General features: G+C 61.1%; 49 protein-coding genes and 7 pseudogenes. 24 read left to right on the top strand and 32 right to left on the bottom strand.

Translation table 11 applies throughout. The annotated features are described in order from the left end of the window. Positions 1-106: 106 nt before the first annotated feature. Positions 107-412, top strand: a complete 306-nt coding sequence (locus P3T25_RS16740; protein WP_429358414.1) for a nuclease-related domain-containing protein — start codon at positions 107-109, stop codon at positions 410-412. A 257-nt stretch (positions 413-669) separates the two neighbouring features. Here P3T25_RS16740 and P3T25_RS16735 read toward each other — a convergent pair whose 3' ends face one another. Next, positions 670-1770, bottom strand: a complete 1101-nt coding sequence (locus P3T25_RS16735; protein ID WP_169489015.1) for an MraY family glycosyltransferase — start codon at positions 1768-1770, stop codon at positions 670-672. 269 nt (positions 1771-2039) lie between these two features. On the opposite strand from P3T25_RS16735, the gene P3T25_RS16730 reads away from it, so the two are divergent. Further along, positions 2040-3665, top strand: coding sequence for a methyl-accepting chemotaxis protein (locus P3T25_RS16730; protein WP_429358413.1), 1626 nt, complete (start codon positions 2040-2042; stop codon positions 3663-3665). Positions 3666-3772: 107 nt separating this feature from the next. Here the strand turns inward: P3T25_RS16730 and P3T25_RS16725 are convergent. The 3 genes and pseudogenes from P3T25_RS16725 to P3T25_RS16715 all read right to left on the bottom strand — a co-directional run. Continuing rightward, positions 3773-4033: pseudogene (locus tag P3T25_RS16725) on the bottom strand (UDP-glucose 4-epimerase); the annotation flags it as partial. Between the two features lie 342 nt (positions 4034-4375). Next, positions 4376-4753: a hypothetical protein gene (locus tag P3T25_RS16720; RefSeq protein ID WP_171926798.1), complete on the bottom strand. Its 378-nt coding sequence runs from the start codon at positions 4751-4753 to the stop codon at positions 4376-4378. Positions 4754-4805: 52 nt separating this feature from the next. After that, the gene (locus P3T25_RS16715) at positions 4806-5684 is read right to left on the bottom strand and encodes an integrase domain-containing protein (RefSeq protein WP_266260049.1); all 879 of its coding nucleotides are present in this window, start codon (positions 5682-5684) and stop codon (positions 4806-4808) included. 2883 nt (positions 5685-8567) lie between these two features. Between P3T25_RS16715 and P3T25_RS16710 the strand changes: the two genes are divergently transcribed. The 5 genes and pseudogenes from P3T25_RS16710 to P3T25_RS16690 all read left to right on the top strand — a co-directional run. Next, positions 8568-8708, top strand: coding sequence for a hypothetical protein (locus P3T25_RS16710; protein ID WP_429358412.1), 141 nt, complete (start codon positions 8568-8570; stop codon positions 8706-8708). Positions 8709-9131: 423 nt separating this feature from the next. Next, entirely contained in the window at positions 9132-9368 is a 237-nt protein-coding gene (locus P3T25_RS16705) for a type II toxin-antitoxin system Phd/YefM family antitoxin (RefSeq protein ID WP_154560309.1), read from the top strand. Further along, positions 9368-9745, top strand: coding sequence for a type II toxin-antitoxin system VapC family toxin (locus tag P3T25_RS16700; RefSeq protein ID WP_266260004.1), 378 nt, complete (start codon positions 9368-9370; stop codon positions 9743-9745). Before P3T25_RS16705 ends, P3T25_RS16700 begins: the two co-directional genes overlap by 1 nt. Before the next feature lie 120 nt (positions 9746-9865). Beyond that, a pseudogene (locus P3T25_RS16695) lies at positions 9866-10436 on the top strand (Mu transposase domain-containing protein); the annotation flags it as partial. A gap of 585 nt (positions 10437-11021) precedes the next feature. Then, positions 11022-11120 (top strand): annotated as a pseudogene (locus P3T25_RS16690) (IS6 family transposase); the annotation flags it as partial. A gap of 158 nt (positions 11121-11278) precedes the next feature. On the opposite strand, the gene P3T25_RS16685 reads toward P3T25_RS16690, so the two are convergent. The 5 genes from P3T25_RS16685 to P3T25_RS16665 all read right to left on the bottom strand — a co-directional run bounded on the left by P3T25_RS16685 (position 11279) and on the right by P3T25_RS16665 (position 17207). After that, the gene (locus tag P3T25_RS16685; RefSeq protein WP_429358411.1) at positions 11279-12709 is read right to left on the bottom strand and encodes a mannose-1-phosphate guanylyltransferase/mannose-6-phosphate isomerase; all 1431 of its coding nucleotides are present in this window, start codon (positions 12707-12709) and stop codon (positions 11279-11281) included. A 173-nt stretch (positions 12710-12882) separates the two neighbouring features. After that, positions 12883-13905, bottom strand: a complete 1023-nt coding sequence (gene galE / locus P3T25_RS16680) for a UDP-glucose 4-epimerase GalE (RefSeq protein WP_429358410.1) — start codon at positions 13903-13905, stop codon at positions 12883-12885. A gap of 12 nt (positions 13906-13917) precedes the next feature. Beyond that, positions 13918-15066 (bottom strand): glycosyltransferase family 4 protein, encoded by a 1149-nt coding sequence (locus tag P3T25_RS16675; RefSeq protein ID WP_429358409.1) that lies wholly within the window; start codon positions 15064-15066, stop codon positions 13918-13920. A 51-nt stretch (positions 15067-15117) separates the two neighbouring features. Then, positions 15118-15948, bottom strand: a complete 831-nt coding sequence (locus tag P3T25_RS16670; protein ID WP_429358408.1) for a glycosyltransferase — start codon at positions 15946-15948, stop codon at positions 15118-15120. Continuing rightward, entirely contained in the window at positions 15945-17207 is a 1263-nt protein-coding gene (locus tag P3T25_RS16665) for an oligosaccharide flippase family protein (RefSeq protein ID WP_429358407.1), read from the bottom strand. Before P3T25_RS16665 ends, P3T25_RS16670 begins: the two co-directional genes overlap by 4 nt. A gap of 304 nt (positions 17208-17511) precedes the next feature. Here P3T25_RS16665 and P3T25_RS16660 point away from each other — a divergent pair, with 304 nt between their 5' ends. From P3T25_RS16660 to waaA, 4 genes are all read left to right on the top strand, one after another. Further along, positions 17512-18906, top strand: a complete 1395-nt coding sequence (locus P3T25_RS16660; protein WP_171926789.1) for a phosphomannomutase/phosphoglucomutase — start codon at positions 17512-17514, stop codon at positions 18904-18906. Positions 18907-19068: 162 nt separating this feature from the next. Beyond that, the gene (waaC, locus tag P3T25_RS16655) at positions 19069-20070 is read left to right on the top strand and encodes a lipopolysaccharide heptosyltransferase I (protein WP_429358406.1); all 1002 of its coding nucleotides are present in this window, start codon (positions 19069-19071) and stop codon (positions 20068-20070) included. Between the two features lie 61 nt (positions 20071-20131). Further along, the gene (locus P3T25_RS16650; protein ID WP_429358405.1) at positions 20132-21016 is read left to right on the top strand and encodes a Kdo hydroxylase family protein; all 885 of its coding nucleotides are present in this window, start codon (positions 20132-20134) and stop codon (positions 21014-21016) included. Positions 21017-21092: 76 nt separating this feature from the next. Continuing rightward, on the top strand, positions 21093-22409 hold the full coding sequence (waaA, locus tag P3T25_RS16645; protein ID WP_429358404.1) for a lipid IV(A) 3-deoxy-D-manno-octulosonic acid transferase: 1317 nt from the start codon (positions 21093-21095) through the stop codon (positions 22407-22409). A 72-nt stretch (positions 22410-22481) separates the two neighbouring features. Here the strand turns inward: waaA and ureG are convergent, their stop codons facing one another. From ureG to urtA, 13 genes are all read right to left on the bottom strand, one after another. Then, complete coding sequence (ureG, locus tag P3T25_RS16640; RefSeq protein ID WP_429358403.1) at positions 22482-23135, bottom strand: urease accessory protein UreG; 654 nt, start codon at positions 23133-23135, stop codon at positions 22482-22484. A gap of 11 nt (positions 23136-23146) precedes the next feature. Continuing rightward, complete coding sequence (locus P3T25_RS16635) at positions 23147-23827, bottom strand: urease accessory protein UreF (RefSeq protein WP_429358498.1); 681 nt, start codon at positions 23825-23827, stop codon at positions 23147-23149. After that, complete coding sequence (gene ureE, locus P3T25_RS16630; protein WP_429358402.1) at positions 23814-24536, bottom strand: urease accessory protein UreE; 723 nt, start codon at positions 24534-24536, stop codon at positions 23814-23816. The genes P3T25_RS16635 and ureE overlap by 14 nt, the downstream gene beginning before the upstream one ends. A gap of 3 nt (positions 24537-24539) precedes the next feature. Further along, positions 24540-26246: an urease subunit alpha gene (ureC, locus tag P3T25_RS16625; protein WP_429358401.1), complete on the bottom strand. Its 1707-nt coding sequence runs from the start codon at positions 26244-26246 to the stop codon at positions 24540-24542. Between the two features lie 55 nt (positions 26247-26301). Next, positions 26302-26607, bottom strand: a complete 306-nt coding sequence (locus tag P3T25_RS16620; protein WP_429358400.1) for an urease subunit beta — start codon at positions 26605-26607, stop codon at positions 26302-26304. 17 nt (positions 26608-26624) lie between these two features. Beyond that, positions 26625-26927: an urease subunit gamma gene (ureA, locus tag P3T25_RS16615; protein ID WP_054041799.1), complete on the bottom strand. Its 303-nt coding sequence runs from the start codon at positions 26925-26927 to the stop codon at positions 26625-26627. 171 nt (positions 26928-27098) lie between these two features. After that, complete coding sequence (locus tag P3T25_RS16610; protein WP_154565939.1) at positions 27099-27902, bottom strand: transporter substrate-binding domain-containing protein; 804 nt, start codon at positions 27900-27902, stop codon at positions 27099-27101. A 223-nt stretch (positions 27903-28125) separates the two neighbouring features. Further along, positions 28126-29007, bottom strand: coding sequence for an urease accessory protein UreD (locus P3T25_RS16605; protein WP_429358399.1), 882 nt, complete (start codon positions 29005-29007; stop codon positions 28126-28128). A 194-nt stretch (positions 29008-29201) separates the two neighbouring features. Further along, positions 29202-29894: an urea ABC transporter ATP-binding subunit UrtE gene (gene urtE / locus P3T25_RS16600; RefSeq protein ID WP_074286084.1), complete on the bottom strand. Its 693-nt coding sequence runs from the start codon at positions 29892-29894 to the stop codon at positions 29202-29204. Positions 29895-29950: 56 nt separating this feature from the next. Next, on the bottom strand, positions 29951-30814 hold the full coding sequence (gene urtD / locus P3T25_RS16595) for an urea ABC transporter ATP-binding protein UrtD (RefSeq protein ID WP_266260018.1): 864 nt from the start codon (positions 30812-30814) through the stop codon (positions 29951-29953). Then, the gene (gene urtC, locus P3T25_RS16590; protein WP_429358398.1) at positions 30811-31995 is read right to left on the bottom strand and encodes an urea ABC transporter permease subunit UrtC; all 1185 of its coding nucleotides are present in this window, start codon (positions 31993-31995) and stop codon (positions 30811-30813) included. Before urtC ends, urtD begins: the two co-directional genes overlap by 4 nt. A 1-nt stretch (position 31996) precedes the next feature. Continuing rightward, positions 31997-33622 (bottom strand): urea ABC transporter permease subunit UrtB, encoded by a 1626-nt coding sequence (gene urtB / locus P3T25_RS16585; RefSeq protein WP_429358497.1) that lies wholly within the window; start codon positions 33620-33622, stop codon positions 31997-31999. Between the two features lie 129 nt (positions 33623-33751). After that, positions 33752-35050, bottom strand: coding sequence for an urea ABC transporter substrate-binding protein (gene urtA / locus P3T25_RS16580; protein WP_408517632.1), 1299 nt, complete (start codon positions 35048-35050; stop codon positions 33752-33754). 350 nt (positions 35051-35400) lie between these two features. Between urtA and P3T25_RS16575 the strand changes: the two are divergent. Continuing rightward, positions 35401-36296, top strand: a pseudogene (locus P3T25_RS16575) (aminotransferase class III-fold pyridoxal phosphate-dependent enzyme); the annotation flags it as partial. A 40-nt stretch (positions 36297-36336) separates the two neighbouring features. On the opposite strand, the pseudogene P3T25_RS16570 reads toward P3T25_RS16575, so the two are convergent. The 4 genes and pseudogenes from P3T25_RS16570 to P3T25_RS16555 all read right to left on the bottom strand — a co-directional run. Next, positions 36337-36624: pseudogene (locus P3T25_RS16570) on the bottom strand (TolC family protein); the annotation flags it as partial. A 33-nt stretch (positions 36625-36657) separates the two neighbouring features. Beyond that, positions 36658-37470 (bottom strand): annotated as a pseudogene (locus P3T25_RS16565) (TolC family protein). A gap of 13 nt (positions 37471-37483) precedes the next feature. Continuing rightward, complete coding sequence (locus P3T25_RS16560; RefSeq protein WP_429358397.1) at positions 37484-37807, bottom strand: rhodanese-like domain-containing protein; 324 nt, start codon at positions 37805-37807, stop codon at positions 37484-37486. Between the two features lie 59 nt (positions 37808-37866). Continuing rightward, positions 37867-38520, bottom strand: coding sequence for a protein-L-isoaspartate O-methyltransferase family protein (locus P3T25_RS16555; RefSeq protein WP_408517634.1), 654 nt, complete (start codon positions 38518-38520; stop codon positions 37867-37869). 294 nt (positions 38521-38814) lie between these two features. On the opposite strand from P3T25_RS16555, the gene P3T25_RS16550 reads away from it, so the two are divergent. The 6 genes from P3T25_RS16550 to P3T25_RS16525 all read left to right on the top strand — a co-directional run bounded on the left by P3T25_RS16550 (position 38815) and on the right by P3T25_RS16525 (position 45796). Continuing rightward, positions 38815-39897, top strand: a complete 1083-nt coding sequence (locus P3T25_RS16550) for a LacI family DNA-binding transcriptional regulator (RefSeq protein ID WP_429358396.1) — start codon at positions 38815-38817, stop codon at positions 39895-39897. Positions 39898-39900: 3 nt separating this feature from the next. Next, positions 39901-41388: a sugar ABC transporter ATP-binding protein gene (locus P3T25_RS16545; protein ID WP_408517636.1), complete on the top strand. Its 1488-nt coding sequence runs from the start codon at positions 39901-39903 to the stop codon at positions 41386-41388. Beyond that, positions 41369-42382 carry an ABC transporter permease gene (locus P3T25_RS16540; protein WP_171926770.1) on the top strand — a complete coding sequence of 338 codons (1014 nt, stop codon included), beginning with the start codon at positions 41369-41371 and terminating at the stop codon, positions 42380-42382. Before P3T25_RS16545 ends, P3T25_RS16540 begins: the two co-directional genes overlap by 20 nt. Positions 42383-42490: 108 nt before the next feature. Beyond that, the gene (locus P3T25_RS16535; protein ID WP_408517637.1) at positions 42491-43453 is read left to right on the top strand and encodes a substrate-binding domain-containing protein; all 963 of its coding nucleotides are present in this window, start codon (positions 42491-42493) and stop codon (positions 43451-43453) included. A 79-nt stretch (positions 43454-43532) separates the two neighbouring features. Further along, positions 43533-44582, top strand: coding sequence for a sugar phosphate isomerase/epimerase family protein (locus P3T25_RS16530; RefSeq protein ID WP_429358395.1), 1050 nt, complete (start codon positions 43533-43535; stop codon positions 44580-44582). A 62-nt stretch (positions 44583-44644) separates the two neighbouring features. Continuing rightward, positions 44645-45796 (top strand): Gfo/Idh/MocA family protein, encoded by a 1152-nt coding sequence (locus P3T25_RS16525; RefSeq protein WP_429358394.1) that lies wholly within the window; start codon positions 44645-44647, stop codon positions 45794-45796. A 43-nt stretch (positions 45797-45839) separates the two neighbouring features. Here the strand turns inward: P3T25_RS16525 and P3T25_RS16520 are convergent, their stop codons facing one another. The 5 genes and pseudogenes from P3T25_RS16520 to P3T25_RS16500 all read right to left on the bottom strand — a co-directional run bounded on the left by P3T25_RS16520 (position 45840) and on the right by P3T25_RS16500 (position 49721). Next, complete coding sequence (locus P3T25_RS16520; RefSeq protein ID WP_429358393.1) at positions 45840-46934, bottom strand: J domain-containing protein; 1095 nt, start codon at positions 46932-46934, stop codon at positions 45840-45842. Between the two features lie 41 nt (positions 46935-46975). Beyond that, a complete protein-coding gene (locus tag P3T25_RS16515; RefSeq protein WP_408517641.1) occupies positions 46976-47236 on the bottom strand; it encodes a hypothetical protein in 261 nt (86 codons plus the stop codon). Next, positions 47197-47571, bottom strand: a pseudogene (locus P3T25_RS16510) (efflux RND transporter permease subunit); the annotation flags it as partial. The gene P3T25_RS16515 and the pseudogene P3T25_RS16510, both read right to left, overlap by 40 nt. Positions 47572-47586: 15 nt before the next feature. Next, positions 47587-48747: an ABC transporter substrate-binding protein gene (locus P3T25_RS16505; protein WP_429358392.1), complete on the bottom strand. Its 1161-nt coding sequence runs from the start codon at positions 48745-48747 to the stop codon at positions 47587-47589. A 32-nt stretch (positions 48748-48779) separates the two neighbouring features. Next, positions 48780-49721, bottom strand: a complete 942-nt coding sequence (locus P3T25_RS16500; RefSeq protein WP_007175965.1) for a CysB family HTH-type transcriptional regulator — start codon at positions 49719-49721, stop codon at positions 48780-48782. A 218-nt stretch (positions 49722-49939) separates the two neighbouring features. Between P3T25_RS16500 and P3T25_RS16495 the strand changes: the two genes are divergently transcribed. The 6 genes from P3T25_RS16495 to cobA all read left to right on the top strand — a co-directional run bounded on the left by P3T25_RS16495 (position 49940) and on the right by cobA (position 56168). Then, on the top strand, positions 49940-51619 hold the full coding sequence (locus P3T25_RS16495; RefSeq protein WP_200657813.1) for a nitrite/sulfite reductase: 1680 nt from the start codon (positions 49940-49942) through the stop codon (positions 51617-51619). Positions 51620-51641: 22 nt separating this feature from the next. Continuing rightward, positions 51642-52181, top strand: a complete 540-nt coding sequence (locus P3T25_RS16490) for a DUF934 domain-containing protein (RefSeq protein WP_200650713.1) — start codon at positions 51642-51644, stop codon at positions 52179-52181. Further along, positions 52178-52924 (top strand): phosphoadenylyl-sulfate reductase, encoded by a 747-nt coding sequence (locus P3T25_RS16485; protein WP_171926760.1) that lies wholly within the window; start codon positions 52178-52180, stop codon positions 52922-52924. Before P3T25_RS16490 ends, P3T25_RS16485 begins: the two co-directional genes overlap by 4 nt. A gap of 113 nt (positions 52925-53037) precedes the next feature. Then, positions 53038-54000, top strand: coding sequence for a sulfate adenylyltransferase subunit CysD (gene cysD, locus P3T25_RS16480; RefSeq protein WP_063495035.1), 963 nt, complete (start codon positions 53038-53040; stop codon positions 53998-54000). Between the two features lie 24 nt (positions 54001-54024). Next, a complete protein-coding gene (locus P3T25_RS16475; protein WP_171926759.1) occupies positions 54025-55341 on the top strand; it encodes a sulfate adenylyltransferase subunit 1 in 1317 nt (438 codons plus the stop codon). A 74-nt stretch (positions 55342-55415) separates the two neighbouring features. Continuing rightward, a complete protein-coding gene (gene cobA, locus P3T25_RS16470) occupies positions 55416-56168 on the top strand; it encodes a uroporphyrinogen-III C-methyltransferase (RefSeq protein ID WP_408517644.1) in 753 nt (250 codons plus the stop codon). Between the two features lie 127 nt (positions 56169-56295). On the opposite strand, the gene P3T25_RS16465 is transcribed toward cobA, so the two are convergent. Then, on the bottom strand, positions 56296-56994 hold a 699-nt coding region (locus P3T25_RS16465), incomplete at its 5' end, for a transposase (RefSeq protein ID WP_429358391.1).

The following is a 56994-nucleotide window of genomic DNA, read 5'->3' as shown; positions in this document are numbered from 1 at the left end:
ACTTATGATTGGCGTACTCCGGATTGATTCTGTGCCGCCGAAACTCAATGTCGCCGGGCGGCGGAGATATCGGTGGGTTTGAGAGGCGGATACGCTCTGCAAACATGTGGAACTTGGGCCGCAAGCATTTGCCGGTAGTCATCAATCGCTGGTCCACGCAGCGGCGGGCATCCGAAGATGTGGCCGACAATATCGAGGATTGTTCTTCGTGGTTGAAACGAAGCATTGGACTGGTGTGGTCTCGCACGGTCAGACCGACGATGCGGTCATGCTTACGCTGGTTTTCGGGCAGCGGTTCGTACGCACCTCGCCAATAAAGCAGAGCGCGGCGAAGCTGCGGTTTCTGCGCAATCTTCTTCCGCCAAGGCTGTGGGCCCTCGAAGGGTTTGGTCCCTTTTCCATGAAGCGGTAGCGTTGTCTCCCACGCTTCCAGCGGCGCTGCTCGAGCTTAGCGAACTTTACCGGCACCTGAGGGTATGCCAGCAACAGTTTGCGCGCACCGGGACAGGGCGTCTGCCGATTCGCACGATCACCGACCTGATCCTGCGACATGCAGACACGCGCTCCGACGCCCTCGCTGAGCACCGGCGACGCGTACAGGAGGCCCGCGCGCGCAGACAATGCTGAGCCGGCCCTAACGCTGCTGATATGGGGAGGGGTGAGCCGCGCTCACCGCTTCCCCTTCCTAACCACCATCCACCTCGGCGACTTAAACCGCACGATACTCATATACAGCCATACATAAGTCGCCGCAAACACCACCACAAAGCAAAACAGATGCAGCGTATGCCGCCAGAACAACGTCGCCGGCACGACTGCAATCAGACACAGCAGCCAAAGATACGGTGAAGTCAACGAATTCCGCCGCGTCAACTCCCGCGCCGTTCTAGCCCCCACCGCCCAGCGCATCAACCGCTTATAAACCAGCATATGCAGATGCACGCCGTCGGGAATCCCAGGCGACATCCCACGAATGAACTTCTTCCGGTAGATCGAGAAGCAGGTCTCGAAGATCGGGTACATAAAAAGCAGCACCGGATACCACGCCGACACATCGCGATTGCGCATCACCAGCATGATCGACAGCTCGGCGAGCATGAAGCCGATGAAATACGCGCCACCGTCCCCAAGAAAAATCAGCCCCGCCGGAAAATTCCAGATGAAGAAGCCGAGCACCGCGCCCATCATCATGAACGACGCCGACAGCACGATCGGATCGGACACCTGGAAGGCCACATAAGCGAGCGAAGCGAACATCATGAACGCGACCATCGACGCGAGGCCATTGAAGCCGTCGATGATATTGATCGCGTTGGCGAGCGCCGCGACGGCCAGCACGGTGACCGCACAGGAGATCACCGCATACGAGAGCAGAAAGTCGAGCGGCGGCACGCTGATGCGCGTCACGGCGATATTCAGCAGGAAGTAGGCGAGGGCGGCGGCCGCCATTGTGCAGACGAGCCGCGCGAGCGGCGAGACGCGCTTGGTCAGATCCTCGACCAATCCCGAACCGAACGCCGGCATGCCGCACGCGATCAGCCCCAGGATGCCGCCTGACACGGCGGGATACGCATGATGCAACTGCACGGCGGAGACGATCAGCCCGATCAGAATTCCGGCCCCGCCGATGCGCGGCACCGGGCGCACATGGAATTTCTGCACGCCGGCCAGATCGGTATCGGTCGAGAATTTTTCATGCAAATGCGCATAGCGCACGATCAACAGCGTGATCAGCAGTGAAACGAGGAAGCCGAGCGCAAAACTAAGCATGAAAGTGGGCCTGAGCGAAGACGCCGAATTATACAAACGAAACGCATGGCGTCCTGAAAAGCAGCGTTTGCGCCGAACACGCGGAAAATCCCAGATAGTGAAGCTTTAATCGTCCGCAAAGTCTTGCCTGTCATGGATTCCACCTATTTAACGAGGTCTCCGGAGGGTCGTTAACATGGATGCGGTGAAGTGTAAGTTGCCGGCGAAAAAGACGATCGCCGACGCATCACGGGGTTCGCCGCCGATCAATGAGACGTTCCGGAGACCCAATGCTTAACAACATCACCATTCGTGGCGGCCTGACGCTAGTGATCAGCGTATTCGTCGTTTTCCTGCTGACCGTGATCGGCGTCGGTTATGGCGCGCTCAAGCTCGCAAATAGCAGCCTCGACGAAACGCAGCACAGCGCCGTGGCGCTGTCGCACCTGAAGGCGAGCTCCGAGAAGCTGCTGCAGGTGCAGCTCGCGCTTGGCTCCTATCAGACGCTCTTCAGCGTCGGCAAGCAGACCGACGACCTGTTGCCGGCCGCGCACAAGGTGCTGGTCGAGTCGAACAAGGACTTCGCCAACTACATGGCCGGCCCGTTCGCAAGCGAGGACGAGAAGAAGCTTGCGCAGAACGTCGAGCAGGCGCGCAGCGCGCTCGTCGATAAGGCGATCGAGCCTGAATTCAAGGCGCTGACTGACTTCGACTTCAATACCTTCCGCAACATCCAGGGCGAAACGGCGAACGCCTTTTACGCGACCTATTCGAAGTCCATCGACGCGCTGCAGCGCTTGCAGACGGACAGCCAGCGCAAGCAGGCCGACACGGCGGCGCAGCGTTTCCAGCTTGCGACGCTACTGTTCGCGGGGATCGGCGCGATTTCCATCGTGATCGGTGTGATGGCGCGGGTCGGCTTGTCGGCGGCGGTGATCAAGCCGGTCAATGCGACCATCAAACACTTTGAACGCATCGCCGCGGGCGATCTGACGATCGCAATCAAAAGCAGGTCGCGCAACGAAATGGGCCAGTTATTGTGCGCGCTGACGAAGATGCGCGACGGCCTCGTGGAGACGGTGGCGAAGGTGCGTGGCAGCACGGCAGCGATTACGCAAGGCGCAAACGAGATCGCATCGGGCAATGCGGATTTGTCGTCGCGCACCGAGCAGCAGGCGGCGGCACTTCAGCAAACCGCGGCGAGCATGGAGCAGCTCTCGGCGACGGTGAAGCAGAACGCGGACAACGCGAAGCAGGCGAATCGGCTCGCTCATGGCGCGCTGGATACGGTGACGCGCGGCGGCACCGTGGTGTCACGCGTCACCCAAACGATGGACGGCATCACCGAGTCATCGCGCAAGGTGGCCGAGATCATCGGCATGATCGAGGGGATCGCCTTTCAGACCAACATTCTGGCTTTGAACGCGGCGGTGGAAGCGGCGCGGGCCGGCGAGCAGGGGCGCGGGTTCGCAGTGGTGGCCTCGGAAGTACGCAGCCTCGCCCAGCGTTCCGGATCGGCGGCCAAGGAGATCAAGGCATTAATCGGCGACTCGGCGGCTCAGGTGGAGCAAGGCGCATCGCTGGTGGCGGAGGCGGGCCGGACGATGAATGAGGCGATGCAATCGGTCGAACGCGTGACAGGCATCATGGGAGAGATCGAGGCAGCAGCGCTGGAGCAAAGCGACGGGATTGAGCAAGTGAACAAAGCGATCACCCAGATCGACGAGGTCACGCAGCACAATGCTGCGCTTGTTGAAGAAGCTGCTGCAGCGGCTAAGTCGCTTGAGGAGCAGGCTGCCGTTTTGAGGGATGCCGTGGCGGTATTCAGGGTTACTGATGCTCTGGCGAAACCGCAGGGGTATGCGGCGGGCGCCGCCAGGTTGGCTGGCGCGTCTGTTGCGCTTGCGGCTTCTTGATCTGATCGCCTGCCCGGTGCATGGCTGTCTGTTTGCCATAGGCAAACAGACAGCGCTGCGGCCCGACGCAAAAATTAGCCCTTGAACCCCTGCGGATTCGCCGATTGCTAGCGCAAGTGATCCGCGCTCATCCGCTCGATTCCAAACTCCGCCTGCCAGCCGATCAGGTTCTAAACCACCGCCGGGTCGGCAAAACACGAAGCCACGTCGCTCGGCCGACGAGCCAAAATTTCATGGGACACAGGCCGCCCAAAAGCCTTCTCGAACGCCTTCACGAGATTGATAACGCTATACCCGTTGCCCGTCCCAAGATTCACAACAAAACTGGCATCGCGCTTGACCATCGCATCGAGCGTGGCCAGATGCCCACTAAGTGTCACGTTCCAAAAGGGCATCGTGGAGTGAGATCATATATCCGCGCGGGATGCACATAAGTGGCTCAGGAAAATGTCGTAGAGCCATTGGACTATGCTGCCCCGACCTTATTGAAAGCCGGTTGGTGGTGGTAGTCGTTTCGGTTCCTGCGTGTTGTGGCTTTCCGGAAATATCCGGGCGCTGGCCGGCGAAGCGTCGAGTCGACATGCTTGGTCCCTGCTTCCTGACGTTGATTTGGTGCAGAGCTCGCCAATATGCGGCCACAAGAAGGCCTGCGGCCCCCCTTGCGACACTTTAACGATTGATCGAGGCGATAGATGGCGGGTTGCCACGAGTCATCGCACCGCCGCGGCGAGTGTCTTCACGAAGCGGTAATTGCCGTTCTTATCGTTGGCGAGTCGTTGTCGCTTTACGCGCACACTCAATGGCGCGAGCTGTTCTATGGCGCAACCTGATTCCAGCAAGATCATCCTGATCCCAACTAGGTTCATCAACAATAGTTCGACGTTTATGCATTCCGACGATTGCCGCTCCACGAAGCTGGCCAATGCCGCTGCGTCAATATCTTCGAGTCGAGGGGGAAGTTTGCCGCACTGGGCGAGAAATCGCTCGAGCGACAGCCACGCGTCCAGCATGATAGTGCTCATGGTGCTATTGCATCCAATTCTGTCGATGCAATGCATTGCCTGATTTTTAAGTGCGGATTCCTGCATATTGAAACTCCATGGTCTTGGTTGGATGCGCTAGCTAGAATTCGAGCCGTTCTCAGCTCTTCGGACGTGAATCATGCGGTGTGGACCCGAGATTCGATCGGCCAACGGGATAACCGCTAAGGGCGCTGTGTCGAAGCTTGGCCTCCTGGCGTGCAGTAGCGCGGGGGAGCTTATTTGCAGGGCGCCGTCTGTGAGCTTCGTCCTGGGGAAGGGAAATATGACCTTCGAACCTGATTTTGATAGGCTGGCAATAGTGTTCGAGAATCATCTGGGTGCGAGTCGGTCCGTGGCCCATCGATTCGCTGAGTTGGACCAGTACCTCATATGGTGCGATGCCGGAGTCCAGCATTTCGGAAGCGGCCTCTAGCGCATACGTATAGCGGAGAGAGTGGAAACTTACCTGGCCGACCATCCCTGCGCGACGAAGTAGCGCTTTTAGTCGGTTCATCGAGGACTTGAGCGTTTTTCCGCTACCAGTGATCAGCTCGAAATCGTGCTCTTGACAATAGGTCAAGGCTGACCTGATTGACGCGATCGTATCCTCTCGTTTGCTCTGGACTATTCGCACGTCTCTTGGTCTCGCGTTTTTCGCGCCTCTCATGAGCGGAATGCTGCTCTCGCCACGCATGAGCGCGTCAAGCCACATCTGCAGATCGCGTGGGCACATCAATGCCTCTTTACGTCGTAGGCCAAGGTGCAGCGCAAGCGAGATCAGGTGCATCAGTCCAATGTCTGTGCGCCTCGCTCTCGCTAGTAGCTCCTGAATTTCGCTGGCGGTTTGAGCGCGCTTTGTGCCTTTGCGCACCCTTCGTGTCAAACGGAGTCTCCTGTTGCCGCACGCTTCGTCGATATCGCGTCCCGCGGTCCCGGACGTTACCCGGATTGCCGAAAAAATGTTTGCCAGAGTGCCGGCAGCCTTTCCCTGCGCCATGCAGTACTGGGCGTAGGCATGAATTACCCATGTTGGCAGTTGGCCAATTGAAGCGTGTAGTTCCCCGACTTGCCTCGCGAAGCGCAGAAGACCGGTCGTATCAAAACGTCTGTTCTGCTGCGTCCCATAGCTTCCGCCTGCCTTTTTGCTACTGACTGCTGCACTGTGTATTGCTTGTGACATCATGCCCATCGCTTTAGCCTCCTTGTAGGTCCGCAAGAAAACTTACGTTCGCGTGTGCGGGATGCGCGAACGGGCCCCGGTCACGATCAGTTCGTGACTTATCTTCATCGTCATGCGATGTCGTCAATAACGTGCCGGCGGACTGGGGTCGCGAAGGGGCCGGGCGCGTGCGTTGGAGGTGTTCGTGATAAGAGGTGGAAGGGCGGGTGAGGCGTTGAGCTTGGGGATCCGTTACGGATAGAGCCCTTCGGTTTGCAAGTCATGGGGGGATGGATGCCCGGAAAGGACGCTATCGCTGCTGAGTGAGCGACAGGCGCGAAAACGCGTTGCTTCCAGGTGCCATAAGACACCTGCCTTTTGAGCTTGTTGAGTGCCGAAGTCGGCGTTTGAGACGCTCGCGGGTTCCGTTAGCTTTAGCTACTAACGGACAGGAGGTCGGTTGACTATTCCTCACGCAGCATGAACTGGCGCGAGGCGGGCCATATGTGATGAATGCGTGACCCTGCATCAGAGTTTCGCATTGGCCGCCGTGCTTGGCGCGGTAACCAGGCTGGAGCCATAGGCAGCGTTGTGCGCGGCGTATGGGAGGCGGCTAAAGGAATTTAACTTGAATAGTTTAAAGAGTCGGCCGGATATTGATGCCGTGCAGTCAAGTTAGATGGCTTGCTGATCTCAACGCCGAATCGCGTTGAGAAAAGCCAGTTCAACAGCGTGGCTATAGTTGGTATCGAAGCGAAGGATTGCGAACAGCTAACATTGGCTGTCGGCGAAGCCGCGAACCTTCTCTGTTTGGCAAGGTTCGCTTGGAACCTTGAGTCAAGCAATGAATGTTTCCGAGCATCTCGCGGAACACTTATTTGTCGACGCGTCAAATGTAGCCGTGAAGCGTCGAGCGGTTCCGGGCTGGCTCGGCTTTCGCGCTTCGACCTATGATTGCAGAAGTGAGAATGCCAGCATGGGCTGACAAGCGTATTGCAAAAAATTAGGGGAAAACTCCCCCAAACCCCCTGAAACAGAGGGTGTGGTTGTCGATGCTCGTGACGTGAGCGAACGGTGCATGTCGCACGGCAATACCTGTAAAAGTTATTAAATCATGGGAATGGAGCGGGCGCTAGAGGGTAGCGTGGAATATCGCTGTGGTCACTAAAGATCGTCTGCGGAAGGAGATAACCCGCCGCTCTCGTTCAGTAAGGCGCGATGTGCAATGACGCAGATTCCGGAGTCGGAATGGAGGCAGCAAACTCGCGCGCTCGCGAGCATTCTTGGGAGTAGAAGACTGTGGGAACAGCTTCCAGACTCTTGGGTCAGAGTGCGGATCAGGAGCCTTTCCGGAGAAACGCTACAGAGCGACGGGTCAAGCCGCGCTCACACGCCGGAGACGTCTCCCCAAGAATCGTCCAGAGGTCTCGCGGGTACCCGCTGCGATAGCTACATCGACGGAGTACTCAGGTCGCTCTGCGACCGCGCCGGAAATAGGGCGAATCTCGCCGCGATGGCGGTACAAATGACGTGGGCTGATGCTTGAAATCTGCATCATCGATTTTGTGCCCGCAGTGCGGGCAATGCAGCCCAGGGGCATGTGCCGTGGCGGCACACTGTATGCCGGCAATGCGCCGTTCTCGCTCTTCACGGAGGCCTCGTTTCATCGACCAGTGAATTCCCATCATCATCAATCCGATGCCCAATACCGGCAACCCGATGTCCATGGTTATTCTCCCACTGTTATGGTGCAAGTAGCATAGCATTGCGCTGTAAAGTACGCGTGCTTGCCGCACCCGCCATTCAGAATTTACACTGCTGCTCAGCGTCTTCGACGCATCGACTTTAACCGCCACAGCCGCCGCGTTTTTCTTGAGCCGGCCTGACGGAGAGGGCGTTCGCCCGTTCTTCCTACTTCATTTTTGTGACGTCATCTGCGGCTAGCTTTGTGCTGTCCGCCGTATAGGCCGTCTCCTGTTTCCTCTCCCCCCGCGTGTCTGCGTGCATCCCGCCACCGTCCTCTTGAGGATCTGCGGGTCCCTTGCGGCCAACTGCGCGCTGTCTTACCGGACGTCGGCATGGAGCGACGGCTGGCCATATCCATAGTGAACGGCGCGCGCGGCCTGATAAACAGCGCACACAACCTAACCGGGTGGCGCCGCATCCTGCGCGCACCGCTCATGGGTCGGCGTCTCACGCGGCGTCGACCGCCCAATTTCTCATTCAAGGGAAAACAGCATGCAAGCCGTCTACGACTACCGATATGTGATCACATGCAGCACCCTGCCGGCCGTATTCAAGCGGGAGTTCCGCAAACTCGTCAGAAATAGAATTGATTCTTCGCTAGATGTGCGAACAGGCCGCTGTTACGCGGTTCCGGCCGAAGCGCAATGTCGGAGAGTTGCCGTTCTGCTCGAAGGGTTTCGGGTTCTGCGCGCGGGTGGCTTCACGCCCGAAACCCCGTGGAACCTCAAGAGCAAGCATCTTCACTATCTGAGGTCCCGCTGGTCAACCGAAGGCCTGCCGGAACAAGCAGTCGCCGAGAGACTGAGGCACTGGCGTGAATTCGTCGTGTGGATCAACAAGCTCGGGTTGCTGCCAATCCTAAGCCGGTTCCCGAGAGAAGCCGCACCGCGGTCGCGACATACGCGAGCGCCTGGCGGGGCGCTGGTACACGACAACACGCTTCTCGCGATTCCGGTACTCACGGAGGCCATAGTAATGGCCGCGCTTACAGAGCATCGCGGCAGCTTGCGGAAGGCGGCCCACGCGCTCGGTACCACGACGGGTGCGGTGTGCCATGCGCTGACTGGCGGCCGCGTACGCGATGAGGCCATTCCGGGGCTCACGATACTGAACTGACTGTGGGATTCTGACAGGCGCCGATAGCCCGCTTTCATCTTGGTCAGGGCGGGGCCTGCCATGCTGAAGAAACGGTTTGACTTCATGGCAGTACCGTCCTGCGCCCATGGTCGGGCGGATGAAGCTCGACGCGACACCTGAGGTGTCGCGTCACCCGCGGCGCTAACCTGGTTATCCGAACTCCCTTTTTGTGCCAAAACTCCGGTTCAGTGCAATGTCATACCCCCCCGTAGAGGTCGCGCGACCGCTTTCAGGATAAGTCGCGATCGGCCAAAACTGGCCGCCTGCTGCAGGCCCACGGCCGTTTGGCATGAGTGAGTTACGCCGACTCGTCGGCGCACATCCCTTGCGTGCTGGATACCGGAACGTATTGACCATTGGAACAATGTGGACTAAAGTGGGCTTAGTCCACTAGGAGCAGTTATGCAAACGGTCAATATTCATGAAGCGAAGACGCAGTTTTCGCGCCTGGTCGATGCCGCAGCCAGCGGCGAGGAAATTGTGATTGCCAAGGCCGGCAAACCGGCTGCGCGCCTGGTCCCGATGGAGCGGGCCAAGGTGGTGCGCCGGTTCGGCGGGCTGAAAGGCAAGGTTCGGATCGCGGAAGACTTCGATGCGCCGCTACCCGATGACGTCATCGCAGCATTCGAGGGCCGTTGATGCGACTGCTTCTCGATACGCATGTTTTCCTCTGGTCGGTCACGGACGACCGCAAGCTGACCAAAGCGGCACGCAAGCTGATACTGGACGCGGACGATGTTTTCGTCAGTAGCGCCAGTATTTGGGAGGCGTCGATCAAGGCAGGGCTTGACAAGCTCGACGTGGACGTGAACTTGCTGGTGTCCGAGATCGAAGCGAGCGGCTTTTCGGAGTTGCCCGTGCGGGCGGTTCATGCGGCGATGGTTCGCGATCTGCCGGACATTCATCGCGATCCGTTCGACCGGCTTCTAGTCGCACAGGCTCTGTCGGAACCGTTACGTTTGGTGACTTCGGACGGCCATCTGTCCAAGTACACCGATCTGGTTATCACCGTGTAGGAAAAGTACTACCTGAAGAGAGTTTCAGTCGTGCTGCGATCATATGCTCGAAGTGCGCCTGCCAGACGCCGAGCCGATCGGACCTATCGTCGTCGCCGGCCAAGACAATTGTCGCCGCCCAGCCTGGACGAGGCCAACCGGGCGGTCGCCGCGTTGCTGAGCGATCTGAACAACCGGTCCTTCAAGAAATTGCCCGGCTCCCGCCGCAGCGTCTTCGACGAGATCGATTGTCCCGCACTCAGGCCGCTGCCCGAGCGGCGCTATCAGTACGCGGAGTGGCAGGTCGCACGCGTCGGACTATCACGTTGAGCTCGACCAGCACTACTACTCGGTGCCCCGTACCGCTATGCGCGCGAACAGGTCGACATGCGTCACATAGCCAACACCGTCGAGATCTTCCATCGCGGCCAGCGCATTGCCGCTCACGGCAAAAGCGCTCGCCGTCGGTACCACACCACGATCGACGTGCACATGCCGCCGGAGCACCTGGCTGTCGCCAAGGGCTGGGATCCGGAGCGGCTGCGTAACTGGGCGGCCGACATCGGTCCGCACACGGCGGCCGTCATTCAGCATCTGCTGGGCGCTCGCAAGCACCCGCAACAAGCCTATCGCACCTGCCTGGGCGGTGCTGCGCATGGGCAAGGACTACGGGCGCGACCGGCTCGAAGCTGCCTGCCGCCGCGCTATCCAGAATGTCTTGTCGTATTCCTTGATGATGTCCAGCCGCTGGTTGTCGTCGCGCGATGGCTGACGAACCTAAAAAATAGGCTGTAGTTTGCCATCCGCTTTGCGCCCACACCCGGGACGGTGTGGGCGGCTCGCCGCACGGGTTTCTTCTGCCCATCTCTTCCCGAGTTTCCCTTCTGCGTCATTCGCACGCCGACCCATCTCATGCGCTCGCCGCATCCTCATTTTCAGTACCAACGGTGCACCTTTCACGATCGTCCACCTATGGCGCCGCTCCTGCGCGTCCCGGGATCTGAACCGAAGTGACGGACTTGGATGCGACGCCCTTGATGGATAGCGCCCCGATGGCTAGCGTCAAGTTGCATGGCTGGTCGCATTGCCATCATGATTGTCGCCATCCACCGCGAGTCTCCAAAGATGATCGCGGTGGACGAGCAACGTTTCGCGGGCAATCCTGTGGGTCAGTAGCTGTGACAGGAACGACGTCACCCATAATCCAGAACGTGGGAAAATCATGCGTTCCGGATTTGCTTCATCCGCGAGGGCGCACGTGCTCACTTCACATGTTTCGCGCCGGTAGCGTGATGCGATGAAGACAACCACGTCACTGTACTATCGCCATCGATTCCCGGGCGCCACCATCAGTTGCGCCGTTCGCGGGTATTTCCGGTTTCAATTGAGCCTCCAGCGCAAACAACCCGGCGAACGCCTTGCTTCGTGGCATCGTTTCACCGGGCTTACCCAGAATCCGTCCCGCCTTTAAGGAAAGCTCCGTCCATCGCACTACTACGACGCGAACACCTTGATGTGACAACGCCTTATTGAGTTGTCAGATTCTTATGGGCGTTATGTCTTTTCCGCCCGCCCATATGTGTCTTCGAATCGCACAATGTCGTCTTCGCCAAGATAGGCGCCGGATTGCACTTCGATTAATTCGAGCGGGATCTTGCCCGGGTTCTTCAGGCGGTGCGTGATTCCAAGTGGAATATAGGTCGACTGGTTCTCTGTCAGGATGATCTCGTTGTCACCGTTCGTGACGAGTGCTGTGCCCTTCACGACGACCCAGTGCTCGGCACGGTGATGATGCATTTGCAGGCTAAGCTGCGCGCCAGGGCGGACCACGATGCGTTTCACCTGGAAGCGATCGCCGCCGTCGATGCCTTCGTATGAGCCCCAGGGACGTGCCACACGACGATGCGTGACTGACTCGTGGCGGCCCGCCGCATTTAACTGGGCAACGATTTTCCTGACGTCCTGCACCTGGTCCCGATTGGCGACCAGTACGGCGTCAGCGGTCTCGATGATGACGACATTGTCGAGACCGATGGCGGCCACCAGTCGGTGCTCCGCGCGCACGTATGAGTTGCTCATCGCTTCGGTGAGGACGTCGCCGAGAAGTGAATTGCCTTGGGCATCGTGTTCTGCAATGTCAGCAAGCGCAGTCCACGAGCCGATATCGTTCCAACCGAGGTTCGTTGTGGCAATGACCGCTGCGCGTTTCGTTTTCTCCATCACGGCGTGGTCGATCGAAACATTCGGGCAGGCGGCGAACGCTTTAGCGTCGAGACGCGTGAAGTCGTTGTCGAGCTGCGCCCCGTCGAGCGCAAGTTCTGCCTGTGCAGCGATTTCTGGCTCGTAAAGGCGCAGTTCTTCCATGAAGGTCGAAGCCCGCAGCATGAACATGCCGCTGTTCCAGAAGTAGCCTCCTTCACGAAGGAAACGCTGCGCCGTGGCCTCGTCTGGCTTTTCGACGAATGCGTCCACGGCGAACGCATGGGTGTCTCCTTCAAGCTGCGCACCCGCACGGATGTAGCCATAACCGGTGTGCGGCTCAGTTGGTGCAATGCCGAAGGTGACCAGATAACCGTCGTTGGCGATCTCAGCCGCGGCTTCGGCTGCCTCGACGAACGCCGCCTCGCCGGTAATGACATGATCCGACGGCAGAACGAGCAGGATGGATTCCGCGGATTCGCGCATCGCTGCCAGCGCGGCAACCGCAATGGCAGGCGCGGTGTTACGGCTGACAGGCTCCAGTACGATCGATGCCGGTGCAATATCCACCTGTCGCAACTGTTCAGCGACCAGAAAGCGCTGGTCATTGTTCGTGACGACGATGGGAGCCGCAACGTTCCTGATGCCGCGCAGGCGCAATACAGTTTGTTGAACCAGCGTGTTTTCGCCGGTCAATCTGAGGTACTGCTTCGGGTATCCGCCTCGCGACATCGGCCAAAGTCGGGTACCGCTTCCGCCGCAAAGAATCACTGGATGAATGTTCATGGTCTCACTTCCTCCCTCAGATTTATTTTTGTAGATGCCCATCTTAGCGCAAGCATAAGACGAAGCATTGAGTCACGCCCGTGCTCAGGAAGGGCGGCACGCCCCGTGCGCTTTGCCTGCCAACTGCAAGAGCGCGCCGCCGCCGAGCTTTGATCGACTCAGGCGAAATCGAATCAGGCGAATCCGTGCGGATTCCCCGCCTGCCACCGCCAGTGATCCGCACACATCCTCTCGATCCCAAACTCCGCGCGCCAGCCGAGCACATCCAATGCCGCCGCCGGATCCGCAAAACACGAAGCCACATCACCCGGCCGCCGCGCCACGATTTCATAAGGCACAGGGCGCCCCGAAGCTTTCTCGAACGCCTTGACGACGTCGATCACGCTATACCCCTGCCCAGTCCCGAGATTCACGACAAAACTGGCATCGCGCTTAACCAGCGCATCCAGCGCCGCCAGATGCCCGCGCGCCAGGTCAACAACGTGGATATAGTCCCGCACTCCGGTGCCATCCGGCGTCTCATAGTCGCCACCGAACACCCGCAGCTTCTCCAGCTTGCCGACAGCGACCTGCGCCACATACGGCATCAGGTTATTCGGAATACCGGCCGGATCCTCCCCAATCAACCCGCTCTCATGCGCGCCAACCGGATTGAAATAGCGCAGCGTCGCAATCCGCCAGGACGCATCCGCCACTTCCAGATCACGCAGAACCTGCTCGGCAATCAGCTTCGACTGCCCATAAGGATTGGTCGCCGACAGCGGAAACGATTCATCGATCGGCGAGCTCTTGGGCACGCCATACACCGTTGCCGATGAACTGAACACGAACTGCTTCACGTTGCGATCGCGCATCACGCCGAGCAGCGTCAGCAAACTGCCGACGTTATTGCTGTAGTACTCGATTGGCTTGGCGACCGATTCGCCCACCGCCTTCAGCGCGGCAAAGTGAATCGCGCCGGTGATCGGGTGTGCGTCGAAAATACGGTTGAGCGCCGCTTCGTCGCGTGCGTCGGCTTCGTAGAAGCTCACGACCTTGCCCGTGATTTTCTCCACGCGCCGCAACGATTCGCGGTTGCTGTTCACGAGATTGTCGATTACCACGACGTCGTAACCGCCGTTGAGCAGTTCGACACATGTGTGCGAGCCGATAAATCCTGCACCGCCCGTTACCAGAATCGTACCCTTCGTGGTCATGCTGTTACTCCGTTAAAGTAAAACGCCCGTCATTTTCTGCACCAGGTCTTTATACGTTTCGACGACCACGCGTTCGTCGAATTCTTTCGCGACTTTCTGTCGGCCGCGTTCTGCCATTGCACGGCGCTCGGCGCCGCTCATGTCGAGCATCTGCGCCAGCTTCTCCGCGAGACTCGCGGCATTGCGCACTTCGCACAGCAATCCATTGACGCCGTCCGCCACCACTTCACGGCAGCCGGGCACATCCGTCGTAACAATCGGCCGGCCCATCGCCGATGCTTCCATCAGCGTGCGCGGCACGCCTTCGCGATAGGAAGGCAGAACGACGCAATCCGCATCGGCGATGAAAGGCCGCACGTCGTGCGCCTCGCCAAGATACTCGATGATGCCTTCCTGCTCCCACGCGGTCACTTCTTCGCGTGTGATTGCGCTCGGATTGTCGACGCCAACCGGACCGAGCAATTGGAACCGCGCCTGAGGATAACGTTCACGCAAGCGCCGCGCGGCTTCGACATATTCGGCCACGCCCTTGTCCCACAAGAGCCGCCCGATCAGCACGAACTTGAATTCCGTCCGCTCCGGCAGCGGCGTGAAGGCGAATTGCTCGAGATCGACGCCTTCGCCATGCAGGAGACGCGCACGCTCAGGATGCACCAACAAATTCTGCTCGACAAACGCGGCCTGGTCGTCGCGATTCAAAAACCAGATTTCGCGCGGGAAGCGGAAGGCGAAACGGTACAGTTTCTTGGCGACTTGCGCCGCGCGGCTCTGCTGGATGAACACGTAACCGAGCCCGGTCGTCACCGCCACCGACTGCACGCCCGCCAGTTTCGCGGCGACCGAGCCGTAAATGTTCGGCTTGATCGTGTAGTGGAACACGACGTGCGGGCGGATGCTTCGATACAAACGATACAACGACAAAAGTGTGCGCAGGTCCTCGCGCGGACTGGTGCCTTTGGACGCCACCGGCAATTCGATGCAGCGGCAGCCCATCGCGGTGAGCAGCTCGAACGTGCGGTCGCGCGGCGCGAGCACCGTCACGTCGACGCCGCGCCCAACCAGCGTGCGGATCAGCCCTTGCCGGTACGTATAGATTGCCCAGGCGGTGTTACAGACGAGTGTAATGCGTAGCGCGGGTGTCGATTTCAAGGCAGGCTTCATGCGGGAACGGGCTCGACGGTGAATGACAGGGTGAATGACGGCATAACGGAATCAATGGCCCGCACGCGGCGCGAGCAGCGTGCGTTTGACCCGCTGCAATGCGCGGTAAGGCGTCACGAAGTGCAGCAGATTTTTGGCGAGACCCAGCCAGTCGTACAGATTGGTGACGTTGAAGTAGCGCAGTTGCAGCCGCAGCGTCGAGCTGACCTGGCGGCGCCGTTTGGTCGCGCTGATGCCGCCTTCGTTCAGCTCGTAATAGAGCCCGAGTTCCGGCAGATTCGCGCAGTCGTAGCGCGCCATCAGGCGCACGAACAGATCGAGGTCTTCGGCGGAAGGATACGCAGCGCGATAGTTGCCGACCGCGCGCACTGCGTCGATGCGCAGCATCATCGAAGGATGCGCGAGGCATGAACGGAAGAAGCGCAGACGCCGGATCTCGTTCGGTTCGGCGGGCGGCGTCAGCATGAAAAGCGGCTTGCCTTCACGCGTGACGACCTGCGTCCACATGCCGAGGCCGGCCACTTGCGGATGCAACTCCATGAACACGCGTTGTTTGGCCAGGCGCTGCGGCACGCTGCGGTCGCCCGCGTCGATGCGTGCTGCGTAGCGAAAGCCGCGCTGCGCAAGGGCGTCGATGCCGGTTTGCAGCGCGCGTTCGATGCCGCCGTTCTGCGGCATGCGCAGCACTTCGATCTTCATGTTGGCGATCGCCGGCGCGACGATCGGCGGCGTGCTGCCGTCGTCGACGATCAATACGTGGATCAGCGCGCTTTCGCTGAACGAGGCCAGCGTGAGATCGACGTCGGCCTGACCGTTGTACGCGGGCATCAGGACGGCGACGTCGTCGAGAGAAATCTGCGCGGCGGCGGATGAATTCGTCATGGGCGCAATTTGAAACGAATGTAATAAAGATTAACTGACGCGGCGGCGAGATAACCGGCCGCGAGGCCCACCAGCGCACCGTAAGCGCCAAGCCGCGGAATCGCCAGCAGATTGACCACGAACGCAACGGCCAGCGCCAGCAGCCACTTCGAGAGCAACACGAATTTGGCCTGATATTTCAGCACGATCAGATTGCCGATCGCTTCGATGCCGGCCGGCACGGAAAGCCACACGGCCCAGCGGAAAATCTCGATGGCGCCTTCGAAGTCCGGTCCGAACACGCGGCGGATGATGAAACCCGCCAGCAAATCCAGCACGATCGCGCCGCTTACCATCAGCGCGGCAGTCATGGCGGTCAGCCGCCACACGTTGCGGCGCAATTGCGCGGCATCCTGTACGCGGTAGACAAAGGCGGGCGCAATCGTCTGCGCAAGCATCAGCGCGAGCGTGATCCAGTTTTCGTTCAACTGCTGCGCGGCGGAATAGCGCCCGAGGTCGGCGAAAGAAATGGCCCGCTCGAGCATCAGTCGGTCCAGTTTCAGGAACAGATACATACAGATCAGCCCGATCCAGAACACCGTGCCCGCGGTCGCGAAGTGCTTGAAGAGCGAACGATCGAGGTGCCAGCCGAGCTTGCCGCCATGCCGGCCGGTGTAATAGATCAGCAGAACCGCGCCAATGACCGCCGATTCGACCGCCCACAGCCAGCCAAAGCGCGCGGGCGTTGCCATTGCGCGCACCATCAGATAGACGACGCCGGCCTTCAGCACCGCGGTGCTCATGCTGGTGAGCAACTGCGGCTTGCTGTAAGTCATGCTTTGCAGCCACGCGTTGATCACGCCGACGAACGGTTCGCGAAACAGCATAGTCACCGCGAGGCCGGCGAGCATGGCGCCCACCAGCGGGTCGAAAAAGTGCAGCGCGATGCCGAGCCACGTGAGCAGCAGCGCCGCCACGGACACCGAAAAGCGCAGCGCGAAGGCGCTGCCGAGCACCGTGCCCAGTTGAGTTGGCGGCCGGCCGACGATGGTGGGAACCAGAATTTCCGCCCCGCACACCCAGGTGATCGGCGACAGCACCAGCAGCAGCGTGTTCGCGTACTGCCATTTACCAAAGGTGTCAGGCCCGAAGTAGCGCGCCAGCATGCCGCTGATCGCGATCGCCACGCCGATCTGCGTGAGCCGCTCCAGCCCGAGCCAGACGATGTTGGTGAAGGCGCGCGTGACGTCCGGATTGGCGAAGCGTTTGAGCGTCAGCATCCGGCGGACACTCGCCTATGCGGTTGCACGCGTTGTAGGTGTTGCAGGTGTTGTGCGGGGGACGCAACGTGCGCCAGGGCGCAATGTGTAACAGCCCACCTGGCCGACTGTCGCGGCAACATTGCAAAAGCAGGGCGTCTAAGCATTAGAATGGATGTCTATTAGGGCATGTCCGAAAGGCGCAATTATAAGTTGGAACCGGATCGCTTCCGGCAAGGGCGCATCGCTCGGTTTAGCAGGTAGTTTTACCGATCTCTCGGCAATACGCCGGTCAAATTTTTCCATTGCACGCAAGTGAGCCAACATGATCTCCAAATCTATTTTCAAGGCATATGACATTCGCGGTGTGATCGGCAAGACGCTCGACACTGACGCAGCGCGTTCGATCGGTCTCGCTTTTGGCAGCGAAGTGCGGGCGCAAGGCGGCGACGCCGTGGTGGTGGCGCGTGACGGCCGCCTGTCGGGTCCCGATCTGATCCAGGCGCTATCGGACGGTCTGCGTGCAGCCGGCGTCGACGTGGTCAACGTCGGCATGGTGCCGACGCCGGTCGGCTATTTCGCGGCCAGCGTGCCGTTGAAGCTCGACGGCGGCGAGCGCCGCGTCGATTCGTGCATCGTCGTGACGGGCAGCCACAATCCGCCTGACTACAACGGCTTCAAGATGGTCCTGCGCGGCGCGGCCATTTACGGCGAGCAGATCCTCGCGCTGCATCAGCGCATCGTCGACGAAAACTTTTCTGCAGGCAGCGGCACGTACACCGAGTACGACATCGCCGATGCGTATCTGGATCGCATCACCAGCGACGTCAAGCTCGCGCGTCCGATCAAGATCGTGGTCGACACCGGCAACGGTGTGGCAGGCGGCCTCGCGCCGAAGCTCTTCAAGAAGCTCGGTTGCGAGCTGGTGGAACTGTTCACCGAAATCGACGGCAACTTCCCGAACCATCACCCGGACCCGGCTCACCCGGAAAACCTCCAGGACGTGATCCGCGCGCTGAAGGAAACGGATGCTGAAATCGGTTTCGCATTCGACGGCGACGGCGACCGCCTCGGCGTCGTCACCAAAGACGGCCAGATCATCTATCCGGACCGCCAGCTGATGCTGTTCGCCGAAGAAGTGCTGTCGCGCAACAAGGGCGCGCAGATTATTTACGACGTGAAGTGCACGCGCAATTTGGGCAAATGGATCAAGGAGAAGGGCGGCGAACCGCTGATGTGGAAGACCGGCCACTCGCTCGTGAAGGCGAAGCTGCGCGAAACCGGCGCACCGCTGGCGGGCGAAATGAGCGGCCACGTGTTCTTCAAGGACCGCTGGTACGGTTTCGACGACGGCCTGTACACGGGCGCGCGGCTGCTGGAAATCCTGACGCGTGTGGCAGATCCGAGCAAGCTGTTGAACTCGCTGCCGAACTCGAATTCCACGCCGGAACTGCAATTGAAGCTCGAAGAAGGCGAAAACTTCGAACTGATCGCGCGTTTGCAGCAAAACGCGACGTTCACCGGCGCGGACGACGTTGTGAAGATCGACGGCTTGCGTGTCGAGTATCCGGACGGCTTCGGTCTGGCGCGTTCGTCGAACACCACGCCGGTGGTGGTCATGCGCTTCGAAGCCGATAGCGACGCAGCGCTCAAGCGCATCCAGGAAGACTTCCGCCGCGTAATCATGGCGGAGAAGCCGGACGCGAAGCTGCCGTTCTAAAAGCTCCAGCGGCGGCGCGGTTCTTCGTGAACCGCGGTTGCTGTCGAACGCGGCGCGGGTTTCAGTTACCGCGCCGCGTTTTTTCATGCCATTTACCCGTGTCGCGATAGAATTGCCGTCCTTTCATAGCATCTTCGGGCCGGATAGCCGGTTTTCCCACACTTGAGCGTGCAAAAGATACTAATCGTGAGGGTGTCGTCATTGGGCGACGTCGTTCACAACATGCCGGTGATCGCCGACATCCGACGCCGCCATCCCGAGGCCCAGATCGACTGGCTCGTCGAAGAAAGCTTCGTGGGCCTCGTGGAGCTCGTCAGCGGTGTGCGGCGGGCGATTCCCGTGTCGCTGCGGCGCTGGCGCAAGCGCATCCTCTCGGTCGACAACTGGCGCGAGATCGGCACGTTTCGCCGCGCGCTTGCCGCCGAGCACTACGACCTCGTGATCGACTGCCAGGGGCTCATCAAGACCGCGTGGGTCGCGAGCATGGCGCGCGGGCCGCTGGTCGGCCTCGCGAACCGTACCGACGGCGCCGGCTTCGAATGGCCGGTGCGGTTCTTCTACGACAAGCGCGTGCCGATCCGGCCGCGCACCCATGTGGTCGAGCGCACGCGCCAACTGGTGGCCGCGGCGCTGGACGACCCGCAGCCGCGCCCCACCGACGAGATCGACTTCGGCATCGACACCGGGCGCGCGGCGCTGGCTTTGTCGGAAGCGAATCTGAATCTGCCGGTGCCTTACGTGGTGTTCGTGCACGCCACCTCGCGCGCCGACAAGCAGTGGCCCGATACCGCCTGGATCGAACTCGGGCAGTCTTTGGTGCGGCGCGGCGCGTCGATCGTGCTGCCGTGGGGCAGCGAAGAAGAGCGCGTCACCAGCGAGCGTCTGGCGAAGGAATTCGGCGGTGCGGCCATTGTGCCTCCCAAGCTGTCGTTGCCGGCGGTGGTCGGCCTGATCGAAGGCGCCGCCGCGACAGTCGGCGTTGACACAGGTCTAGTTCACATTGCGGCGGCGCTGAAGCGGCCGACAGTCGAGTTGTACAATTTCGCCACCGCGTGGCGTACTGGCGGCTACTGGTCGCCGAACGTCGTCAACCTCGGCACGGCCGGCAAGCCGCCCACGCTGCAGGAAGTGAAGTCCGCGCTGGCCGGTTTCGGCCTGCTCTAATGCTGTAGCGCTGTAGTGCGGTGTGCTTCGCCTTACGCTCCATCCGTTTTCAAGGGCGACCATGAACGAAACCCAGATCATCGAAGTAGCGAACGCCGACTGGCACGGACGCAATCTTTCCGTGCCGCGCGAGATGCTGCTGGCCGGCGTCGAACGCGGCAAGGTGCTGTACTTCCCGAACCTGAGCTTTGCCATCGAAGGCGGCGAACAGGCTTTGCTCGATCCCGCGCTGGCCGATCCGAACCGCAAGAACATCAGTCTTGAGCCGAATGGCGGCGCCTTGCACGGCGTGGCCGGTGATGCGGTCACGCAATCGGCGGTGCGCGCGTTGATCGCGCGTTATCAGTCCAATGCGCGTACGCTGGTCGATGGGCTCTTTCCCGAATACAACGGCAGGTTGCGCGTCGCGCCGACGAGCCTGCGGCTGCATCAGGTGGAAGGGCGCGAGACGTCCTGGCGTAAGGACGACAGCCGTCTGCATGTTGACGCCTTTCCGTCGCGGCCGAATTACGGCGAGCGCATTCTGCGCGTGTTCACCAACGTGAATCCGCATGGCGCACCGCGCGTGTGGCGCGTCGGCGAACCGTTCGAGGATATGGCCAAGCGCTTCCTGCCGCGTATCAAACCTCAGATGCCCGGCTCGGCGTGGCTGTTGAATCTGCTGCATGTGACCAAATCGCCACGCAGCGAATACGACCATTTGATGCTGAATCTGCACGACGGCATGAAAGCCGATCTCGAGTATCAGAAGTCGAGCCCGCAGGAGACCATGCCGTTTCCGCCGGGCAGCGTGTGGGTGTGTTTCTCCGACCAGACTTCACATGCGGTGATGTCCGGCCAGTTCATGCTGGAGCAGACCTTCTTCCTGCCGGTCAAGGCGATGGCGCAGCCGGACTGCGCACCGCTCGGCATTCTCGAGCGCCTGAAGGGCAGGGCGCTGGTTTGAGCGCCGCTGTCTGTTTCGATCGCGCGGTGAAACGCGTGCTTGCATTCGGATTCGCACTCGAGCGTGCGGAGTCCCGATGCTGAGGGCGATTTATAACGCGCTCTGGTGGATCATCGCGCCGCTCGCCGTGCTGCGTTTGCTGATCCGTTCGCGCAAGGAGCGTGGCTATCGTGAGCATATCGCCGAGCGGTTCGGTTACTCGCGAGGTCGGCTGCCGGAAGACAATGCACCGCTGATCTGGGTGCATGCGGTGTCGGTGGGCGAGACGCGTGCTGCGCAACCGCTGATCGATGCGCTGATGAAGGCGCGTCCCGACGCGCGAATTCTTTTGACGCATATGACGCCGAGTGGCCGCGCCACTGGGGAGCAGATTTTCGGCGACCGCGTGTTGCGCAGCTATCTGCCGTACGACATGCCGCATGTGGTGCGGCGGTTTTTGCGGGCGTGGCGGCCGTCGCTGGGTCTGGTGATGGAAACTGAGGTGTGGCCCACGCTGATCGACGAATGTCGTCGCGCGGATGTGCCGCTGGTGCTGACCAATGCGCGGATGTCGGCGCGCTCATATAAGCGCGCGGCCAAGTTCGGTCATGCGACTAAAGGCGTGTTCGGTGGGTTTGCGCGCGTGCTGGCGCAGAGTCCGTCGGATGCGGAGCGGCTTACTGCGCTCGGTGCGCGTAATGTCGCCGTGCTCGGGAATTTGAAGTTCGATATGAGCACACCGCCGGAATTGGCGGCGCGTGGCCATGCATGGCGAGCGGCGATCGGTACGCGGCCGGTGTGGGTCGCGGCGAGTACGCGTGAAGGCGAAGAGGAGCTGGTGCTGCAGGCGTTCGCGGCGCTGGGCATCGAGGATGCGTTGCTGATTCTGGTGCCGCGTCATCCGCAACGGTTTAATGAAGTGGCGGGGCTGCTCGAGAAGGCTGGTTTGCGTCTTGAGCGGCGTTCGACGTGGGCGCCTGCTGCGACGGTGGCGTCGGGTGCTGCTTCAAGTGCAGGCGGTGGTGTGCCTGCTTTGCCTTCAGACGTGAACGTATTGCTTGGCGATTCGATGGGCGAGTTGGGCGCTTACTATGCGGCTTCGGATCTGGCGTTTATCGGCGGGAGTTTGCTGCCGCTGGGCGGGCAGAATCTGATCGAGGCATGCGCGGTTGGGGTGCCGGTGCTGATCGGGCCGCATGTGTTCAACTTCACGCAAGCGACGGCGGATGCGGTCGCGGCGGGCGCGGCGGTGCAGGTGCAAGATTCGGCTGATCTGGCGCGGGCGTTGCGCGAGCTGTTCGGCGACAAAGCGAGGCGGCTGGCGATGGGCGGCGCGGCTTCGGCGTTTGCCGCGCGCCATCGTGGCGCGACGGCACGGACTGTTGATGTGTTGATGGCGGTGTTGCCGGAGTGAGGGGATGGGCGCGAAAGCACCCTGACTTCAAAGCCTCAATGCTTCGAAGCGTTGAAGCGCGCCTCTCTGGCTTTAAGCCTTCAACAACCCCTTCTTCTCGATAAACTTCACCACCACATCCAGTCCGTCGAGCGCCTTCAGATTGCACATCACGAAGGGACGCTCGCCGCGCATCTTCTTCGCGTCTGAAGCCATCACCTCGAGATTCGCGCCGACCATCGGTGCGAGATCGATCTTGTTGATCACCAGCAGATCCGACTTCGTAATGCCTGGGCCGCCTTTGCGCGGAATCTTTTCGCCGCCAGCTACGTCGATCACGTAGATCGTAAGGTCCGACAGTTCAGGGCTGAAGGTTGCCGCAAGGTTGTCGCCACCCGATTCAATGAACACGATGTCCGCATCAGGGAAGCGCGTCAGCATACGGTCGACGGCTTCGAGATTGATCGACGCGTCTTCGCGAATCGCCGTGTGCGGGCAGCCGCCCGTTTCCACGCCCATGATCCGCTCGGCCGGCAACGCGCCTGCTACGGTCAACAGACGCTGATCTTCCTTCGTATAGATGTCGTTGGTAATGGCGACGAGGTCGTACTGGTCGCGCATTGCCTTGCAGAGCATTTCGAGCAACGTGGTCTTGCCCGAGCCGACCGGGCCGCCGACGCCCACGCGCAGCGGCGGCAGTTTCTTCGTGCGGACAGGCGAGTGAGCGGGGTGATGAGGTGCGTTCATGATGGATTTGTTTAAGAGCGAAAGAGCCGCGAATACTGCGACTCGTGACGCGCCGACAGAATGCCCAATTGCGGCGCGAAGGTGTTGATGTTGTCGGGTGGCGTGGCCAAGGCTCGCGTGACGGCGGCATCGATCGGCTTGCGTAACGCGACGATGATGCGTTGACCCGCGAGTTGGCCAAGTGGCACGGCCTTCAATGCGGCGGCGGCCTGGTTTTCTACCCAGCTAAATGCGTAGGCGGCGAGCGCGGCGTCAGGCGCTGCGTCGTGGGCGAAAGCGGCGAATGCGAAAGCCGTGGGTTGGGCCAAGGGCTTTAGCGATGCCAAAGTCATGCGCCGTTCTGCGTCGCCCCATTCGAGGGATACGCACAACTGACGCAGCGACCAGCCCATTTGTTCCGTTTCGCGTCTGAGTTCCGCGGACTCACGGCTTGCCAGGAATTCGCTGTTTGCTTCCTTTAAGCCGGCTGCGTCGTGCGCGCGCCAGCGTTCCATCTGATGCGCAAGAAACGGCAACTCGCCTCGCGCAAGCACATCGGTTAAACCGCTCGCGATCCAATCGCGTGCGGAATCGGCGTCGGTGATGAGTTGCGCTTCGATCGCGGCTTCGAGACCCTGCGAGTAGCTGAACGCGCCGATCGGCAATGCCGGCGACGCGAGATGCAGTAGCGCTGTGAGTTCAGCGATGCGCATGGTGATGACGGTGCCCGTGGCCGCACGATTCGTCGTGGACGTGATCGTCGTCTTTGGAATCGTGCGAATGGTCGTTGCCGTGGTTATGGTCATGCGAGTGACCATGCGCGTGGCTGTGACCGTGTTCATGATCGTGTGGGTGGTCATGGCCATGCGAATGCCCATGCTCATGATCGTCCGAATGCTCATGCCCATGATGTTCGCCGAACACCTGCTGAGCTAACGCATAGTCTTCAGCAAAGGTCTCATCGTGACCATGCTTGTGACCGCCGCCATACGCGCCGGATTCCGGCTGAAATGGCATCGACACCTGATCAACGCTTGCGCCGATGCGCTTGAGCATATCGGCCAGCACCGGATCGTATTCAAGCTTCAGATAATCCGCGCCGACCTCGACCGGCGTGTGACGATTGCCGAGATGATAAGCGGCGCGCGTCAGCGTCAACGCATCTCTAGCGCGGACAACCAGCACGGCTTCAGGCGCGGCGACCACGCGCACCAAACCACCATCATCAGCGACTAGAACATCGCCGTCGCGCAGCACGGTACCGCGCGGTAATAACAGCGCGACTTCCTCACCGTTATCGAGCGTTGCCGCGAGACGACTCTTACGGCGGTCATCAAAAGCAAGCGTCAAAGTCGGCGCGCGCTTCACCAGCACAGGCGCGAGCTTCAGATGCGGCGCAATCAGTTTGTCGATAGTGCGCATGGCTTAGAACAAAAAGTAACGCTGCGCCATCGGCAGCACGGTGGCCGGCTCGCAAGTCAGCAACTGCCCATCAGCGATAACCTGATACGTCTCAGGATCGACGCTAATCGCCGGACGCCACGCGTTGTGAATCATGTCGGCCTTCGTGATCTTGCGGCAGTTCTTCACAGCAACAATACGCTTGTTCAGGCCATAACGTTCACCGACGCCAGCATCGGCAGCCAACTGCGAAACGAAGGTCAGGGAGGTACGTCCCAACGCACCGCCACGCGTCGCGAACATCTCGCGATAGTGGACCGGCTGCGGCGTTGGGATCGACGCGTTCGGGTCGCCCATCTGCGCCATCGCGATCATGCCGCCCTTCAGAATCAGCGACGGCTTGATGCCGAAAAACGCCGGCTCCCAGAACACCAGATCGGCCCACTTGCCCGGTTCGATCGAACCGACTTCATGCGAGATGCCATGCGTGATGGCCGGGTTGATCGTGTACTTTGCAATGTAACGCTTCGCGCGGAAATTATCGTGCCGCGCGTTGTCTTCAGGCAGCGCGCCGCGTTGCACCTTCATCTTGTGCGCGGTCTGCCACGTGCGGATGATCACTTCGCCAACTCGTCCCATCGCCTGCGAATCCGACGACAGCATCGACAACGCACCGAGGTCGTGCAGGATGTCTTCGGCAGCAATGGTCTCGCGACGAATGCGCGACTCGGCAAAGGCGATATCTTCCGCAATCGACGGGTCCAGGTGGTGGCACACCATCAGCATGTCGAGATGCTCTTCGAGCGTGTTGACGGTGTACGGGCGTGTCGGATTGGTCGACGAGGGCAGCACGTTCGCTTCGCCGCACACCTTGATGATGTCAGGTGCGTGGCCGCCGCCTGCGCCTTCCGTGTGATACGTGTGGATCGTGCGGCCCTTGAAAGCGGCCACGGTCGCTTCCACAAAACCGGCTTCGTTCAGCGTATCCGTGTGGATCGCGACCTGCGTGTCGGTGTCGTCGGCGACGGAAAGACAGTTGTCGATCGCAGCAGGCGTCGTGCCCCAGTCTTCGTGCAGCTTCAAACCGATCGCACCCGCGGCGATCTGTTCAAGCGCAGGTTGTGGCTGACTTACATTGCCCTTGCCGAGAAAGCCGAGATTCATCGGATAACCATCGGCCGCTTGCAGCATGCGCTCGAGATGCCACGGACCCGGCGTGCAAGTCGTCGCGTTCGTACCCGTTGCCGGACCCGTGCCGCCGCCGAGCATCGTCGTCACGCCGCTCGCAAGTGCTTCTTCAATCTGCTGCGGGCTGATGAAGTGAATGTGCGTATCGATGCCGCCCGCCGTCACGATCAGGCCTTCGCCCGCGATCACTTCGGTGGACGCGCCGATCGCGATCGTCACGTTCGGCTGGATGTCGGGATTGCCCGCTTTGCCGATCGCGGCAATACGGCCGTTCTTGATACCGATGTCGGCCTTGACGATGCCCCAGTGATCGAGAATCACCGCGTTCGTCACGACGGTGTCGACCACGTCGGCATGCACGCGTTGCGACTGGCCCATGCCGTCGCGAATCACTTTGCCGCCGCCGAATTTCACTTCTTCGCCGTAAGTCGTGAAGTCGCGCTCGACTTCGATCAGCAACTCGGTATCGGCGAGGCGCACGCGGTCGCCAGTGGTGGGGCCGAACATTTCCGCGTATGCGCGGCGGCCGATGCGTAATGTCATAGTGAGGGTCCGGAAATGAGCAGGGTGGTCAGAGCAAGCGTGCGCGGGTCGCGCATCAGAGCTTGCCCATCACCTTGCCGTTGAAGCCGTAGACGACGCGGTCGCCCGCCAGTTCGACCAGTTCGACGGTGCGTTCCTGCCCGGGCTCGAAGCGTACGGCGGTGCCTGCCGCGATGTTGAGCCGGAAGCCGCGCGCCGCTTCACGATCGAAGGAGAGAGAATCGTTCACTTCATAGAAGTGATAGTGCGAGCCGATTTGCACCGGACGATCGCCGGTATTCGACACGACCACCGTGACGGTGGCGCGGCCCGCGTTGAGTTCGTGTTCGCCGTCGTCGATGAGGAGTTCGCCGGGAATCATGGGGCTGCCTTGCGTGATTAGGGGATCGGGTGATGAACGGTGACGAGCTTGGTGCCGTCGGGGAACGTGGCTTCGACCTGGATGTCGGGGATCATTTCCGGCACGCCTTCCATCACATCGGCGCGCGTCAGCAGCGTGGTGCCGTAGTGCATGACCTCGGCGACGGTCTTGCCGTCACGGGCCGCTTCCATCAGCGCAGCGGTGATGAAAGCGATGGCTTCCGGGTAATTCAGTTTGAGGCCGCGAGCGCGGCGCCGTTCGGCGAGCAGCGCGGCGGTGAAGATCAGCAGCTTGTCCTTCTCGCGAGGTGTCAGCTTCATCGGATGTCAGGTTGGGTTACGCCTGTCCCAGCCAGGACAGGCGTTGGATGCGTTCGGGGTCGCGCTTCGTTGTGCGCCATCGCGGTCGCTCGAAATGCGACGCGAAACAAACCGCGACAAGCTTACTGCCAGATCAGCTTACAAAGATATCAAGCTGAATTAACGACCCGCTTACAGGTTGGTCGGCAAGGGCGCGCCGAACCACTTCTTCGACATCGTGTTGAGCGTGCCGTCCGCCTTCGCTTGGGCGATAGCGGCGTTGACCTTCGCCTGGAGCCGGCTTTCATTCTTGTTCATGCCGACGAAACATGGTGAATCCTTTATAACGAACTTAGGTTCCGGACGGCGCGGCGGATTCTTCGCATTAATCGCGGCGGCGACGATATTGCCGGCAGCGATCAACTGCACCTGACCTGAGAGAAACGCAGCGATGGTCGCGTTGTTATCTTCGAAGCGCTTGATGGTGGCGTTCGGCGCCATTTGCGTGAGGCCGATTTCTTCGAGCGCGCCGCGCGTGGCGCCGACCGTCTTGCCGGTGAGATCGGCGGGACCGGTGACCTTGATGTCGGCGGGACCGAACACGCCCTGGTAATACGGCGCGTAGGCCGCCGAGAAATCGATGACCTTGTCGCGCTCAGGCGTTTTGCCGAGCGACGAAATCACCAGATCGACCTTACCCGTTTGCAGATACGGAATGCGGTTCGCGCTATTGACCGGGACGAGTTCGAGCTTCACGTTCATCGACTTAGCGAGCATCGCGGCGGTATCGATGTCATAGCCTTGCGGCTTCATATCCGCGCCGACCGAGCCAAAGGGCGGATAGTCTTCGGGAACTGCGACCTTCAGCACGCCGGCTTTGGCGATGTTGTCGAGCGTATCCGCGTGGGCGGCGGGTGCATTGATGGCGAGAACGGGCGAGAGCAGCAGTGCGGCGAGCCAGGCGCGGCGCGCAGGGCGAAGGGTCGATCGGGTCATGTTAGGCGAACGGTGGTAGCGGGTGGTCGGCTGCCGTCAGGACGCGGCAGCATCGTGGGGGATTTCGACGCAAGGTATGTGCCATGGCGGTGCAGCATGGCTTGGCGGGACGAAAGGCGTCGAGAGCACCGATTTGGAGCAGGCGGGCGCGCCAGATTGGTGCTCTCGACGTCTTACGAAGGTGAAAGGCGCGCTGCGCTGCTAGGCGCCAATGCTCAGCGAATCAGGTCGACCAGATTCGAAGTGGCACAGCGTCGACACCATGCACGACCGGGCGCAACTGAAGCCAGCATTGAGTCAAAGCACGCTGCAGCGTCTCCATTGACCGCGACACCGCCCGCACGAGTAAAACCCCTTCAGTGACACAGGAAGCCGCTGCCCGCAACGAGTCATCAAATGGCAACTGGGCAGTGAGCGCTTCAGCGAGTGCATCATCGCAGGCCGCCCCGACAGCCCATAGCGTTCCATACGAAGGAAACCCCGCCAGGCCTTGCGCGGCATCCCGCAATGAATCTTCCGCGCTGAGGCTCGCACGCTCGAGCCAAAGCGCCTCACCGTTCGCGCCAGCGATCCGCGATACGGCTCGCAACTGCCCGTTTGACCACCGCTCACCAGCCGCTTGCCGGCCAAGCTGAGTCGCATCCCACCCAATTGCGGTAGCGCCTTCGCCAAGCGTCAGCGAAAAATCCAGCATTGCGTTGGCGTGATCGAAAACGATATTGTTCTGCGGCAGCCAGTCGAGCTTCGCCTGCGGGCCGACGCGCACCGCAATATTCTGCCGTGCCGCACGGCCGTTGGACTTGTACCACTTGGTTGCGCCGGGCGTGGTGATGACGGCATGGGCGCTGTCGCCGACATCCACGTCGATATCGAGTTGATCGCCGCCCGCGATCCCGCCCGGCGGATGCACGATTACTGCGTGGCAGATCGCATGGCCTTCCGGATAGAGCGGCCGTTGCACGCGTAACGGCCCATCATGCAGCCGATGCTTGAGGGTGGTCCGTTCGCCGTCTTTGACGAAGCCGAGTTCGAGGCGCGCGCGCCATTGTGAGTGCGCACTGGGTTGCGCGGTGGCGAGTGCAGCGTGGTTTTCGTGAAGCGACATGCGAGCGGACTTGCGAATGAATGAGCGGCTGGGCGCGTATTGGGCACAGTAACGGACGCGGCAACAGACGCGGCAACAGACGCGTCAATGCGCAGCGTGCCCGCACGCGTTAGGCAACGACGAGCCGCGTTGCCACAGGATGCGGCGAGAATAGCACGCCGTGCTGATTGTGCGGTTTGCGCTGCTTGTTCCGCTCAGACGGCGATCAGTGCACGTACGCCATCGGTATCCATGTTCGCGCCTTCACCGCCCGCGACGATTTCCCCGCGGCTCATCACCCAATACCGATCAGCGATTTCCTTGGCGAAGTCGTAATACTGTTCGACGAGCAGCACGGTCATGCCCATTTCTTCGACCAGCTGACGCAGCGTGCGGCCAATGTCCTGAATGATCGAGGGCTGGATACCTTCGGTGGGTTCATCGAGGATCAGCAATTGCGGATCGCTCATCAACGCTCGGCCGATCGCGAGCTGTTGCTGTTGACCGCCGGAGAGGTCGCCACCGCGGCGGCTGCGCATGTCCTTCAGGACGGGGAAGAGTTCGTAGATACGGTCCGGGATTTTCTTCGGGGCTTTTTTGCTGGCAGCGCCGACCAGCAGATTTTCTTCGACGGTCAGCCTCGGGAAGATGTCGCGGCCTTGCGGGACGTAGGCGAGGCCTTTTTCTACACGCGAGTAAGTCGGCAGCTTGGTGATCGGTGCGCCGCGCCAGGCGATCGAGCCGCTCTTGGTCTGGACGACACCCATCAGGCATCGAAGCAAGGTTGTCTTGCCCACGCCGTTGCGACCCAGTAGGACAGTGAGCTTGCCGTCGGGCACGGTGAGTTTCACATCACGAAGAATGTGGCTGCCGCCGTAGTACTGGTTGAGGTTTTCCACTTCTAGCATGTCGGTCGATCCTTGAATTCTGGTGGCTTGTTGCGGCCGTGGTTTGATTGCGGCCATTACCGCCCGAGATAAGACTCGATCACCGTCTCATCTCTCTTCACCTCATCAAGCGTGCCGTGGGCGAGCACTCGCCCTTCGGCCATCACCGTGACCTTCCCCTTCTCACCCGATAGCGCCGCGACAAACTCCATGTCGTGTTCGACAACCATCATCGAGCAACTCCCACGCAAGTGATTGAGCAGCTCGGCCAATTGCATGGTCTCGTCGTCGGTCATGCCCGCGGCAGGCTCGTCGAGCAACAGAAGCGCCGGTTGCTGCATCAGCAACATCCCGATCTCGAGCCGCTGTTTCTGTCCATGCGACAACTCACCGGCAAGCCGCCGCGCTTCGCTCTCCAAGCCAATCAAAGACAACGTCTCTTCAATCCGCGCTTGCGCCTCACGATCCAGTCGCGCACGCAACGAAGCCCACCATCCCTTGTCAGCCTTCATAGCCAACTCAAGGTTTTCCCACACAGGATGCTGTTCAAAAACAGTAGGTTTCTGAAACTTGCGCCCAATCCCGGCGCGCGCAATAGAAGGCTCATTCATCCGCGTCAGATCAATCGACTGCCCCAGAAAAACCTTGCCAGAATCCGGTTCGGTCTTCCCGGTGATGACATCCATCATCGTCGTCTTGCCGGCGCCATTCGGTCCGATGATGCAACGCAACTCTCCCGCGTTGATCGATAAAGTCAGCGCATTCAATGCGCGAAACCCATCGAAACTCACGGTCACGTCTTCAAGGTAAAGAATCGTTCCGTGTGAAATATCGATCTCGCCCGGCACCACCGCGTGCCCCATGCTCGCGACACCGCTTAACGACCGTTCAGCAGGCTCTTCAGGTAATGCAAGATCAGGGACCATCGGGTTTTCGTTCATACGCGATCCCTCTTGCGCGTCACCATTTCGATCAACCCCATGATGCCGCTGGGCAACAGCAGCGGGACCAGCACGAAAATCAGCCCAAGAAAGAACAGCCAGTATTCAGGGAAGTTCGCCGTAAAAAAGCTCTTCGCGCCGTTCACCGCGAACGCGCCGATGATCGGTCCGATCAACGTGCCGCGTCCACCCACCGCAACCCAGATCGCCATCTCGATCGAGTTGCCCGGCGACATCTCGCCCGGGTTGATGATGCCGACCTGCGGCACATACAATGCGCCAGCAACCCCGCACAAAATGGCGGAGACGGTCCACACGAACAGCTTGTACGCGAGTGGGCTGTAGCCGAGGAACATCAAACGCGTTTCGCCGTCACGTACCGCGGTGACCACGCGGCCGAGCTTCGAGGTGACGATTGCCCGCGCGCCGATGAAGGCCAGGATTAACACCGCAAACGTGATCAGCAGGAGGGCAGTGCGCGTGCCCGGATGCGTAATCGGAAAACCACCGATACGCTTGAAGTCGGTAAAGCCGTTGTTGCCGCCGAATCCCGTTTCGTTGCGGTAGAACAGCAGCATGGCGGCAAACGTCATCGCCTGCGTGATGATCGACAGGTACACGCCTTTCACCCGCGAACGGAACGTGAAGAAGCCGAACACCCACGCGACCACCGCCGGCACCAGCACCACCAGCAGCAGCGCGTAGCCGAGATGCTGCGTGCCTTGCCAGTACCACGGCAGTTGGTGCCAGTCGAGAAACACCATGAAGTCGGGCAGGTCGCTGCCGTATTTGCCTTCGTGGCCGATCGAACGCATCAGGTACATGCCAATCGCGTAACCGCCCAACGCAAAGAACAGCGCGTGTCCGAGACTCAGGATGCCGCAGTAGCCCCACACGAGATCGAGTGCCAGCGCGGCGATCGCGTAGCACATGAACTTGCCGGTGATCGTCATCGCGTACGCGGACAGATGGAACGCGCTCGTTTCCGGGACCACCAGCGTCGCGAACGGCACGCCGAGACCGAACACGATGATCAGTGCGATCAGCGCGAGCCACGCGCGGCGTGACAGCAATGCAGGACGCGGCGGCAAGCCGAGCGCGAAGCCGGACTGCGCCTCGCGTCCGGCAGAAGCGCCACTGCTCGCTGAACCGACGTGAGCCGAAGAGGTAGCCGATGTCATCTCATGCCTCCGCGCTACGGCCCTTGAGGGCGAACATACCCTGCGGACGCTTCTGGATGAACAGCACGATCAGCACGAGCACCGCGATCTTGGCGAGAACCGCGCCCCAGAACGGCTCGATCGCCTTGCTGATCAACCCGAGACCGAAGCCGCCGATCACCGTGCCGGCGAGTTGGCCGACACCGCCAAGCACCACGGCCATGAACGAATCGATGATGTAGCTCTGGCCGAGATCCGGGCCCACATTGCCGATCTGCGACAGCGCACAGCCACCCAAGCCGGCAATGCCTGCGCCAAACGCGAACGCATACGAATCGACACGCGCGGTTTTTACGCCGACGCATGCTGCCATTCGCCGGTTTTGTGTGACGGCTCGCACGAACAGACCCAGCCGGGTTTTAGTCAGGACAGCCCATGCAATCCCGACGACGATCAGCGAAAACGCCAGAATCGCCAGCCGGTTGTACGGCAGAATCAGATTGGGCAGCACGGTTACGCCGCCGCTCATCCATGCGGGGTTGATCACCTGGACGTTCTGCGCGCCGAACACCATACGTGTCGCCTGAATCAGAATCAGGCTGACGCCAAAGGTGGTCAGCAGGGTCTCGAGCGGACGGCCGTACAGATGCTTCAACACCAGCCGTTCGAGCACGATGCCGACCAGTCCGGCTGCGGCGAATGACGCCGGCACGGCCAGCAGCGGATACCAGTCGAACGCACCGGGCGCAAAGCGCTGGAACAGGTTCTGCACGACGTAGGTCGCGTACGCGCCGATCATCAGGAATTCGCCGTGCGCCATGTTGATGACGCCAATCAAGCCATACGTGATCGCGAGGCCCAATGCAGCGAGCAGCAGCACGCTGCCAAGCGACAAGCCCGCGAACAGTGTGCCGGCGATCTGGCTGCGGCGCTGGATCGAATCGAGTTCATCGATGCCGCTTTGCGCGGCGGAGCGCACGCGATCGTCCGCTTCGTTGAAGGTGCCGTCCGGTTTCTTCGCGACGAGCGGGCGCAGCAGTTCGTTCATGTCGAGATCGTGCCGCGCGGCGACCAGTTGCACGGCTTCGAGCCGCTTGGCCGGGTCGGCGTCGTGCAACGCGGTCATCGCCCACAACGTGTCGAGACGCTTCTTCAGTGCCGGGTCGGTTTCTTTTGCACGCGCCGCATCAACCAGCGGTTTGATCGACGGGTCTGGGTTTTGCAGCAATGCGGTGATGGCGGCGTCGCGCGTGGCGGCATCGGGTGAATCGAGTTGCAGACCCGAGAGTGCGCCCGCCACTTTCGAGCGCAGTAAGTTGTTCAGGGTGACCGGTTGCGCGTCGCCCGCGGCGACCGTTTTACCGGTGATAACATCGCGTGCCGTGTCGCCGTCTTGCAGCAGCACCGCGCCGGAATCGGTGGCGAGTGCGCTGTCCTCGGAGAGGGCTTTAAGCACCGCGAGTGATTCTTTGTCGTGGTTGGCAATCAGTTTGTCGATTGCCGCGGATTTTGCATCGAAGTCGTCACCGGCGAGCGGCGCGACATCGGCCGGAGTGAGCGCGAAGGCGGCAAGCGGCGCGCTAACGATAAGCGCGAGCGCGAGGCCGCCGATGCTGCGTCGTGCGAATTTCGGAAATGAAAACGCCATGATGGCCTTTGAAGAAAAACCGGCGAGGCGGCGCGGCATCGAGGTGATGCACCGGTGCCACGCCGTTGTCATGCGTCTTGCAGCGTCCTGTCGGGCAGAGCAGCAATTCAGCCCCGGCTCTGCCCAGGTTCAGGCGACCCGCGAGCGCTTCAGGAATGCGGGAATCGAACTGACCACATCCGGCTTGCTCGAATTGCCGGCGATGAACGGGCTCCACGGCTGCGCGCGAACCGCGGTCTTGGTACGCCACACCACGTTGAACTGGCCGTCGGCACGCACTTCGCCGATCATCACCGGCTTGTGCAGATGGTGATTGCCGTCCATTTCGAGCGTGAAGCCCGACGGCGCCGCAAACGTCTGGCCGACCATCGCCACACGCACCTTGTCCACGTCCGTGCTCTTCGCTTTTTCGACGGCCTGCTTCCACATATGGATGCCGACGAAAGTCGCTTCCATCGGGTCATTGGTCACGCGCTTGGTGCCGCCCGGCAGGTTGTTGTCCTTGACCCAGGCAGCCCATTGCTTCTTGAACTTCTCGTTGGCCGGATTGCGCAGCGACATGAAGTAGTTCCATGCCGCGAGATTGCCGACCAGCGGCTTCGTATCGATGCCGCGCAGTTCTTCTTCGCCGACCGAGAATGCGACCACCGGCACGTCAGACGCCTTTAGCCCCTGGTTGCCGAGTTCCTTGTAGAACGGCACGTTCGAGTCGCCGTTGACGGTCGAGATCACCGCGGTCTTGCCGCCCTGCGAGAACGTCTTGATGTTCGCGACGATGGTCTGATAGTCGCTGTGGCCGAACGGCGTGTAGACCTCCTGGATATCGGCTTCCTGCACGCCTTTCGACTTGAGGAACGCGCGCAGGATCTTGTTGGTCGTGCGGGGGTACACATAGTCGGTGCCCAGCAGGAAGAAGCGCTTGGCGCCGCCGCCTTCCGTGCTCATCAGGTATTCGGTTGCCGGAATTGCTTGCTGATTCGGCGCGGCGCCCGTGTAGAACACGTTGCGCGACATCTCTTCGCCTTCGTACTGCACCGGGTAGAACAGCAGCCCGTTCAGTTCTTCGAACACCGGCAGCACCGACTTGCGCGACACCGACGTCCAGCAACCGAACACGACGGCGCACTTTTCCTGGGTGATCAGCTGACGCGCTTTTTCGGCAAACAGCGGCCAGTTCGATGCCGGGTCCACAACCACTGGTTGCAGTTGGCGGCCCATGACGCCGCCATTCCTGTTGATGTCCGCGATGGTCATCAGCGCGGTGTCTTTGAGCGATGTTTCCGAGATCGCCATCGTGCCGGAGAGGGAATGTAGAACGCCTACTTTAATCGGACCGCTGCCCGATTGCGCCTGAGCAAACGGAACCTGACCTGCAAGCGCCAATGCGCCCGACATGGAGCCGAACTTCAACAGACTACGACGTTTCATGTATTTCCCCTTGCCATTGATGGTGAATGTTTATGGGCGTCGATTTCAGCCAGCAGGGCTTATCCTGCATGACTTGCCGCTTGTGTACTGCAAGGCACATGCCATGCAGTAATTTCGACTTGAAGTCCACAGATCGCGTGCTGCGACTCGGTGGTGCGCCGCCTAAGTTATGCGCAACGCGGCGCAAAATTGGTGCAGGAGCAGGGCGTGCGCCTCGTTCAGGTGCGTGCCGCGCCGCAACGAAGCGTATCCGTCGGCCAGCGGGCGTCGGCGGTGCACGGTCGCTGCCCCTTTGTGCAAGCGCCGCGCTCTGCCTGGACTGAAAGACCAGCCACGCGAGGAGACACGACATGAATGAGCGCGCCAGCGTCAATACGCCCGATATGTCTGCGTTCTGGATGCCCTTTACGGCGAACCGGCAGTTCAAAAGCGCGCCGCGTCTGCTGGAGAGCGCGAAGGGGATGTACTACACGTCAATCGATGGCCGGCGCATTCTCGACGGCACCGCCGGGCTGTGGCGCGTCAATGCGGGGCACTGCCGGGACGAGATCGTGGCGGCAGTGCAGGCGCAGGCGGCGGAGATGGATTTCGCTCCGACGTTTCAGATGAGGCATCCGAAGGCTTTTGAAGCCGCGACAAAAATCGCGCGGCATACGCCTGGGGATCTGAAGCACATCTTCTTTGTGAACTCGGGTTCGGAGGCGCTGGATACTGCGCTGAAGAATGCGTTGGCTTATCACCGGTCGCGTGGAGAAGGGTAGCGCACCCGGTCTAGTGGGTATCACGGCGTGGGATTCGGCGGGATTTCGGTGGGGGGATTGCGCCGAACTGCAAGGCGTTTTCGGGCGGCCTGTTGCCTGCTGTCGATCATTTGCCGCATACGCTGAATATCAAGGAGGCGGCGTTTTCGAAAGGACAACCGGTGTGGCGTGCGCATCTTGCCGATGAACTGGAGCGGCTCGTTACGTTGCACGATGCGTCGACGATTGCTGCGGTGATTGTTGAGCCAGTGGCTGGGTCGACCGGGGTACTGATTCCGCCGCAAGGGTATTTGCAACGGTTGCGTGAGATTTGCGACAAGCACGGGATCCTGCTGATCTTCGATGAAGTGATTACCGGCTGGGGGCGTTTGGGTACGCCGTTCGCTGCGCAGTATTTCGGTGTGACGCCGGATCTGCTGACGATGGCCAAGGGCACCAGCAATGCGGCCGCTCCGATGGGAGCGGTTGCAGCGCGCGCACTTGTGCGAGCCCGCTCACCACACCGAGAAACGCTTGCCGCGCCGATAGCGCCGCATTGCGCCGAGTCGTATCGAGATCGGCAGCAGCCTGGTCTTCGAGCGCGCGCGTCTGACGCACACGGCTTTGCGTCGCGCCCCCCGCAAAGATCGGAATCGTGAGCTGCACGCTGATCGTGCTGTTCGTGTAAGTGGACCCCGGGTTGCCCAGTTCCGCGGCGAGCGCCGGCGTACCGGGCGAGGGCGTATTCGCACCGCTTCCAAAGCCACCACCGAAATTGCCGCCAGAGTTACCCGCACCAGCCGCACCGAGACTGCTGCGCGAGCGGCTCGCCACCAGGTCTACGGTCGGCAGATGGCCGGCCTTGGCCTACGACGTTTCGCGCTGTGCGCTATCCAGCGCGATCTGCTTCAGTACGACCTGGTAATTCGCGTCGGTGGCCGCGTCGACCCACAGATTGATATCGGCGGGCACCGGCGGCGGCAGCGGCGCGCCGACGGCGAGACCATCCACGCGCTCGACCGGATGCCCGACAATCTGCTGCAACGTGGCGAGCTTCACCGCGAGATCGTTCTGCGCGGCAATTTCCTGCGAAATCGCCTGATCGTATTTAGCCTGGGCTTCGTTGGTATCGGTGATCGTCGTGTTACCGACTTCGAATGAATGCTTGGCCGATTCGAGCTGCTGGGCGATCGACGCCTTCTGCGAACGCACAATGGCGAGGCTGTCCTGTGAGGCGAGCGAGTCGAAATAAGCCTGACCAAGCCGCACGATCAGATCCTGCCGCGCCTGTGCAAACGAGGCCTGCGCCGAATCCACCGCGAGCTTGCCCTGCGCTTAGCCGTACCAGCTATCGACGTGAATCAGCGGCTGCGTGAGCGAAATCGTGTAGCCGTTGCTATTGCCGTACGAGGCAGGAAAGCCGCCGCCGAAATCGGTGTTCTGGCGATTCGCGGTGAGCGACGCGGAGACTTGCGGCAGCAGTTTGGCGCGAGCCAGTGGCAATTCTTCGCTATTGGCGGCAAGCGCCGCACGCGCGCTTTGCAACTGCGCGTCGCTCGAGAGTGCTTCGTCGTAAAGCTGGGAGAAACCGACGGCGTGTGAGGAAACCGGGAGAAACGCGAGAGCCGCGCAATGAAGCGCCAGAGCGGCCGCGTGGACCGGCACCCGCCGACGGATCATCGCGACCGTGCGATCAATAGGTGGGAACGGTCGGATCGACCTGACGCGACCACGCGTCGATCCCGCCTTGCAGATTGAAGACGTTGGTGTGGCCGCGCGATTCGAGGAACATCGCGACCTGGGCGCTGCGCGCGCCGTGATGGCATACGCAGACGATTTGCACGTCGTCGTCGAGCTCTTCGCTGCGCGCGGGAATCTCACGCATCGGGATCGACACGGCGCCGGCGATCGACGCCGTCTGGATTTCCCACGGTTCGCGCACGTCGAGCAGCAGGGGTGCGGGGCGCGATTGATCGGCGAGCCATTCGGCGAGCGCGGGAGCGGTCAGATTTTGCATCAGCAGGACATCCAGTTCTGAGGACGGCGGCGTGCCGGCCGTCCGGAAAAACGTGCGAATTAAAACTTGAAGCGCGGCGGCTGCACGGCATTGATCAACGGCTCGACATAGGTTTCGAACACGTCGGCAATGCGGTACTGCTTCTCGTCGATACGCGTGATGACTTGCGCCTTCATGACCGGCGCGGTGCCAACGAACGCCGCCAGGCGGCCACCGACCTTCAGATGTTCGAGGATTTCCTGCGGCAACACCGGCAGGCCGCCCGATACGCAGATCACGTCGTATGGTGCGGCGTTGGCCCAGCCGCGCGAGGCGTCGCCCGTGACGACTTCGGCGTTCAGCACGCCGTTGGCGATGAGGTTGTTCTTCGCCAACTCAGCCAGTTCCGGTTCGATGTCGACCGTCAGCACGTGCTGCGCGCGATGCGCGAGCAGGGCGGCCATGTAACCCGAGCCCGCGCCGATTTCGAGCACGCTTTCGTGTTTCTTCACCGCCAGTTCCTGCAGCACGCGCGCTTCGACGCGCGGCGCCAGCATGTGCTGGCCGGCCGGCAGCGGCACTTCGAAGTCGACGAAGGCCAGATCGCGGTAGACGGTTGGGACGAAGTTTTCACGCTTGACGATCGAGAGCAGATTCAGCACGTCCTGGTCGAGCACTTCCCAGGGGCGGATCTGCTGTTCGATCATGTTGAAACGCGCTTGCTCGATGTTCATGGTGGATTCGGCAGTGTGGTTTGGCGAGTTTGCGATTCTTTGCCCTGACCGGCGGCCTCGGGGTGCGACTCCGGGGTACGGCCTGGTACGCAGGCCACGGCAGGGTAACTGCGGGATTGTACCAAATGGCGGCGCGAATCCACGCCGTCGCGGGCAGTGCGCCGCCGGGCCGAACCCTGGGCGGGCTCTCGCCATGTCTGCCCGACCCCGTGTTAATCCCTAGCGTTCCGTCCTTGCGATTCCGTCGTCCATCGCTCAAAAATGTAATCGATTACATTTTCGAGGCGAATCCACTTGCCCAAGCCGGTGTCCAAGGTGGTCCCCGCGACGTCGTCGTCGGCGAAAGCGCGCCCGCAGCCTGAGACTCAGCGGCCGCGTCCGGCCGAGGGCCTTTCGATTGCTCAGGTGGCGGAGCAGGCGGGGGTCTCGGTAGCGACGGTGTCGCGCGTGCTGAACGGCCACGAGAACGTGCGGCCCGCCACGCGCGACAAGGTATTGGCGGCGGTCGACGCCAGCGGCTATCGCGTCAACGAACTCGCGCGCAACCTGCGCACCGCCGAAAGCCGCCTGCTGCTGACGATGGTGCCCGACGTCGGCAACCCCTTCTACGCGGAGATCGTGCGCGGCATCGACAGCGTCGCGCGTCAGCACGGCTATTTCATGCTGCTCTGCGACACGGGCGCCGATCCGGGACGCGAGCGCAGCTACTTCGATCTGCTGCGCCGCCGCCGCGCGGACGGCGCGATCTGCCTCGATCCCGCCACCATCCAGCAGGCGCTCGGCGAGGCATCCAGTGCGCTGCCGTGGGTCGCATGCTGCGAGTTCGATCCGGCGATGGGCGTGCCGTACGTCGGCATCGACAACTACCGGGCGGCGGGCGACGCAGTGCGGCATCTGCTCGCGCGTGGCCACCGGCGCATCGGCCTCATCAATTCGGATGTCGACTATCTGTACGCGCGGCAGCGTCAGCAAGGCTATCTGGACGCGTTGACCGAAGCGGGCATCACGCCGGACGAGCGTTGGCGCATGAACCTGAACAGTCTTGACTACGAGGCGGGCGCATCGGCCGCGGCCTTGCTGATGCAGCAGCCTCACGCGCCGAGCGCGATCTTCGCCGTCTCCGACACGCTGGCGATCGGCGTGATCCACGGCTTGCGCAGCGTCGGCAAGCGTGTGCCGGACGATGTCGCGGTGGTCGGCTTCGACGATATCTCGCTCGCCGCGCAAGTCGATCCGCCGCTGACCACCATCGCCCAGCCGATGCGCGAACTCGGCGAAACCGCCGCGCGCCTCCTGCTGCAACGGCTCGCGAATCCGTTAGCGAACGTGCCGGGCGTGCTGCTGCCGCATCGGCTCGTGATCCGCAGGAGCGCATAAGCCATGAGCCTCGCCATTCGTTTCGACGATATCCGCAAAGACTTCGGGCCAGTGCGTGTGCTGCACGGGGTGAGCTTTGACCTGGCGCCGGGCCGTATCTACGGTTTGCTCGGCGAGAACGGCGCGGGCAAGTCGACGCTGATGAAAATCCTCGCCGGCTACGAAACGGCGACCTCGGGCACCTTGCTGGTCGACGGCCACGCGCAGCAGTTCGTCGGTTCGCGCGATGCGGAAGCGGCCGGCATCGTGCTGATTCACCAGGAGTTCAATCTCGCCGAGCATCTGACGATCGCGCAAAACATGTATCTCGGCCATGAAAAAAAGCGCGGCTGGTTCGTCGACGACGCTGCAATGCGTGCTGAGGCCGCGCGTTTTCTGGCGCAGGTCGGCCTCGAGAAAGCACCGGATACGAAAGTGCGCGAGTTGATCGTCGCGGAAAAGCAGATGGTGGAGATCGCAAAAGCGCTGTCGCGGCGCGCGCGTTTGCTCATCATGGACGAACCGACTGCCACGCTCACGCCGGCTGAAACCGAACGCCTCTTCACACTGATGGCGAAGCTGAAAGCCGACGGCGTGACTATTGTCTACATCTCGCACAAGCTCGACGAAGTCGAACGCATCACGGACGAAGTGATCGTGATGCGCGACGGCCGCTTCGTCGCGCGCAGCGAAACGGCGGCACTCGCGCGGCAGCAGATGGCGAATCTGATGGTCGGGCGCGACGTGTCCGATATGTTCCCAGACAAGATCACCGTGCCTGCCGACGCGCCGATCGCGTTAAAGGTAGAGGGCCTTGCTGTACCGGACTGGGTCGAAGACCTGAGCTTCGACGTGCGCGCCGGCGAAGTGCTGGGCTTTGCCGGCCTGGTCGGAGCAGGCCGTACCGAAGCATTCGAAGCGCTCATCGGCCTGCGCAAACGCACGGCGGGTCGCATCGAGATCGCCGGCCGCCGCGCCGATCTGAAGAGCCCGCGCGACGCCATGCACCACGGTATTACGTATCTGAGCGAAGACCGCAAAGGCAAAGGCCTGCATGTGAATCTAAGCCTGCAGGACAACGTCACGCTGATGACGCTCGAACGCTACGCACATCCCTTGCTCGATATGAAAGCGGGGCGCGCGGCCTTGACCCAGGCCGTGCACGACTTCGGCATTCGCACCGGTGATCTGTCGAGCCGCGCGCGCATGCTCTCCGGCGGCAATCAGCAGAAGCTCGCGCTCGCCAAGTTCCTGCAACCCGATCCGAACGTAATCGTGCTCGACGAACCGACTCGCGGCGTCGATGTCGGCGCGAAACGCGACATCTATTTCCTGATCCATCGTCTCGCCGCGCAGGGCCGCGCGGTGATCGTCATTTCATCCGAACTGATCGAGCTGATTGGTTTGTGCCATCGCGTAGCCGTGATGCGTGCGGGACGCCTGCAAACCACGCTTACGCTCGAACATCTGACCGAAGAGGAGTTGATCGCCCATGCGACCGGCACCCACTGAAGCCGTCCAATCCGGCCGCGCGTTGCGCTTCGCGCATCGTCTGTATGCGCTCGGGCCGCTCGTTGGGCTGATCCTGCTGTGCATCGTCGGCACGCTGCTCAATCGCGATTTCGCGACGCTCGACAACATGATGAACGTGCTCACACGCACGTCGTTCATCGGCATCATCGCGGTCGGCATGACCTTCGTGATCATTTCGGGCGGTATCGATCTGTCGGTCGGGTCGATGGCGGCGCTGATCGCGGGCAGCATGATCTGGCTGATGAACGGACTCGCTGCGGGTGTCGGCGGCCATACGTTCGCGCCTTTGCTGATTGTGACGCTTGGCATTGTGCTCGCGCTGGTGCTCGGTGGTTTGTTCGGCTGCGCGCACGGCCTGCTGATTACCAAAGGACGCATCGAGCCGTTCATCGTTACGTTGGGTACGTTAGGCATTTTTCGCGCGGTGTTGACGTGGCTCGCGGATGGCGGCGCGCTGACGTTGGATAACTCGTTGTCCGATCTATACGGACCCGTTTACTACGCGAGTCTGTTTGGCGTGCCGGTACCGATCTGGGTGTTCCTGGTCGTTGCGGCGGGTGGCGCGTTGATCCTAAATCGCACGGCGTTCGGCCGCCACGTGCAGGCGATCGGCTCGAACGAACAGGTTGCGCGCTACGCGGCGATTCGCGTCGATACCGTGAAGATCGTGACGTACGTGCTGCTCGGTATCTGCGTTGGCGTCGCGACGGTGCTGTATGTACCGCGGCTCGGTTCGGCTACGCCGACCACGGGTTTGCTGTGGGAGCTCGAAGCGATTGCGTCGGTGGTGGTGGGCGGCACTGCGCTGAAGGGTGGCGAAGGGCGCGTGGTCGGCACCGTGATCGGCGCGATCCTGCTTTCGGTGATCGCCAATATTCTGAATCTGACCAGCATCATTAGCGTGTATCTGAACGCGGCGGTGCAGGGCGTCGTGATTATCTTCGTCGCGTTTGTGCAGCGCGGACGGCGGTAGGTGGTGGGCGTTGAGCTTCAAGGGATACAGCGGCAAGTTTGAGAATCGGGGCGCATGAACGCCTCATAACGCAGCTATGTGGCATGGATCGACATAGGAGACACAACCATGAAGCAAATCATTCGAGCGGTCGGCGCCGGCATGTTGGCGTTGGGGATATTGGGCACGGCAGGCGTCGCGCGTGCCGATGAGAAAGTCACGCTGGGCGTCGCGATTCCGACAGCCGACCACGGCTTTACGGGCGGCATCGTCTGGTGGGCGAACAAGGCGAAAACCGACCTGGAGAAAGCGCATCCTGATCTCAAGGTGATCGTGAAGACTGCGGCCGGCGCGCCCGAGCAGGCGAATCAGTTGCAGGATCTGGTGACGGTGAACAAGATCAACGCGCTGGTGATTTTTCCGTTCGAATCGGCCTCGCTCACGCAGCCGGTGGCTCAGGTGAAGAAGAAGGGCGTGTACGTAACGGTAGTCGATCGCGGCCTGACGGATACCAGCGCACAGGATGCGTATGTTGCGGGTGACAACACTGCGTTCGGCAAGATTCCCGCCGAGTATCTGGCGAAAGCGCTCGACGGCAAGGGCGACATCGTCGCGCTGCGTGGCATTCCGACGACGCTCGACAACGAACGATGGACCGCGTTTACGGGCGTGCTGAAGGCATATCCGAACATCAAGATCCTCGACGGCAAATACGCGAACTGGAATCGCGACGACGCCTTCAAGGTGATGCAGGACTACCTCACACGCTTTAAGCACATCGACGCGGTCTGGGCGGCGGATGACGACATGGCCGTTGGCGTCCTCAAGGCGATCGAGCAAGCGAAGCGTACCGACATCAAGATCGTGTTCGGCGGCGCGGGTTCGAAGGGCATGGTGAAGAACGTGATGGACGGCGCACCGATGATCAAGGCGGACGTGTCGTACTCGCCGAAATTCATCTACGACGCGATCAAGCTCACGGCCGAAGCGCGTCTGAAGGGCGACAAACTGCCGCCCACCACGATCATCCCGTCGGTGTTGATCACGAAGGAGAACGCGCAGCAGTTTTATTTTCCGGACTCGCCGTTCTGATCCTGGGCATCCGGCGCGCGCTTGCCATCTCTCTGTCGTAGAGGCGTGACAGGCGCGCCACAGTTCGAGGAGCCGTACGATGAAAACCATCAAAGGGCCGGCGATCTTTCTCGCTCAATTCATGGGCGACGAGGTGCCGTTCGACAACTTCGCGCATCTGGCGGGCTGGGCCGCGAGTCTCGGCTTCAAGGGGATCCAGGTGCCGTGCGATACGCGTCTGATCGACCTTGAGCAGGCGGCGGCGAGTCAGGCGTATTGCGACGAGCTGCGCGAGGTCGCGGAAGATGCGGGCGTGACGATCACTGAACTGTCGACGCATCTGCAAGGGCAGCTGGTGGCCGTGCATCCTGCGTATGACGTGTTGTTCGACGGCTTTGCCGCGCAGCATGTGCGCGGCGATCCTGCTGCGCGTACGCAGTGGGCAGTCGAGCAGATGAAGCTCGCAGCGAAGGCTTCGCAGCGCTTAGGTCTCAATGCGCACGTGTCGTTTTCCGGCGCACTGGCGTGGCCGTATCTGTACCCATGGCCGCAGCGTCCAGCAGGTTTGATAGAAGCGGCGTTCGAGGAACTCGCGCGCCGCTGGACGCCGATTCTCGATGCGTTCGACGAAGCGGGTGTGGACGTGTGTTACGAACTGCATCCGGGCGAGGACCTGCACGACGGCGTGACCTTCGAGCGCTTTTTCGACGCCGTGAAGCAACACCCACGCGCGAACATCCTCTACGACCCGAGCCATTTCGTTTTGCAGCAACTCGACTACCTCGCCTTTATCGACATCTATCACGAGCGCATCAGGGCGTTCCATGTGAAAGACGCGGAGTTTCGTCCGAGTGGCAAGCAAGGCGTGTATGGCGGCTATAGCGGCTGGGTCGAACGCGCGGGGCGTTTCCGATCGCTTGGCGACGGGCAGATCGATTTCGGCGCGATCTTCTCGAAGATGGCGCAATACGATTTTCCCGGCTGGGCGGTGCTGGAATGGGAGTGTGCGCTGAAGCATCCCCAGGACGGCGCGCGGGAAGGCGCGGAGTTCATTCGCCGGCACATCATTCGTGTGGCTGATCATGCGTTCGATGATTTCGCGGGCAGTGGCGTGGATGCCGCACAGCTAAAACGCGTGCTAGGCATTTGACGGTGAGTTGGCTGCGAGCTAACCGTGAAGCGGCCGAAGCAGATCGCGAAGGAGTGAGTGTGATGGCACAAAGAAGACTCAGGCTCGGCATGGTCGGCGGCGGGCAGGGCGCATTTATTGGCGCAGTGCATCGAATCGCGGCGCGGCTCGACGACCGATTCGAACTGGTAGCGGGCGCGTTGTCGTCCGATCCGCAGCGCGCGCAAGTGAGCGCCGCTGAGGCCGGCATCGCGCGCAGCTATTCAGACTGGCGCGAGATGGCGCGAGCCGAAGCCGCTCGCGACGACGGTATTGACGCAGTCGCGATCGTCACGCCGAATCATCTGCATGCGCCAGTGGCGACGGCTTTTCTCGAAGCGGGCATTCATGTGGTGTGCGACAAACCGCTGGCGATTTCGTTGGCGGAAGGCGAGGCACTCGCGAAGCTCGCACGCGAGAAGAACAGGTTGTTCGCGCTGACGCATACGTATTCCGGTTATCCGCTGGTGCGCCATGCTCGCGAGCTCGTCGAGCGAGGTGAGCTCGGCGAAATACGCGTGGTGCAAGTCGAATACGCGCAGGACTGGCTGGCTGAACCGATAGAAACGAGCGGGACGAACAAGCAGGCGGGCTGGCGCACGGATCCGTCGCTGGCGGGTCCTGCCGGTTGTCTTGGCGATATCGGCACGCATGCCTATCACCTCGCTGCCTTCATCACGGGGATGGCGCCGTCGTCACTATCGGCAGAGTTGCACACCTTCGTGCCGGGACGCCGTATCGACGACCACGTGCAGGCGATGCTGCGGTATCCGAACGGCGCGCGCGGCATGCTGTTGGCAAGTCAGGTGGCAAGCGGCGCGGAGAATGCGCTGCGTCTGCGGGTGTATGGGACGAAAGCGAGTCTCGCCTTCGATCAGGAGAATCCGAACGAATTGTGGTTCACGCCGCTCGGTGGGTCGGCTGAGCGACTGACGCGCGGACGGGTGAAAAGTCCGATCGCGGCGCATGCGACGCGTGTGCCACAGGGGCATCCTGAGGGTTATCTGGAAGCGTTCGCGCAGTTGTACAAGGATGCGGCGTTACAGATCGAAGCGTTGAATGCAGGTCAACCGTTGCCCGCTGAAAGCCTGTTGCTCACAACGGTGGATGACGGGGTGGCGGGCCTGCGGTTTATCGATGCAGTGCTGGCGAGCAGCGCGGCGGACGGTCAGTGGCGGGAGATAAAACCCGCCTGACCTTGGATACGTGACGCGCACGCCGGGCAGCGAAGGGAGCCTTTCAATTCCAACGCCGCCTGATTTTCAACCAGGCCTTGAGCGTGCCGAGGTCCTGGAATTCCACCAGATCGTACTCGAGCGACTCGATCTGTTCCTGCAGCATAAAAACGTCCGCTGTCAGTTCGTGCATTACCTTCTTCGGCGTGATGGGAGCCATCGGGTCGAGCCCGTAGCGTTCCTTGAACGCCATTTCGACAAACATAATTTCGTCGTCGAGTTCGCCTACCTGCTCCTTTAGTATCTTGTTGTAATGCTTGAGCCGGTCTTCGCTCAGGTTATCGAGCGCGTTCTGATCGATGTGTTCCAGTTCCAGCTGCAACTCGAGCAAATGCAGCAGGTTGTTCTTGCTGTAGGCCTCGTTGACCCGTTGCATCAGCGCGGTTTTCCGTTTGCGTTCCTCTGGATCGCTTTCGCGATCGGGATGCAACGCGCTGGCCAGCTTACGATACACCTCGCGAATCGAGCGGCTCAGTTGGGCCTCTTCTTCCTCGCGGCGCGTTTCGGCCGCCATTTGCTTCGCCGTCTTCTTTTTCGGGGCGCTTTGCGCCTGGCGCGCCTGATGTTTCGCCGCTTGCGCGGCGTCGTCCTGTTCGATATGCGCCTGCAGGCGATCCAGAACTTCATCGGGCGAGTTCATGTCGATGTCGTCTAGCTCGACACCTAATACCGTCTCCAGCATCGATTTCATTTCGTCTAACTCGGACGCTCTTTCCTCGTCGTAGTCGGACCCGCTGTGGCGGTTGTATAGCGCTTTCAACTCGTCGCTATCTTCTTCCCCGAGACACTTCGCCGCCAGATCGACAATCACCGCTGAAAGGGTGCGCCGTTCGGTCTGCGTGATACGTTTCTGATTGCTCTGCTCGTCAAGAAGGTGCGCCATCCGCGCACGCAAATGTTGCATCTTCTGCGTTAGCGGCAGCAGTTCATTCACGTACTTTTGCTGGAAAGCCGGCGCGAACTCCTCCCACGCGCTCAAACTCGCGCGCCGCTTTTCGATCTGTTTGATCAGCGTGTTGAACGCTTTCTGGCCCTTCGACAGGGTGGGTTGATTGTGGTCCGGCGCAATGCTGACGGACCTGGCGCTTGTCCTGGTCATGGAGCGGATATCTTCGGTCGTCAAATGGGGTGCGGCGCTGCCTAGCTGCCCTTGCTCTTCCTGATCTGCTCTTCGAAGGCAATGTCGAGTTTGCTTGCCTTGCGCGGCTTCGGCGGACCGAAACTGTCTACGAACTTGACGAAGTCGTCGAGGGTTAGCGGGTCGGAGACTTTCTTGTCCGTGCCGCTCGATTTGTCGACCAGATAAAACAGGCCGCCGGACAGGCTGATCGCCGCGAACTGCGGATTGCCGCTGCGGGTTTTCAGCCGCTCGACGGCGTGGATGGCTCGGGTGGTGCGCATGATGTGGGACGGCTGGTCGGGGAAAGACTTCTACTGTAGCAACTTCGCGCGGTCTTATCCGTTATGGCGTGATCCTTTACGGGGTCCACTTTGCGTCCGAACTTGCGCCGCAACCAATCCGCCCAATCCTCCAGCATCGTATAGACCACCGGCACGACCACCAGCGTCAGAATCGACGACGTAATCACGCCGCCGATCACCGTCTGCCCGAGCGGCCCGCGTTGTTCCCCACCTTCACCGAGCGCCGCCGCCAGCGGCAGCATGCCGAAGATCATCGCCAGCGTGGTCATCAGAATCGGCCGTAGACGCACGCGCGCCGCTCGGACGGTGCGCGCGCACGGCAAGCCCGCTCACTGGCTCAAATAAACGAACTTGCCATTCTTGATGATGCCCATCACGCTCGCGCGCTGATCCAGCCCAACGTGATCCTTCGGGCTCGTATTGACCACACCGTTCGGCACGACCAGTTCATGCGCGTGCTCCAGTTCGTCACGCAATGCCGTGCGGAAAGCCGGCGTGCCCGGCTGCGCCGTCTTCAACGCACGTGCAACCGCATCCTGCAAACGCGGGTACACACCCGCCGCATCGCCCGCAAATTGGGTCACGCTGCCCGGGCCATACTTCGCTTCATATTCGTTGGTGAACGCAAGCGCCGCCTTCTTCGCCGGATGATCGGCCGGCAACGTGCGCGCCACCACGACCGGCTGCGTCGGGAACAGCGTGCCTTCCACGTCCTTGCCGCCCAGCTTGATGAACTCCGGCGTGGCGATGCCGTGCGTCTGATAGATCGGGCCCTTGAAGCCGCGTTCGATCAGCGTGCGCTGCGGCAGCACGGTCGGGGTGCCGGCGCCGGCGATCAGGATCGCGTCGGGCTTCGCAGCCATCAGCTTGAGGATCTGGCCGGTGACGCTGGCGTCGGTGCGGTTGTAGCGTTCCGTCGCCACGAGCTGGATATGCCGCAAGGCCGCGAACTTGCTGAACTCGTTGAGCCAGCTCTCGCCGTAACCATCCGCGAAACCGATGAAGCCCACCGTCTTCACGTTATGGTTCGACATGTAGCGCGTCATGACGTCGGCCATCGCGCTGTCGGTCTGCGCCATCTTGTAGGCCCACACCTTCTTGCCTTCCTGCGGTTCGACCACGCTCGCCGAGCCGATCAGCGTGATCATCGGCGTCTGGCTTTCCGCGACCGGATCGAGCGCGGCCATTGCCGCCGGCGTGATATTCGGGCCGACGATCACGTCGACATGGTCCTCATTGATCAGCTTGCGGATGTTGCGCACCGCATTGCCCGGGTCGGAAGCGTCGTCGAGGAAGATGTAGTCGGCTTTCTGGCCGGCGATCGTGGCCGGCCACATCAGCATCGCGTTCTTGCTCGTGATGCCGATCACGGCCGCGGGGCCGGTGCTCGAGAGGTCGATGCCGACCTTGATGTCGGCCTGTGCTGCGGTAGCGAGCAAGAGCGCGCCGAGAGCGGCCAGGCCGCGAAGTTTGTTCTTATGCGACGTCATCAAGGGTCTCCGTAGCGGGAAGCGTGGTCAGTTCAAAGTTCGTAGGTTTCGTGTTCGCCTTTGAGCGCCTGTTCGATCAGCTTGCGGTTCATGCTCGGCGACAGCAGTTCGACGAGCGTATACACATAGCTGCGCAGATAGGCGCCCTGTTTCAGCGCGACCCGCGTCACATTGCTGCCGAACAGGTGGCCGACCGGCATGGCGCGCAGATGGCGGTCGCGCTCGGCGTTGAACGCGATATCAGCCATGATGCCGACGCCCAGACCCAGTTCCACGTAGGTCTTGATCACGTCGGCGTCGATCGCCTCCAGCACGATGTCCGGATGCAACCCGCGCAAGCGGAATGCTTCGTTGATCTTGGTGCGGCCGGCGAACGCGTTGTCGTACGTAATCAGCGGATATTGGGTCAGATCATCCAGCGACAAAAGTTTGCGGTCCAGCAGCGGATGATCCGGTTGCATCACGGCGACGTGGTGCCACTGGAAGCAGGGGAGCGAGACCAGCTCCTTATAGTTGGCGATCGCTTCGGTGGCGATGCAGAGGTCGGCCTGGTCGTGGATCACCATTTCGGCCACCTGGGTCGGGCTGCCTTGCAGAATTGAAAGGTGAACTTTCGGGAAGCGCTTCTTGAATTCGGCGATTGCGGCCGGAAGTGAGTAGCGCGCCTGCGTGTGGGTGGCGGCGATCACCAGGTTGCCCTGATCCTGGGCCGCGTAATCTTTACCGACCCGCTTGAGGCTCTCCACTTCCTGCAGAATCTTCTCAACCGACTGAAGAATGATGCGCCCCGGCTCGGTCAGCGAGCGCACGCGCTTGCCGTGTCGTGTGAAGATTTCGACGCCCAGCTCGTCTTCCAGCTCGATGATCGCCTTGGAGACGCCCGGCTGGCTTGTAAACAGTGCTTTGGCCGCTTCGGTCAGGTTGAAATTCTGCCGCACAGCCTCGCGGACGAAGCGGAATTGATGCAGGTTCATATATAACCTCTCCGCATATCAAAAGAATTTTTTAGTCGTTTGAAATATAAGGCGAGTTTATTACGATCTGTCCATCTTTTTCAATATGGATATCTGTATTTGTCATAAGCAAATGAGAGATGGGTCTAAACCCTGACTCGGCTGGACTGACAAATGGAGATATCTAGGGCGCGGCAGAACCGGACTGCCGTGTGTCACGCAAAAATTGGGGTCCCCGAATGTACCAATACGATCAGTACGACCAGACCATCGTCGATGAGCGGGTCGCGCAATACGCCGATCAGGTTCGCCGCCGCTTGTCGGGCGAATTGAGCGAAGAGGAGTTCCGTCCGCTGCGCCTGCAGAACGGCCTGTACATGCAGCGTCACGCGTACATGCACCGCATCGCGATTCCGTACGGCAACCTGCGCAGCGACCAGATGCGCGTGCTGGCCCAGATCGCGCGCGAGCACGACCGCGGCTACGGTCACTTTTCGACGCGCTCGAACATCCAGTACAACTGGATCCAGCTCGAAGAGACGCCAGAAATCCTGCGCAAGCTCGCGGCTGTGCAGATGCACGGCATCCAGACCTCGGGCAACTGTATCCGTAACATCACGGCCGACCAGTTCGCCGGCGTAGCGCCGGACGAAGTGGTGGATCCGCGTCCTTGGGCAGAAATCCTGCGCCAATGGTCGACGTTCCACCCGGAATTCGCCTGGCTGCCGCGTAAGTTCAAGATCGCCGTGTCGGGTTCGAAGGAAGACCGCGCTGCCGTGCAGATTCACGACATGGGTGTGTATCTGAAGACGAACGAGCAGGGCGAGTTGGTGGCCGACATTCTGGCCGGCGGCGGCATGGGACGTACGCCGATCATCGGCGCGATCATTCGTAAGGATCTGCCGTGGCAACACCTGCTGACGTACTGCGAAGCCGTGCTGCGCGTGTACAACCGCTACGGCCGCCGCGACAACATGTACAAGGCGCGGATCAAGATTCTCGTGAAGGCACTGAGCCCGGAGAAATTCTCGGCGCAGGTCGAAGAAGAATGGCAACACCTGAAGGACGGTCCTTCGACGCTGACGCAAGCTGAAGTCGACCGCGTGTCGCAATACTTCCAGCCGCCGGTGTACGAAAAGCTGCCGGATACGGATGCTTCGTTCGAGAACCATCTGCTGGAAAACCGTGCGTTTGCCCGTTGGGTCGAACGTAACGTGCGTCCGCACAAGGTCGAGGGTTATTCGTCCGTCACGTTGTCGCTGAAGCCGACCACGATCGCCCCGGGCGATGCAACCGACGCGCAGATGGAAGCAGTCGCCGATTGGGCCGACGAATATTCGCTCGGCGAAATCCGCGTGTCGCACGAACAGAACCTGATTCTCGCGAACGTGAAGAAGCGCGACCTGTTCGCGCTGTGGGAAAAGGCCAAGGCGCAAGGTTTCGCGACGCCGAACATCGGCTTGCTGACCGACATCATCGCGTGCCCGGGCGGCGATTTCTGCTCGCTCGCGAATGCGAAGTCGATTCCGATTGCGCTGGCGATTCAGGAACGCTTCAACGATCTCGACTACGTGTACGACCTCGGCGACGTGTCGCTGAACATCTCGGGTTGTATCAATGCCTGCGGTCACCACCACGTCGGCAACATCGGCATTCTGGGCGTCGATAAGGACGGCTCCGAGTGGTATCAGGTGACGCTCGGTGGCGAGCAGGGCACGGGTGCAACTGGCGCGCATCTCGGCCGCGTGATCGGCCCGTCGTTCTCGGCGGAAGAAATGCCGGACGTGATGAGCAAAGTGATCGACACATTCGTGGAGAATCGCCACGAAGGCGAGCGCTTCATCGAAACGTACAACCGCATCGGCATGGCTCCGTTCAAGGAACGTGTGTACGCCTCGCGTCAACCGGCTCACGCGTAACCGCGAAAAGGATACTGAACAGATGGCTTCTATTATCAAGAATCGCGCGATCGTCAACGACGACTGGACGGTGGTGCGCGCCGCTGAAGACGGCACGCTGCCCGCAGTCGATGCATTGCCGGCCGGCAAAGTGCTGGTGCCGCTCGCGCTGTGGCAGGCTTCCCGTGATGCATTGATCGCATCGCGCAGCACCGCTGAAATCGGCGTGTGGCTCGCGCCGGATAGCGAGCCGGCGGATATCGTCGGCGACTTCGACACGATCGCACTGATCGGCGTGGACTTCCCGGTGTTCCGCGACGGCCGCGGCTACAGCATCGGCCGCCTGCTGCGTGAGCGCTATGGCTACAAGGGCGAACTGCGCGCGATCGGCGACGTGCTGCGCGATCAACTGGCGTTCATGTTCCGCTGCGGCTTCGACGCGTATGCACTGCGTGAAGACAAAGACTTCGACGATGCACTCAAGGCTTTCGACGAGTTCAGCTTCAACTATCAGGGCGCGGTGAACTCGTCGCCGCTGTTCCGCCGCCGTGAAGCGGGCGAACTGGCAAAGGCTTCGGCATGAGCGGCGCACAATCTCTCACGCCGGAACTGGCCGCGAAGGTCGAGCGCCTCAATGCGCTGCTCGATTCGATCGCCGCGCGTCACGCGAATGTGAAGCTCGCCAGCAGCCTCGCGGCGGAAGACATGCTGCTCACGCACGCGATTCTGTCGCGCGGCGTGAAGATCGGCATCTTCTCGCTGAACACGGGCCGCCTGCATGCTGAAACGCTCGGCATGCTCGATCGCGTGAAAGAGCGCTACGGCTACGATATCGAGCAGTTTCACCCGCAAGCCGCCGCGGTTGAAGAGTATGTCGGCTCGCATGGTCTGAACGCGTTTTATGAAAGCGTCGATCTGCGCAAGCGCTGCTGCGAAATCCGCAAGGTCGAGCCGTTGAACCGCGCGCTGTCGGATGTCAGCGCATGGGTGACGGGCCAACGCCGCGAGCAGTCGGTGACGCGTGCTGAACTGCACGAGGAAGAACACGACGCCGCGCGCAACATCGCCAAGTTCAATCCGCTGACGGACTGGACCGAAGCTGAGGTGTGGGACTACCTGAAAGCGTTGGACGTGCCGGTCAATCCGCTGCATGCGCGCGGTTACCCGAGCATCGGCTGCGAGCCTTGTACCCGCGCAATCCGTCCCGGTGAAGACAGCCGGGCAGGGCGCTGGTGGTGGGAATCGCGCGATACGAAGGAATGCGGACTGCACATCACGACGATTACGCCGATCCCAGTCAGCAGCAGCGAGAACGCTTCGGCATAAAGCATTCAGGCGGTTCAGGCCTTGGTTTTTGACCTGAACGCCGCACATACCGATTTGAATACTTCCGCGACGCAGGCAACCGCTTGCGACGCGAATCAACGAAGGACCCAAACATGAGCACCACGCTCGATTCCACTGTGAATGCACCGCTTGCCAACACGGCGAACCGGATGGACCACCTCGATTGGCTCGAAGCCGAGTCGATCCACATCCTGCGCGAACTGGTCGCCGAATGCAGCAAGCCCGCGTTGCTGTTTTCGGGCGGCAAGGATTCGGTCGTGGTGCTGCACCTCGCGCTGAAAGCCTTCGGCATCGGCGCAAATCGCAAGACCGTACTGCCGTTCCCGCTCGTGCATATCGACACCGGTCACAACTACGACGAAGTGATCGACTTCCGCGATCGCCGCGCGAAAGAGATCGGCGCTGAGCTGGTGGTGGGTCACGTCGAAGATTCGATCAAGCGTGGCACCGTGCGTCTGCGCCGCGAACTGGACTCGCGCAATGCTGCGCAAGCCGTGACGCTGCTCGAAACGATCGCTGAACATGAGTACACCGCGCTGATCGGCGGTGCGCGCCGCGACGAAGAAAAGGCCCGTGCAAAAGAACGGATCTTCTCGTTCCGCGACGAATTCGGCCAATGGGACCCGAAGGCGCAGCGCCCGGAACTGTGGAGCCTGTATAACGCGCGTCTGCATAACGGCGAACACCTGCGCGTGTTCCCGATCTCGAACTGGACCGAACTCGACGTGTGGCAATACATCGCCCGCGAACAGCTCGAACTGCCGTCGATCTATTACGCGCATCAACGCGAGATCGTGCGCCGCAACGGCCTGCTCGTGCCGGTCACGCCGCTCACGCCGATGCGTGAAGGCGAGACCAGCGAAACCGCGCTGGTGCGTTTCCGCACCGTGGGTGATATCAGCTGCACGTGCCCGGTGGAAAGCGATGCTGATGATCTCGAGAAGATCATCGCCGAAACGGCCGTGACCGAAATCACGGAACGCGGCGCGACGCGGATGGACGATCAGGTCTCCGAAGCCGCGATGGAACAGCGTAAGAAGCAAGGTTATTTCTAAGCACACGACGAGGATAAGGCAATCATGAGCGGTATTCACCAACCAGAAGACCTCGGCGTGCTGCGTTTCATTACTGCGGGTAGCGTCGACGATGGCAAGAGCACGTTGATCGGCCGCCTGCTGTACGACAGCAAGGCAGTGCTTTCCGATCAGCTCTCGGCACTGTCGCGCGCAAAGAATAAGCGTACCGTTGGCGACGAAATCGATTTGTCGTTGTTGACGGACGGCCTCGAAGCCGAACGTGAGCAAGGCATCACGATCGACGTCGCTTACCGTTACTTCGCGACGGCTAAGCGCAAGTTCATCATCGCCGATACGCCGGGCCACGAGCAGTACACGCGCAACATGGTGACGGGTGCATCGACCGCGCATGCAGCGATCATCCTGGTCGACGCAACGCGTGTAACGTTCATCGACGGCGTTGCGCAACTGCTGCCGCAAACCAAGCGCCACAGCGCGCTGGTGAAGCTGCTCGGCCTGCAACACGCGATCGTCGCGATCAACAAGATGGACCTCGTCGACTACAGCGAAACGCGTTTCAACGAGATTCGCGATGCGTATGTCGAACTCGCGCGTCAACTCGGTCTGAACGATGTGCGCTTCGTGCCGGTGTCGGCGCTGAAGGGCGACAACATCGTGACGGCTAGCGAAAGCATGCCGTGGTACGCGGGCGAGCCGCTGCTCGATTTGCTCGAAGCCTTGCCGGTCGAAGTTCCGACGGGCCAGGCGCTGCGTTTCCCGGTGCAATGGGTCGCGCGTCAGGACGGCAGCCAGGCCGACGATTTCCGCGGCTACATGGGCCGTGTCGAAGCGGGCGAGGTGAAGGTCGGCGACACCATCGTCGTGCTGCCGGCGAACCGTGAAGCGACGGTTGCCGAGATCATCGCACCGGTGACGGGCGGAACGGCAGCGGTGGACCGCGCGTTTGCCGGCCAAACCGTGACGATTCGCTTGGCGGAAGACGTCGACGTATCGCGCGGCGACACCTTCGTGTTGCGCGAAGCGGCGCCGGAACCGGCCAAGAAGCTGGAAGCCGACCTGTGCTGGTTCGACGACACGCCGCTGTCGACGCAACGCAAGTACTTGCTGAAGCAGACCACCAACACGGTGTTCGCTCGGATTGGCGCGATCAAGGAAGTGCTCGACGTGCATACGTTGTCGCAGGCAACCGATCGCAAGGACCTGACGATGAACGACATCGGCCGTGTGTCGCTGACGTTGCAAAAGCCGCTGGTGTGCGACGTGTACGACTCGCATCAGGGCACGGGCGCATTCGTGCTGATCGACGAAGCGACGCATCACACCGTCGCGGCTGGGATGATCCGGTCGTTTTCGGCTTGAGTCACCGACTGGGTAACTAACGCGCGCTCGCGGCTTCGGGTTTCGCACGAACTGGACGAATGGGGTTAAGGCGAATGGGTAAGGTGTATCTGATCGGTGCAGGGCCAGGGGCCGCGGATCTCATCACGGTGCGCGGCGCGCGGTTGCTCGGCGCGGCGGATGTCGTGTTGCATGACGCGCTTGTCGAGCCGGCAATGCTCGACTACGCACCTTCCCACGCGCGGCGGATTGCGGTTGGCAAGCGGTGCGGGCAGTTGTCGACGGCGCAGCAGTTCATCAACAAGCAGATTGTGGATGCTGCGCTTGAGCACGATGTGGTGGTGCGTTTGAAGGGCGGCGATCCGATGTTGTTTGGGCGCGCGGATGAGGAGATGCGGGCGCTTGAGGCGGCTGGTATCGAGTATGAGGTGGTGCCTGGGATTACGGCTGCGCTGGCTAGTGCGGCTTCTTTGAAGCGTTCGTTGACGCTTCGCGGCGTGTCTCGTAGCGTTGCGTTGGCTACGCATAGCCGGGCGGCGGATACTGAGGCGATTCGTGAGCAGGTGAATGCTGATTCGCTCGTGTTTTACATGGGGCGGGATAGTGGACCTGAGATAGCACAGGAGTTGATTGATGCTGGGCGCGATGGGGCGACTCCTGTGGCGATTGTCGAGGCTTGTAGTACGCCTCGTGAGCGGATGCTTACTCTTACGCTTTCGGGGCTCGCCTGTGGCGAGGCTCAGCAGTGGCTTGATGCTTCGCAGCCTAGTCTTCTTATGATTGGGGAGGCTTTTGCTGCTCGGCAGCAGGTGGGCCGCTCCGCGGATGGGATGTTAGTTGCTGCTTGATGTTTTTTTGCCTTTTGCGGCGCTTGTTTGTCAGTGTTCTTGGGGCGTTGGCCTTTCCTTGAATTGTTAGTGGTTTATTAGCGTTGCCCCTGTGCGGGGCAATGCTCTCAACTTAAGCCCCATTCCATCAAGCGACCTTGTACGCGAGATGGAGATGGGGTTTGGCTTTTCTGGGCGGTCGTGGGTAAGAGCGCGAGGGCTGAATACGACATCGGGCTCCGTGGATGGCGGGCATGAGATGGGCGAGCCGGTTCAGGCAGCGCTCAATCCGTAGCAGGCACGCGCCGAGGATCGGCTTGAGGGCGCCCAGCGCGTACAGACGGTTTGGATGACTGGTGTGGTCGTCTCTGGCTGGATCGTCCAGGTCATTGAGTAGCGTACACAGGTTATCAGCGACGGTTTTCGCACCGAAGTCCTGCTGCAGCGCCAGGTAATCCAGGCCGGTGACAGCCTCAAGCCGCAGTCGGTGCTTCAGACGTTTGAACGCTTCCTCAATACGCCAGCGTTGATGATAGAGCGCGCCGAAAGCGCTGGCCGGATAACGTTCGCGCTCCAGCAGCGAGGTCATCAGCACACGCACGCGGCCGCTGGGCGTGACGTCCCGGATCAGGCGCACGGTGGTAGGCGTGCGCGCCAGTTCATAGTCGCGGGCATCCTCTTCGTTGGGCGCGCCCAGTGTCACGACCTGCTCGGCCTGGCCGCTGCGCGCAAACGCGCTTACACATTTCCATCGTAAGCGCGAATTTATCAGCACATAGCGCCCGAATTGAGAGCAAGGCAAGCTGTGTCCACTGATTAACAGTGGACACAGCCCATGACTCAGATC

It is taken from the genome of Paraburkholderia sp. GAS32, assembly GCF_050434225.1.
Taxonomy (GTDB): Bacteria; Pseudomonadota; Gammaproteobacteria; order Burkholderiales; family Burkholderiaceae; genus Paraburkholderia; species Paraburkholderia madseniana.
Note: the sequence above shows the minus strand (reverse complement) of the source record. Positions and strands in the feature narration are given on the sequence as shown.

Excerpts from the sequence above, each read along its gene's own strand:
- P3T25_RS16605 (WP_429358399.1), bottom strand. The coding sequence starts at position 29,007 with ATGTCGCTTCACGAAAACCACGCTGCACTCGCCACCGCGCAACCCAGT.
- P3T25_RS16635 (WP_429358498.1), bottom strand. The coding sequence starts at position 23,827 with ATGCGCATCGCTGAACTCACAGCGCTACTGCATCTCGCGTCGCCGGCA.
- urtC (WP_429358398.1), bottom strand. The coding sequence starts at position 31,995 with ATGACATCGGCTACCTCTTCGGCTCACGTCGGTTCAGCGAGCAGTGGC.
- P3T25_RS16700 (WP_266260004.1), top strand. The coding sequence starts at position 9,368 with ATGCGACTGCTTCTCGATACGCATGTTTTCCTCTGGTCGGTCACGGAC.
- P3T25_RS16515 (WP_408517641.1), bottom strand. The coding sequence starts at position 47,236 with ATGCGCACCACCCGAGCCATCCACGCCGTCGAGCGGCTGAAAACCCGC.
- P3T25_RS16475 (WP_171926759.1), top strand. The coding sequence starts at position 54,025 with ATGAGCGGTATTCACCAACCAGAAGACCTCGGCGTGCTGCGTTTCATT.
- P3T25_RS16505 (WP_429358392.1), bottom strand. The coding sequence starts at position 48,747 with ATGACGTCGCATAAGAACAAACTTCGCGGCCTGGCCGCTCTCGGCGCG.
- P3T25_RS16665 (WP_429358407.1), bottom strand. The coding sequence starts at position 17,207 with ATGCTGACGCTCAAACGCTTCGCCAATCCGGACGTCACGCGCGCCTTC.
- P3T25_RS16545 (WP_408517636.1), top strand. The coding sequence starts at position 39,901 with ATGAGCCTCGCCATTCGTTTCGACGATATCCGCAAAGACTTCGGGCCA.
- P3T25_RS16525 (WP_429358394.1), top strand. The coding sequence starts at position 44,645 with ATGGCACAAAGAAGACTCAGGCTCGGCATGGTCGGCGGCGGGCAGGGC.
- P3T25_RS16675 (WP_429358409.1), bottom strand. The coding sequence starts at position 15,066 with ATGAAGCCTGCCTTGAAATCGACACCCGCGCTACGCATTACACTCGTC.
- P3T25_RS16490 (WP_200650713.1), top strand. The coding sequence starts at position 51,642 with ATGGCTTCTATTATCAAGAATCGCGCGATCGTCAACGACGACTGGACG.
- ureG (WP_429358403.1), bottom strand. The coding sequence starts at position 23,135 with ATGAACGCACCTCATCACCCCGCTCACTCGCCTGTCCGCACGAAGAAA.
- P3T25_RS16610 (WP_154565939.1), bottom strand. The coding sequence starts at position 27,902 with ATGACCCGATCGACCCTTCGCCCTGCGCGCCGCGCCTGGCTCGCCGCA.
- waaA (WP_429358404.1), top strand. The coding sequence starts at position 21,093 with ATGCTGAGGGCGATTTATAACGCGCTCTGGTGGATCATCGCGCCGCTC.
- P3T25_RS16495 (WP_200657813.1), top strand. The coding sequence starts at position 49,940 with ATGTACCAATACGATCAGTACGACCAGACCATCGTCGATGAGCGGGTC.
- P3T25_RS16560 (WP_429358397.1), bottom strand. The coding sequence starts at position 37,807 with ATGCAAAATCTGACCGCTCCCGCGCTCGCCGAATGGCTCGCCGATCAA.
- P3T25_RS16685 (WP_429358411.1), bottom strand. The coding sequence starts at position 12,709 with ATGAACATTCATCCAGTGATTCTTTGCGGCGGAAGCGGTACCCGACTT.
- cysD (WP_063495035.1), top strand. The coding sequence starts at position 53,038 with ATGAGCACCACGCTCGATTCCACTGTGAATGCACCGCTTGCCAACACG.
- P3T25_RS16500 (WP_007175965.1), bottom strand. The coding sequence starts at position 49,721 with ATGAACCTGCATCAATTCCGCTTCGTCCGCGAGGCTGTGCGGCAGAAT.
- P3T25_RS16530 (WP_429358395.1), top strand. The coding sequence starts at position 43,533 with ATGAAAACCATCAAAGGGCCGGCGATCTTTCTCGCTCAATTCATGGGC.
- P3T25_RS16650 (WP_429358405.1), top strand. The coding sequence starts at position 20,132 with ATGAACGAAACCCAGATCATCGAAGTAGCGAACGCCGACTGGCACGGA.
- P3T25_RS16735 (WP_169489015.1), bottom strand. The coding sequence starts at position 1,770 with ATGCTTAGTTTTGCGCTCGGCTTCCTCGTTTCACTGCTGATCACGCTG.
- galE (WP_429358410.1), bottom strand. The coding sequence starts at position 13,905 with ATGACCACGAAGGGTACGATTCTGGTAACGGGCGGTGCAGGATTTATC.
- P3T25_RS16715 (WP_266260049.1), bottom strand. The coding sequence starts at position 5,684 with ATGGCGCAGGGAAAGGCTGCCGGCACTCTGGCAAACATTTTTTCGGCA.
- ureE (WP_429358402.1), bottom strand. The coding sequence starts at position 24,536 with ATGCGCACTATCGACAAACTGATTGCGCCGCATCTGAAGCTCGCGCCT.
- P3T25_RS16620 (WP_429358400.1), bottom strand. The coding sequence starts at position 26,607 with ATGATTCCCGGCGAACTCCTCATCGACGACGGCGAACACGAACTCAAC.
- P3T25_RS16720 (WP_171926798.1), bottom strand. The coding sequence starts at position 4,753 with ATGCAGGAATCCGCACTTAAAAATCAGGCAATGCATTGCATCGACAGA.
- P3T25_RS16660 (WP_171926789.1), top strand. The coding sequence starts at position 17,512 with ATGATCTCCAAATCTATTTTCAAGGCATATGACATTCGCGGTGTGATC.
- P3T25_RS16670 (WP_429358408.1), bottom strand. The coding sequence starts at position 15,948 with ATGACGAATTCATCCGCCGCCGCGCAGATTTCTCTCGACGACGTCGCC.
- P3T25_RS16540 (WP_171926770.1), top strand. The coding sequence starts at position 41,369 with ATGCGACCGGCACCCACTGAAGCCGTCCAATCCGGCCGCGCGTTGCGC.
- ureC (WP_429358401.1), bottom strand. The coding sequence starts at position 26,246 with ATGACATTACGCATCGGCCGCCGCGCATACGCGGAAATGTTCGGCCCC.
- P3T25_RS16520 (WP_429358393.1), bottom strand. The coding sequence starts at position 46,934 with ATGACCAGGACAAGCGCCAGGTCCGTCAGCATTGCGCCGGACCACAAT.
- ureA (WP_054041799.1), bottom strand. The coding sequence starts at position 26,927 with ATGAAGCTGACACCTCGCGAGAAGGACAAGCTGCTGATCTTCACCGCC.
- urtD (WP_266260018.1), bottom strand. The coding sequence starts at position 30,814 with ATGAACGAAAACCCGATGGTCCCTGATCTTGCATTACCTGAAGAGCCT.
- cobA (WP_408517644.1), top strand. The coding sequence starts at position 55,416 with ATGGGTAAGGTGTATCTGATCGGTGCAGGGCCAGGGGCCGCGGATCTC.
- urtE (WP_074286084.1), bottom strand. The coding sequence starts at position 29,894 with ATGCTAGAAGTGGAAAACCTCAACCAGTACTACGGCGGCAGCCACATT.
- P3T25_RS16535 (WP_408517637.1), top strand. The coding sequence starts at position 42,491 with ATGAAGCAAATCATTCGAGCGGTCGGCGCCGGCATGTTGGCGTTGGGG.
- P3T25_RS16485 (WP_171926760.1), top strand. The coding sequence starts at position 52,178 with ATGAGCGGCGCACAATCTCTCACGCCGGAACTGGCCGCGAAGGTCGAG.
- P3T25_RS16555 (WP_408517634.1), bottom strand. The coding sequence starts at position 38,520 with ATGAACATCGAGCAAGCGCGTTTCAACATGATCGAACAGCAGATCCGC.
- urtA (WP_408517632.1), bottom strand. The coding sequence starts at position 35,050 with ATGAAACGTCGTAGTCTGTTGAAGTTCGGCTCCATGTCGGGCGCATTG.
- urtB (WP_429358497.1), bottom strand. The coding sequence starts at position 33,622 with ATGGCGTTTTCATTTCCGAAATTCGCACGACGCAGCATCGGCGGCCTC.
- P3T25_RS16710 (WP_429358412.1), top strand. The coding sequence starts at position 8,568 with ATGGCCGCGCTTACAGAGCATCGCGGCAGCTTGCGGAAGGCGGCCCAC.
- P3T25_RS16730 (WP_429358413.1), top strand. The coding sequence starts at position 2,040 with ATGCTTAACAACATCACCATTCGTGGCGGCCTGACGCTAGTGATCAGC.
- P3T25_RS16705 (WP_154560309.1), top strand. The coding sequence starts at position 9,132 with ATGCAAACGGTCAATATTCATGAAGCGAAGACGCAGTTTTCGCGCCTG.